A 57671-nucleotide genomic window follows, 5' to 3' on the forward strand; every position below is an offset into this window, starting at 1 on the left:
CAAGAGTAAAACTGGTTTCAAAGATACCATCGTTTGGAACAAATTGTATAAGTTCCAAAAAGATGGTGTCTTGGGCGCTATCGATAAGTTGGAAAAACACAACGGCTGCATTATTGCCGATAGTGTTGGTTTGGGTAAAACTTTTGAAGCTTTAGCCGTAATTAAATACTACGAGCTACGTAATGACCGTGTGTTAGTGCTTTGTCCCAAGAAATTAAGAGATAACTGGACTGTCTACACCATAAACGACAAGCGTAATCTGCTTGCCGCAGACCGTTTTAATTATGATGTACTCAATCATACAGATCTTAGTAGAGTTAAAGGTTTTTCCGGTGAGATAAATCTTGAAACGCTTAATTGGGGAAATTACGATCTTATTGTGATTGATGAATCACACAACTTTCGTAACAACCCTAATAAAGCCGATGGCAAAACCCGATACGAACGCCTGCTAGGCGATATCATCCGTTCGGGCGTTAAAACTAAAGTGCTCATGCTCTCTGCTACACCAGTAAATAATCGCATGAATGATCTCAAAAATCAGGTCGCATTTATTACTGAAGGCAAGGATGATGCCTTTATAGATGTCGGTATCAAGAGTATTGAAAGCACACTAAGGTTAGCCCAAAAACAATTTAACCAATGGACAAAAGAACCTGCTGAAACCCGCACCACAGCAACTTTGCTTGATAGTATGAGTTTTGACTATTTCAAACTATTGGATGTAGTCACTATTGCTCGCTCACGAAAGCATATAGAAAAATACTACGGTACAGCGGATATTGGTAAATTCCCCAAACGCTTACCGCCTAAAAACGTTTATGCCGATATCGACCTGTCCGATGAGTTTCCACCACTGAAAGAAGTCAATCTGACTATTAAACGTTTATCATTAGCTGGTTATTCACCCTTAAAGTTCGTGCGTAATGACCTCAAAGGTGATTATGCCCGGCGTTACGATAAAGCTGTAGGAGACGGTAAAGGTGTATTTAAGCAAGTAGATCGTGAAGAAAGTTTGATTCACCTGATGCGTATTAATTTGCTAAAACGAATGGAAAGCTCTATTCACTCTTTTACGCTAACAGCGACAAGACTGGCTAATCAGGTGGAAAACTTGCTAGCCAAGATTGATGCTCATGAGAGCGATGAATTGTTCGAACTGAATATCGAAGAGATTGAAGATGTAGAACTCGATGCTCCTGAGTTCGAACCATATATGCTGGGCAATAAAACCAAGGTACTAATTCAAGATATTGACTTAATTCGTTTCAGGCAAGAGCTTGAGGCAGACCGAGTGCTGTTGGAAAGCATTGTTGACGACGCAAAAAAAGTAACTGCCGTCAGAGATGCCAAGCTTGAAAAGGTCAAGCAACAAATTAAGGCAAAGGTTACAGTGCCATTAAACCCTGATAATAAAAAAGTGATCATCTTCACCGCATTTGCCGATACTGCTCAATACCTTTATGCTCATCTAGTTGAATGGGCGCAGAAAGAATTGGGAATCCATAGTGCGCTAATAACTGGTGGTGGTACAAATAAAACCACACTTTTAGGTGTCGGCTCAGACCTTAATGATTTACTTACTGCCTTTTCTCCTAAATCAAAAGAACGTAATAAAATCGCACCCGATTCAACATGCGAAATCGATTTACTTATCGCAACAGACTGTATCAGTGAAGGCCAAAACCTTCAGGATTGCGACACCCTCATTAACTACGATATTCACTGGAACCCTGTACGTATTATCCAGCGGTTTGGTCGTGTAGATCGTTTGGGTTCTAAAAACACTCAAATTCAGTTGATAAACTTCTGGCCGAATATGGAACTAGATGAATACATCAAACTAGAAGCCAGAGTATCAGGACGGATGGTTCTTCTCGATATCTCCGCCACAGGTGAAGAAAATCTGATCGTTGAAAACGCGACTGAGATGAATGATCTCGAATATCGCCGTAAACAATTGCAGCAACTCAAAGATACTGTGGTTGACCTAGAAGATATCGTGGGAGGTGTATCTATTACAGATCTCACCCTTAACGACTTTCGCATGGACTTATCCGGCTATATGAATAACGGTCGCAGCCCTGAGCGGGGAAAGAGTCAAAATATGAGTAAGTTGGAGCAGGCTCCACTTGGCCTATACTCGGTTGTTCCTCTTGATGAAGATTTGAAGAGCGACGGTATCAATGAAGGTGTGATATTTTGTTTGAAAAATATCCGAGAAGGCAAAGAAGCGGTACAGGTTGATGATAATTATCCGCTCTCACCTTACTTTCTTGTCTATGTCTCAGATGATGCAGCGGTAGATTTAAATTTCACACAAAGTAAAAAAGTGCTCGACCTCCTTAAGCGCCAAGCTTTTATCCATAGTAAGGTGGAAACAGACTGTGTTGAGATTATAAACGCCAGAACAAAAAAAGGTCAAAATCCGGATCACTTTCAGTATTTGTTGGCCGTCGCGGTTGATAGCATTGCGGGTAAGAGCGAAGAAAAAGGTGTTGAAAGTCTATTTACAAAAGGTGGAACTGTCCTTACTCCAACCAGTAGCCAAGGCATAGACGATTTTGCTGTGGTTTCTTACCTCATACTAGTGGATATGGCTGGTAATGATGAAGGGTTTAGTGCATGAGTATTGAATCTCAGCCCAACCCAATAAGTAGCTTTGAAGACTTTCTTGCGCGACTAGATGTGCCAAAAACTTGTGAGCTGAATAAGCCAATCTTCAAGAAAATGTTTCTCGATACCACCGATGGAAAGAAAGACATTCTGGATGCGACAGATAAGAAAGCTCTGAAAGAGGATGTTAAAAAAATACGTTGGCTGTACACCTTAAAGTCTAACACGATCAACATTGCGTCCTATACAGATAAAACAAGAGAATACCCTGAAGTTGCAATACTGCATATTGAACTTTCACGCCCTGACAGATTCAAGCGAACATCCCAGTTTATCAACCGAGCCATTCCATACCCTCTCGTACTTATATTTACTTGTGTTATTGAGAGGGAACAGAGGCTATGCCTTACTCTTGCAGATAAGCGCATCAATCAGGCAGATAAAGAAAAGTGGATAATTGAAGACTGTATTCACACAAAATGGATCAGTATGTCCTCAGTAAGCGCCGCAGAATTGAAATTTTTTGAAAGTCTCAAAGTAAGCAGTCTGCCGTTTACGAACTTCTTTGCTTTTTATCAGGCTTTAATTAAACGGGTTATTGCCATTAAATGTGCCGAACATAGTGGTGATTTTTCTATAGAGAGGGCTGGCAACCCAAGTGAAAAGATGTCAAACACTTTGCGTTTAGATAAGTTGCGCGAGCTGGAAAAGCTGGATTCTCAACGCTTGGAAATATCGAAAAAGCTTAAAAATATAAAGCAGATGGGTAAGAAGATAGAGCTAAACACTCAAATCAAAAAGATTAATGATAAGATTGCCAATATCAAGAGCAGTCTTTAGAAAGAAGATTAAAGATAACAATGGGAAATGAGATGAAAAACGTAGAATTTAAAGATGGACAAAGCCTCGATATTGTTAAGGAAAACATTGAAAAACTGAAAGAACTGTTTCCCGAGGCTTTTTCAGAGGCGGGCGTTAACTTTAATACTTTACGTCAGCTAATAGGCGATGTATCTATATTAGAAGAAGGCAATGAAAAGTATGGCTTTGAGCTGGCACGGAAAAAAGAAAGCGCGCCAGATCGCACTAACGCCTTCTACAGGTACATTGCTCCCATGCCCCGATGAAAGTGTTAATTGGGATACTACTCAGAACTTATTTATCAAGGGTGACAATCTTGAGGTTTTAAAGCTATTACAGAAGAGCTATGCCAATAAGGTAAAGATGATCTATATTGATCCACCATATAACACGGGAAAAGAGTTTATTTATCCCGACCGTTTTCAAGAAAATCTTAATACTTATCTTAAATATACAGGGCAAGTCGATGATGAAGGGATGAAGTTTTCGTCTAACACTGAAACCACAGGTAGGAAGCATACAAATTGGCTAAATATGATGTATCCAAGATTAAAATTAGCCAGGCAATTGTTGAGATCAGATGGAGTTATTTTTATATCTATAGACGACAACGAAGTTGCTAATCTGAGGGAGATTTGTAATGAGATATATGGGGAGGAAAATCTGTTAAGCAATCTTATTTGGCAGAAAAAATACTCGCCGCAAAATGATGCAAAATTTTTTTCAGATAGCCACGAACATATTCTTTGTTTTGCAAAAAACATATCAGAATTTGAAATTGGTATTTTGCCTCGAACAGATGACGCAAATGCAAGATATAAAAACCCAGACAATGATCCAAGAGGCCCCTGGAAGTCTAGTGATTTGACTAGACAAGAGTATAGGAAAAGAGATTATTATCCAATTGTCAATCCTGTAAACGGTAAAGAGTTTTACCCACCGTCTGGGAATAGCTGGGGAAGACCAAGCGATAAGGTTAAAGAACTGATTAATGATGGGCGAATTTCGTTTGGGTCTGAAGGAAACAGTATTCCTTCACTAAAAAGATTTCTATCCGAAGTTAAGCAGGGAATTACACCACAAACGATATGGGAAAGGAAAGATGTTGGCGACACTCAAGAGGGTAAGAAAATTGTAAAAAATCTATTTGGAAATGCTGGGATTTTCGAGACAGCTAAACCGCCTCGTCTAATTCAAAGAGCAATGCTTGTTGCTAACGTTTCTGATGGGGACATAGTTCTAGACTTCTTTGCTGGCTCATGCACAACATATCAGGCTGCTTTGCAGTTTGAAAAGCAGATAAGAACAATTTTGGTGCAACTTCCTGAAATTTGTGACGAAAAAACGGAAGCATATAAAGCTGGCTTCAAGACAGTTGCTGATATCGGTCGTGCACGAATGGTTAAGTATTTGGAGACGAATAGAGATAAATTATTAGGGAGGGATTGTGGTTTTAGAGTATTCGCTCTTAGTTATTCTAGCATCCAGCTCTGGAATCCAGATCGTACAAACCTTGAAGCGAGTCTTTTCTCACATGAAGAGCACTTGATCAAGGGTAGAACTGAACAAGATATTTAATATAGGCGCGGTTTTCTGGACACAAAAAAAGGTTTTTTAAGAGCTATTCTTCTTAATACAAAGAGGAGAATAAAATGTCTAAAAAGCGAGCTTATTATACGGCGGCCAAGAAGGCAAAAATAACGCTAGCTGCGATTGAGGGGAAACTCACACAAGCGCAAATTACCAGTGAATACGGTGTTCACGCAACGCAGGTAAAAACTTGGAAGCAATCGGCCATCAAAGCCATTAACGATTTATTCTCTGGGGCTAATGAAAAAGAAGCCAAGTCCCAAGAGCAGCTTGTTGAGGCATTATATCAAGAAATTGGTCGACTTCAAGCGCAGCTATCTTGGCTAAAAAAAAAGCATGAACTTTAGTCTGGATGAAAAGCGCGTCATGATTGATCCTCTTGCCGAGCTCACCATTCGTGAACAATGCTTGCTATTAGACTTGCCTGTTTCAAGTTATTATTATAGTGCCAAGCCCATTTCTGTCGAAGATGAAGCGCTTATGGCGCTACTTGATGAGCACTATCTGCAGTATCCATGTGAAGGTAAAATTAAGCGGGCAAGATGGCTGTCAAAAGAAGTAGGCTATCCTGTTGGTAAACGTCGAGTAAAAAAGTTGATGGAAATGATGGGGTTATCGACTGTTTACCCAAAGCCAAATACAAGCGTTCCCAATAAGGAGCATGAGGTGTTCCCTTATTTATTAAAAGAGGTGGATATCACCAAACCAAATCAGGTTTGGGCCGCAGATATCACCTACATCCGCATGAAAGGAAAGCATGTGTATTTAGTAGCTATTATGGACTGGTATAGTCGTTATGTGATTGGATGGGCTATTTCACCTACTATGGAGGCTGAATTTTGTATTGAGGCGCTTAGAAACGCTTTGCTGCATTCGCGTTGTGAGATCTTTAACACGGATCAGGGTTCTCAATTTACCTCAAAAGATTGGATAAATACGCTAAAATCTCACCACATTTCTATCAGCATGGATGGGCGAGGACGTTATTTAGATAATATATTTATCGAGCGATTGTGGCGTAGTGTTAAGCAAGAAAAAATCTACCGGTATGATTTTGATACAATTGAAGAGGTTGAGCTGGCCTTAACGGAGTATTTTGAGTATTATAATAACCGAAGGCTTCACCAGTCCTTTAATTATTTAACGCCCGCAGAGGTGTATTATGGCCGGAAAAGACCATAAACCCTAAATGAGAGCGTCATGACTTACCCACAAGGCCCACAGGCCTATACGAGAAAGTGAAGCTCTCCTGACCTGTGGACTTGTGGATAAGTCATTCTGATAGAGTTGTGGTAAAATGACCTAAGACAATTCGTAGTAGCAATCACTATTCATACGGTATTGAGTAGGTTTAAATAGGTTAATTTGAGTGAATTTTTAACTATAAATGATGGATGAATAGCTCTTATTTTTCCTTAATTTTGTTCCAGACATGCGGACCCATATCAATTCTCTACGAGCTTTTGATTAAGCGCGGTATTGACTTGGCCGTGCCCATTGAAATTCGAGAAGTGGCTGGGAAAAATATCTATAGCATTGGTTACGGTGTTTTATTTGCTTGCATTGACGAATCGATAACCAAAGATCAAGTTGAAGATATAGCTCAAGGTATTATTGCATGGTATGGCGAGCTTGCACCAAGTTCTGACACTCACGTCTTCTTTCGCGATAGCGCATTTCGTGATGATATTTCTAAAACTAACATGGCTGCTATTCTTGAACAAAACGGCATTACCCATGTTCGAAGCTTATAAGGATTAAGTTATGAAACTTCATTTTGAAGATGATCTGGATTATCAGAAGGCCGCCATTGAATCGGTAGTGAGCCTGTTTAAAGGGCAAGAAATATCCCGTTCTGAATTTACTGTTACGCATCGTCCAAAGTCTAGCCCACAGACCTCCTTTGATTTATTTGAAAATGAATTGGGTATTGGTAATAGATTGTTGCTTGTAGATGATGAAATTGAAGATAACCTCCGAAAAGCTCAACTAACGAATGGTTTACGTCCTTCTGAAAAGCTTACTAGTGGTGATTTCACCGTTGAAATGGAAACAGGTACGGGGAAAACATACGTCTATCTTCGCACCATATTTGAACTGAATAAAAACTATGGTTTTACCAAGTTTGTGATAGTTGTACCTTCTGTGGCGATTAAGGAAGGAACCTATAAGACTCTACAAATTACCCAAGAGCATTTTGAGGGTTTGTATCCCAAAGCCAAGGGTTATGAATACTTCCTCTACAGTTCATCTAAACCAGGTAAGGTGCGTAACTTTGCTACCAGTTCTAACATCCAGATTATGGTCACATCAGTTGGTGCAATTAACAAGAAGGATGTGAATAACCTATATAAAGAAAATGAAAATACAGGTGGAGAGAAACCCATTGATCTCGTTCGCGCAACAAACCCAATCATTATTGTTGACGAACCGCAAAGCGTTGATGGTGGCTTAACAGGTAAAGGTAAAGAAGCTCTCTCATCAATGAATCCGCTCTGCACTTTACGCTATTCGGCTACCCATGTTGATAAACACCACATGGTGTTTCGCCTTGATGCCGTAGATGCCCATGAGCGTGGGTTAGTAAAACAAATCGAAGTGGCCTCGTTACAGATCGATAGCGGTAATAACAAGCCCTATATTCGATTGGAATCGACAACCAACATAAAAGGCTCTATCACTGCCAAGGTCGAAATCGATGTGCAACGAGGCAAGAATATTAAGCGTGAATTCTTAACCATTGAAGATGGTGATGATTTAGAGCAGATAACAAATCGTTCAATCTACAAGAACATGCAAATCGGCACTATTACTTGTGGTAAGGGTAACGAAACTATTGAAGTGAAAGGCGATGGTTTTGATAAAACCCTCAAAGTGGGTGATGCCATTGGTGGCGTAGACCCCGATGAAATCAAGCGCCTTATGATCCGGAGAACAATAAAAGAGCATTTAGATAAAGAGCTGACCTTTGCTGCCAATAAGAACCCTATCAAAGTCTTGAGTCTATTTTTTATTGATAGCGTCGAGCACTACCGCCAATATGATGAGGATGGCAATATCGTTCTCGGTAAATATGCCAATATGTTTGAGGAAGAATATCGCAGGCTAGCGATGTCAGCGGACTACCAAAGCCTATTCAAAGAGATTGATTTGGATACGGATGCATCGGAAGTCCATAACGGTTATTTCTCAATAGACAATAAAGGTAAATCCGTCGAAACAGCGGAAAATAATCAAGCAGGTCGTGAAAACGCTGAGCGCGCCTACCACTTGATTATGAAAGAAAAAGAAAAGCTTTTAAGCTTTGATACCAAACTGAAGTTTATCTTTTCCCACTCTGCACTAAAGGAAGGCTGGGATAACCCTAATGTCTTTCAGATATGTGCCTTGAGAGACATGGGTAGCGAGCGCGAACGGCGTCAGACACTAGGGCGTGGTTTGCGTTTATGTGTAGATCAAAGCGGTATGCGCTTGCGAGGTAGCGAAATTAATACGCTTACAGTAATCGCAACAGAAAGCTATGAGAAATTTGCCGATAACCTGCAAAAAGAGATTGAGCAGGATACTGGTATTCGTTTTGGTATTGTTGAAGAACACCAGTTCGCAGATATAAAAGTAGTTTCAGAGGCTGGTGAATCACAGGCATTAGGCTTTGAACAATCTAAGAAAGTCTGGCAGTTCCTCAAAGATGAAAGCTACGTCGATGCTAATGGGAAGGTACAAGACACACTAAGAGCGGCGCTGAAAGACGGTACTTTTGAACTATCTGATGAAATCAAGCAAGAGCTAGTTGAAGAACTTGGTGAGGTTCAAGCTGGAATAGTCACATCCGACATTAAAGGCGTTTTACGCAAGCTTGCTGGCAAGCTGGATATCAAAAATGCAGATGACCGTAAAGTTATCCGCACTCGCGAAGCCGTGCTTGAATCGGATGAATTCAAGGCGCTGTGGAATCGTATTAAGTACAAAACTACTTATCGAGTAGAGTTTGATAATCTTAAACTTATCCATGATTGTGCAGAAGCGATTCAATCGTGTCCTCCAATCACAAAAACTCGTGCGCAATTCCGTAAAGCCGATATCGCAATCGGTAAAGGTGGTGTGACAGCGGATGAAACCTCTGCTTCAGGGTTCACCACAATCCACGAAAACGACATTGAGCTACCCGATATCATTACCGACTTACAGGATAAAACCCAACTAACACGCAAGAGTATCGTTCAAATCCTTCGTGATAGCCGAAGGCTACAAGACTTCACCCGTAACCCTCAACAATTCATGGACTATTGTGCAGAATCGATAAACCGAACCAAACGCTTGGCTTTAGTAGATGGCATTCGATACACCCAGATAGATAAAAAGCATTACTATGCTCAAGAACTGTTCCAGCAAGAAGAACTTAAAGGCTATCTGAAAAATACACTGGAAACTAAAAAGTCAGTTTACACTCACGTAGTTTATGACTCGGCGGGCATAGAAAAAACCTTTGCTGAAGACTTAGAAAAGAACGAAAAAGTTAAGGTTTACGCCAAGCTTCCAGCGTGGTTCAAAATACCCACACCATTAGGAGCCTACAACCCAGATTGGGCAGTAGTTGTTGAAGATGATGACGAGGAAAAACTTTACTTCGTCGTCGAAACGAAAGGCAGCACATGGTGGAACGATCTTCGCCATTTAGAAAGCGCAAAAATTAAGTGCGGTGAAAAGCATTTTGAAGAAATAGCAAAAGAAACTGAAAATCCAGCTCTATACATCAAGGCTACAGACGTGGTTGGGATGATGGGATATGTTGATTGATAATTTAACAGGAAACACTTATTTAATTTTCATCGACTTTATTATTTCATTGCTTAGTGGGCTGTTATAAATACTACTTGGAGGTTAGGGTTCTGTTCTATAAATGCAAATTTTTTTATACTGGTTGGTTTATTTCGAGATGATGAAAAACTTACAGTGTACAGTGGACCCCATTGTCAAGACAGCGATCCGTTTAATTTAAGATATAACTTTAATTCTACTTTCTTTCGTTGACGAGGGTGCGTAGCACACGAGTCAACCACAATAGCAGTTAATGAAACACCTGTTATTGAGCCTGTGGGTATGTGGGCGCGAAGCCATCGAGTGTGGTCAAGCGGTGGATAACGTCTTTTTGTTATCCATGGCTTGTCCACATGTCCCGAAGGGCGATGGCTGATCCGCAGGACGCGTCCACATATCCACAGGCATTCCATTACGCTGCAGCCTCATATAGGCCAGCATAAACCTCTGACGGCGTGTATATTCCAAATGATTGATGAGGTCTTTCGTCGTTATAAAACTTGAAATACACCCTTAAACCATTTCGTAGTGCTAAAACTGTTCCGTATTCTTTTATGTAAATATCTTCATATTTGACTGAACGCCATAGCCGTTCAATGAACACATTATCCATCCATCGACCTTTCCCGTCCATGCTAATTTTGATGTCATGGTCTTTTAAAACATCGGTAAACGCCTTACTGGTAAACTGGGAGCCTTGATCCGTATTAAAAATATCAGGCCTGCCGTGGAGCCTGATGGCGCTCTCCAACGCGCTTACACAAAAGTCATCATCCATGCTGTTTGATACCTTCCAAGAGAGCACCTTGCGGCTATACCAGTCCATTATTGCCACCAAATATACAAAGCCTCCTTGCATCCTAACGTAGGTAATATCGGTGCACCAAACCTGATTGGGTCGATCAATCACTAAACCACGTAGCAAGTAGGGATAAACCTTTTGTTCCTTGTTCTTTTTACTCGTATTCGGCTTTGGTGCCACTGAAACCAGACCCATGATCCGCATCAAACGCTGCACTCTCTTACGGTTAACGTCATGGCCAAGGCGACGTAAATAAGAACGCATCTTTCTGCTTCCATAGAAAGGATGGCGCATGTATTCCTCATCAATCAAGACCATCAAAGCCAGATTCTCTGGGCTCTCGGTACATATTCCTTCGCCAGCAGTGCGATAGTAGCTAGCGCGTGACAAATTAACCAATGCACATTGGCGTACGATGCTGAGTGTAGGGTGATTGACATCAATCATGGCTCGCTTCTCCCGCACGCTCAACTTAGATGACCGGTCTTTTTTTTAAGCCAGTCTAACTCAACCGCTAGCTGGCCTATTTGCGTGTATAATCGATCTCGTTCTTGTATGATGGAGTCCATGTCTTTGTCATGCTTGCCGCTAAACAATTGCTTGCTTCCATCCAGTAATTGTTTTTTCCACAGATTGATTTGTGTTGCATGCACCTCAAATTCAGATGCCAATTCATTGGTCGTCTTGTGACTTTTTAATGCCTCAATTGCTACCTTTGCTTTGAAGTCAGATGTAAATTTTTTTTTAGCCACTTGGTACCCCGTTTAACAATGGTTTCTATTTTACACCACTGTCTCATTTTTGGGGTCCACTATAGTGTTTACATGGTGATTATGAACTAAAATTAAAAAAAGTTTCAAATCAATATTTCAAGCCGCATTTTAGTGAACATCCAATGTATCATTACACATCACTTGGTAGTGCTTGGAAAATCTTAACAAATCGAAATTTCCATCTTACTAGCTATAAGGATATGAATGACTCAAATGAAATTACGTATGGGCTCGATAAGTTTTTAACTATCATTAAACAAAACATTAGAGGCTTAGAAAAAGAAATTCTAAGCAGACTAATAAAAAATATTAGAGATACCTACAATATCTATATAATATGCTTTTCTAATACTTCTCGCTCTTTACCAATGTGGCGGTTTTATGGTGATGCAGGCAATGGAATTGCTATAGGGGTTGATAGAGCGATATCAGCTGAACATGAAAAGCATAATAGGATTCATGAGGATTTTAAAATTTGTAGCGTATCTTATGAAGATGCTGCATTTCAAGAGGTTGAAGGTTTAGTTGAGTCGTTAAACCTAATAATGAGTCACCACTCTTTTAAAAAAAGGGCGAAGAGGAACAAAAACGTTTTTTATTAAGGCCAATAAGTGATCTAATCCGAATGATATTTAACTTATCTTTGTTGATAAAACATTGTGATTACCAAATAGAAGATGAAGTGAGGCTATTATTATTCGATAGGAATGATGGCGAGTATCAATTTCATAAAGAAAGATTAGGCTACCGAACAGGAAAAGATTCAAAATATTATATTGATCAAGACATTGAAATTAAGCGAGTTAAAACTGATAGAACAATGCAATATCTTGTGTCTGGGCAATTTCAGCATAATGATATAAAAGAAATATGGTTTGGGAATAAACTTGATGATACAACCATATCAAAATTTAAAGAACATTTAAGTAATCAGGGTTATGATATTAAAAAAATTAAATTTGAACAGTTTGTTTCAAGTTATCGATAAAATTGGAGCAAATCCAAAAAACAATATACCGATACTGTGACACAAACATGGAAGGCTTCTAACTAAGTTCTTATTAATTCCTTCAGTTAAAAATGGGGAGATTACCGATTTTTTTGGGTATTTACCGGCAATCAATGTGATATGGGTCCGCATGTCTGGAACAAAATTAAGGAAAAATAAGAGCTATTCATCCATCATTTATAGTTAAAAATTCACTCAAATTAACCTATTTAAACCTACTCAATACCGTATGAATAGTGATTGCTACTACGAATTGTCTTAGGTCATTTTACCACAACTCTATCAGAATGACTTATCCACAAGTCCACAGGTCAGGAGAGCTTCACTTTCTCGTATAGGCCTGTGGGCCTTGTGGGTAAGTCATGACGCTCTCATTTAGGGTTTATGGTCTTTTCCGGCCATAATACACCTCTGCGGGCGTTAAATAATTAAAGGACTGGTGAAGCCTTCGGTTATTATAATACTCAAAATACTCCGTTAAGGCCAGCTCAACCTCTTCAATTGTATCAAAATCATACCGGTAGATTTTTTCTTGCTTAACACTACGCCACAATCGCTCGATAAATATATTATCTAAATAACGTCCTCGCCCATCCATGCTGATAGAAATGTGGTGAGATTTTAGCGTATTTATCCAATCTTTTGAGGTAAATTGAGAACCCTGATCCGTGTTAAAGATCTCACAACGCGAATGCAGCAAAGCGTTTCTAAGCGCCTCAATACAAAATTCAGCCTCCATAGTAGGTGAAATAGCCCATCCAATCACATAACGACTATACCAGTCCATAATAGCTACTAAATACACATGCTTTCCTTTCATGCGGATGTAGGTGATATCTGCGGCCCAAACCTGATTTGGTTTGGTGATATCCACCTCTTTTAATAAATAAGGGAACACCTCATGCTCCTTATTGGGAACGCTTGTATTTGGCTTTGGGTAAACAGTCGATAACCCCATCATTTCCATCAACTTTTTTACTCGACGTTTACCAACAGGATAGCCTACTTCTTTTGACAGCCATCTTGCCCGCTTAATTTTACCTTCACATGGATACTGCAGATAGTGCTCATCAAGTAGCGCCATAAGCGCTTCATCTTCGACAGAAATGGGCTTGGCACTATAATAATAACTTGAAACAGGCAAGTCTAATAGCAAGCATTGTTCACGAATGGTGAGCTCGGCAAGAGGATCAATCATGACGCGCTTTTCATCCAGACTAAAGTTCATGCTTTTTTTTTAGCCAAGATAGCTGCGCTTGAAGTCGACCAATTTCTTGATATAATGCCTCAACAAGCTGCTCTTGGGACTTGGCTTCTTTTTCATTAGCCCCAGAGAATAAATCGTTAATGGCTTTGATGGCCGATTGCTTCCAAGTTTTTACCTGCGTTGCGTGAACACCGTATTCACTGGTAATTTGCGCTTGTGTGAGTTTCCCCTCAATCGCAGCTAGCGTTATTTTTGCCTTCTTGGCCGCCGTATAATAAGCTCGCTTTTTAGACATTTTATTCTCCTCTTTGTATTAAGAAGAATAGCTCTTAAAAAACCTTTTTTTGTGTCCAGAAAACCGCGCCTATATTAATGGCCACCAAAGACAATATGACGGGGTATCTGAAAACCAGCTAATTTGAAAGAAGAAATTAAGCTACTCCAGCAATTTATGCGGCCGAACAAGAAAACTCATCAAAAATAGTTATACAGCCTTGCATTAATTTCTTGAGCTCATCACTTCTCTCCAGCAACAAATACCTAGCCAGATCATGATCTCGACTTTCAGTAGCCAAAACAAAGATGTACCTTTTATCTTGATACTTTTGAATAATTGTGACTCCATTATGAAGCCCAAAAGCAGAGCGGCCGGACATGGTGCGTTTTTCGTTTTTGTTCATAACGCTGGCTTGATTCCACGGTAAAACTGAAATATGGGTATTTTCGGCGATCCTTTTTAGTGGATCATGATCAATGAATTGTTCTTCATAATAAAAATCCATCCAGTCCTCGTGGGTGCAGAAACGGTATGAGTCATTTTGAGGTTTGGAATCTGAAACCAGATGGTAAAAATAATCACAACCTAAAGCGTTTAGAGGTCGTAATTGTTTATTAAAAAGCAGTTCTTGTTTTTCATCAAAGCGGAGGAATATCCTTTTGTGCACATCCTTTATCATACTACAATCCTTAAAGCTACAACTAAAATCATTTCAATGCTAAAATAATGTACTTTATTATTGAGCAAATGTAAATGAAAAACCTGGCAAGGATATCCGTTTTTGTTAGTACTGCTATTGAAGTCTATGATCTTAGTATCTTTGCTTTTCTTATACCGGTTTTATCGACCATCTTTTTTCCCTCTCAGACAAAGACTGCAGCAGTTAGTTTCACCACTTTGGCTTTTGTCGTGAGTTATGCAGTAAAACCCCTTTCTGGTTTTTTCTTTGGTTATTTGTCTGATGCTTATGGCCGTAAACGGGTGTTATCCATCACCACTTTATTAATGATTGGCTCGACTTCCATCATTGGGCTTTTGCCAACTAATTTACCTGAGATTGACCTATGGATTTTATTGTTTGGCTGTCGGGTAATTCAAGGATTATCAATATCAGGTGAGTTTGCTAATGGTTTAATATTGGCCGTTGAACAAGGTAGAAATAGTCCTGCGCTTTCTGGCAGTATGGCTTTTATGGGTGGGGTATTGGGATTAATGTTTGCAAATTTAACCGTATTTGTATTACTCAACCAGCTACCCGATGAGGTAGTGATTAAATATGGCTGGCGTATCCCTTTTTTAATGAGTGCGGTGATCTGGTTGGTGTTATACCAGATACGGCGGTTTATTAATGAGCCCTTGGAGCGTCATGTGGGTGCTGATAATCGTTTTCTCGTCTTAATCAAGGCTCATAAAAGGGAACTGCTGATCTGTTTTGTTGCTGCGAGTTTATCTGCTTCTGCCTTTTATATGACCTTTGTCTTTATGCCCACACTGTTATCGTCAGTTGTTCAAAGTTATACCCATCAAAAGTCAGTAGGGGTAACCTTGTTGTCCTTGCTGGTGTATTTTGTAACCCTTCCTGTTTTTGGGGCCATGGCTGATAAGGTGGGAATCACTAGACAAATGAGTTTTGCAGCTCTGCTCTATTTGCTGTTTTCATATGTATGTTTTGATTGGATTAACCGCTTAAATATTGAGGTTATCTTTTGCAGTATCATATTTTTTTCTTTGATTCAGTCGTTGTTTAACTCAGCTTTACCTGCCTTCATGGTGTCCTTATTTCCTGCCATGCATCGGGGTAAGGCTTTGGCGTTGTCATATAACACCAGCCTGGCGTTGTTTGGTGGTTTGATGCCGTATGTTATATTGAGCCATGCCAATTATATTAACCCCGGAATCGTGATTAGCGTCTGTGCGCTTTTGACGTTGTTTGTTTTACAATTTGTGAGGAAGTAATAATGGTTATCTATGAGGTGAACCTTTCCATTGATCATGACATTTACCAGGATTATAAACATTGGTTAGATGAGCATACTCAAGAAATGCTGATATTCCCCGGCTTTTTAAATGCCACCGTGATGCATCAAACTATGGGGGGTGATGCTGATGGTCAAAAGCATGTAACGGTTCAATACCAGCTTGAAAGTTTAGATGATTTACAAAACTACTTTAGTGAACATGCGCCTAAGATGAGGGGGGATGGTGTGAAGCGGTTTGAGGGGCGATTTACTGCCACTCGACGCACCTTTGAAGTAGAGTCGGTAATCACTACAATAAATACGTGAATCGCGTATAAATTTATTGATAAATACTTTTTACTGGTATATATTGATGGTGTCTTATGATGTTGTATCAAAATATACGGAGGTATTTATTGTGGAAAAGAGAGTTTTTAAAGAAGTTGAGGCGGCGGGCTATATTTGCATGAGTCGCTCCTTTCTTTCTCAAGACAGGGTTAACGGTACTTTGTCTAGTAGAACACCCGGTCCGAGATATATTAAAATCGGGCGGGCTATTCGTTATTTGAAGGATGATCTAGATGTTTGGCTTGAGCAGCATCGTCGATAATTAGTTGTTTCATTTTTATTGGCGCAGTCATGTTCTTTGGTTGCGCTTTGTTCTTTCTCATCTGTTTTATTTTTCATACCGCACTTTTAATCTTTTCTTTCTGCTTAAAAATGATATTTTTCTATACGCTAGGGATGCTTCTCTTCGCTCCGTATTACGTGCATGTACATAAAAACACATTCAAGTTTCACTTACACTGCACTTACGGAGTCGTGTTTGATAAAAGTAATTTTACATAACTTATTGATTTAACTGGTGTCCCGGAGCGGATTCGAACCGCTGACCTGCCCCTTAGGAGGGGGCCGCGCTATCCAGCTGCGCCACCGGGACTTAGTCGCAAGTTTACCTTTATCATTGATAAATGACAACGAGATACACAGGAGAGTTGAATAAAAACTTATGATCCATTAAAAATAACATGTATTTTAACCCCGTTGTAAACAAAGATTGAGATCATTCCTCTGAGGACGACCTGAGTATTCTTGATCAAAATCAGCTCAATGAAATAACCGAACTGCAAAAATTAACAGCACCTGCGACTCAATTCATTGAAAAAAATCCATTTTTAATTACTTATCCTGATTTGGATTTACCTACGCTGGAAGTCTATCGGCAATGGTTAAGTGCTGAAATTAACAAAAAAGGACTTCGTTGCCAGATTTTGCTGGTTATCGATTCACTGGATAATCTTGAGAGCATCGAACAGCAAACACGTAAATACATTCATAATAACAACAGAGTAGTTGATACGGTAGATAATTTTCAACGTATTAAATTCTTTGAGTTGTATATCAACGGTTCTTAACAGCATCAGCAAGATAATTAATTTGGTACTCTGGTTAAAAATGGTGAAGAGGGGGATGTTCTGTGGGTACCTATTAAAAAATATAAGGCTGCAACAATAAATCCTTTGTTGGATAATCGTCGTGAACTAAAAAACAATAAAATACCTAAAAATGTGTTGATGATTGCCCTCATGGAGCTTCGTCAATTTGATGAAATGGGAGATGACTTTATTTCTCGCTTACCGATCATCTATTCGTGCAACGCCTCCCAACTATTCAATCCATCGTTGATGATCTTCCACCACCAGCTAGTCTTGAGGATCAGGACGCGATGGATATAGACGGTCAGCCCGTGCCAGCTGAGTTTATCTTTGGAGCCCCTTATTTTATGCTTGTGTGTAAAATGACTTAAATACTCACCAGATATGTATTATGCTAATAAGGATATAGCTCTCCATAAGGTATTCATGTGATTTTAAGTAACTCAATAGAAAATCTAACGTTCTTAGTCATTCTTATTCTTATTCTTATCTTATTTGGCAGTATTTTTGTAGCATTTAAATTCAACCCGGCTCAATACCATAAAACACGAATAAGTGTATTTTTATCGACTATTGCCAGCGTTGCAATGTTTCTTGTGGCAATTAATATTATTTTAACCTCATTATCTTTTGAACATAATACAGAGTACACACGTCTGGTACAAACTAAGGCTGCTATTGATAAACTATGGCTGTATCCAAACCAGGTTATAACGAGCAGCAAGAAAATACGCCCTCAGTTTCTTGCAGGATTTTATCCCGCTAATTTTAAACTCTATAAGCAGGCGGAGGCGGAGAGTACAAAATCCCAGCAGTCCATTGAGAGTATTGCAGAAGAACAATATATTTCAACTTTGCTAATCCAAACGTGGGAGGACTTCTTAAACCAAAGAAAATTTGGCTCGACAGAAACGAACACCTGGATTACTTCTTTTCTGCCTTGGGCACAAAATCCCTACTTCAGGGAGTATTTTGAAATTTTCAAATTTGAATATAACAAATCTACTATCGAATTGGCTAATCTATTATTTGAATATGCTGCGAGTATCCCTGTTCCAACAAGGGATACAACTATTTATCAAGAGACTGCAGATAAAATCCTGAAGGATCCAAGGTTCCATAGGATAGTAAATTTGTAATGGAACATTCTAATGCAACAGTACGCAATGATATTCTCTCTAAAACTCACTGCTATTTTTGTCATTCCGTACATACCTGTCTCTTAGCAAGGGGCGACTAATCAGATTTTTACAAATTCAGGGCGACAAATGTTGGTGGGATTGTGGCACATATCCTCATCCTGAAAGCACTGAGGGATCTTAATAATAAGGACATCAGAATTTCTCTCAGTACGACAGATCGTGTTGACAATTGCATCCCGCTGGCTATGTCCAGAACTGATTCTTTTAATCGTCACAATCCTGAATAATTAGGTCCTCCACCGCCTTCTGGTGCACACCAGACAATATTCTGGCGAGGATCTTTAATATCGCAGGTTTTACAATGGATGCAGTTCTGAGCATTAATTTGTAATCTCGGGCCTTTTTCTTCCTCCACAATTTCATAAACCGCAGCAGGGCAGTAACGGCTTTCTGGAGAGGCATAAGCAGTTAAATTAACATCTATGGCTAATTTAGGATTCTTTAGTTTTAGATGACAGGGTTGGTTTTCTTCATGATAGGTATTGGATAAAAAAACAGATGAAAGTTTATCGAAAGTGAGTACTCCATCAGGCTTGAGATATTTAATTTTTTTTGCTTTTTCAGCTGAAATAAGACTTGTATGATCCGCATGATTACTCAATGTCCAAGGCGAGTATCCACGGGTAATATAAGTTTCGAAAGCGGCATTAATTAAACCTGGAATTAGCCCGTATTTAAATCCCGGCCTGATGTTCCGTACTGAATGGAGCTCTTTAGCTAACCAGGATTGGTTTACTTTTTCCAGATAACTTTTTAACTCAAATTGAGTTTTATGCTCATGGCTCAATTGCTCAAAACAGGATTGTGCTGCGAGCATGCCTGATTGCATGGCTGTATGGATGCCTTTGATTTTGGGAACATTGAGAAAGCCCGCCGCATCACCGATTAATACTCCTCCGGGAAAGGAGAGTTTAGGTAGCGACTGCCACCCGCCTTCATTAAGAGCACGAGCTCCATAGCCTATTCGTTCTCCACCTGTTAAAACAGACTTGATTAAGGGATGGTTTTTAAAGCGCTGTAACTCTTCAAAGGGATTTAGCCAAGGGTTTTTGTAATCCAAACCGATAACAAAACCAACGGCCACACGTTGTTTGGAAAGGTGATAGATAAAAGAACCGCCATAGGTTGCCTGATCAAGAGGCCAACCAACTGTATGAATTACTGTTCCGGGTTGATGTTTTTTCTCATCTACTTGCCATAACTCTTTAATTCCTATGCCATAAGTTTGAGGTTGCACATTATCTCTTAGATGATAATGAGCCATAAGACTTTGACTTAACTGTCCACGGCAGCCTTCAGCAAATAATGTTTGTTTGGCTAATAAACGCATGCCCGGTTGATAATTATTGGTTTCTTTACCGTTTTTATCTATTCCCACACTACCTGTGGCAACCCCGATAACTTGATTTTGATCATTGTAAATAACTTCCGCACCGGCAAATCCTGGATACAGTTCACACCCTAAAGCCTCAGCCTGGTTCGCAAGAAACAGGCATAGCTCGCCAAGACTAATAATAAAGTTTCCCTGGTTGCGCATGGGTTTGGGGGTAGGCAATTTGAAAGATTTTGATTGGGTTAGAAAATAAAAGAGATCGTTATTAACTGGGGTATCCAAAGGAGCTTCTTGCCAGGTATGGGGTAATAATTCTTGCAAACTTTTTGGTTCAAGTACCGCTCCTGAAAGAATATGTGCTCCTATTTGTGCTCCTTTTTCCAAAATACAAATAGAAATTTCTTTTTTAGCTGCAAAGGCCAACTGCTTTAATTTAATCGCTGCAGCTAAACCTGACGGACCGGCTCCGACAATGATTACATCAAATTCCATGGTTTCTTGTTCCACACCTTCTCCTACTTACAAAAATTAAAATGATCGCTTTTATACAAGGTAATATCAAGATTAACTTTGATTATTGCTGTCAACTAAAGGTTACATGAGGATTAACAAAGCACTTTGATGAATCAAAATCCTATTTTATGTAATTCCTAACTGTCTGCTTACGGGGACCTGCCATATGCTTCGATACAAGCTGTGTAAGATACGATCTTTTTGGTATTACTGTATAAAAAAATCGCTCAGGAATTGTCTGCGTTTATGGACTCTACAAAGAACTTAACTATACTTCAATGAGATTATTTATTCTTTGCATATAAGGACTGATATTGTTGTTAAAACATAAGTTAAAATGGTTGATGTTGGTAGTCACTAATTATAGGTATTCCTAATGAACAATGAATATAAAAATTCACTTCAATTGCCTAAAACAATCGGTCGTTTTTTCTGGCACTTTATCAAAAAACAACGCGTGGCTTTTATTTTTTTCTATTGGCTCCCACTGTTATGGTGCTGGAAAATAATGTTATTCCTTATTCATTAAAAATGATTGTTGATGCTCTAGGAACTCATTCCAAAGGGGAGCCTGTTTTTTCTCTTCTTGCTCCAGCTTTATGGGTTGGTGGAGGAGCCTGGTTAGGAATGGTAGTTATTGTAAGACTTCAAAATTGGTGGCAGGGCTATGTTATACCCAGATTTCAGGCAGATGTACGTATGTCTGTTTTTGATTATCTGAACAAACAATCTTATCAATATTTTTCTAATGAAATGGCGGGCAGTCTGGCGAATAAAGTTAACGACTTGCCACGTGCTCTTGATTCCATTTTTATGATTATTACCTGGTATGGTGTGGCAGCCTTTTCATCGATTATTGTCGCTTTAATTTTAATGTGTACCATTAATGTTTGGTTTGCAATTGTTCTGGGCGCCTGGATTATAATTCAGCTCCTGATTAGTTATAAACTATCAAAAAAAGTCGATCAGTACTCCATTGACAATGCTGAAGATAAAAGTGAACTTAGTGGTAAAATTGTTGATAGTTTAAGCAATGCAAATGCGGTTAAGCTGTTTGCACGACGCACAGACGAATTAGCTTATGTTTCTGTAAGTCAAAATAAAGAAGAAAAAAGTAATAAAAAATTAACGATTTATATGAATATATTTCGTTTGTATTTAGATATCCCAGTCACAATAATGCTGGGTACTATGGTCTATTTACTGATCACATTCTGGCAACGGGGCATAATTACTACGGGTGATTTCGTTTTTATATTTAATGTCTCTTTTGTCATCATGTCGCAAATCTGGTATCTGTGCCATGCAATGGCAGAATTATTTCGTGAAATAGGTATTGCCAGACAAGCCTTGGCACTTCTTAGCGTGCCTATAGAAATTGAGGATATTCCTGGTGCCAAGGCTTTAGAAGTAACCGAAGGTAAGATAGAGTTTGTGAATGTAGCGTTCCATTACAATCGAGGAAAAAAAGTATTTGAAAATAAATCCGTCATCATTAAACCAAAACAACGTGTCGGATTGGTGGGATTTTCAGGAAGTGGAAAAACTTCTTTTATTCATCTAATTCTGCGTTTTTTTAATATTGAGTCGGGTCGAATACTTATTGATGGTCAGGATATCAGTCAAGTGTCCCAAGATTCTTTGCGTTCTGCTATTAGTATGATTCCGCAAGATACAAGCTTGTTTCATCGCTCTCTGATGGAAAATATTCGCTATGGTAATCTCAATGCAACGGATGAAGCAGTATATTTAGCTTCCAGACAAGCATGTTGTGATGAGTTTATTTCTTTATTGCCTGAAGGGTATGATACGTTGGTCGGAGAGAGAGGAATTAAATTATCGGGTGGCCAGAGACAGCGTATTGCTATTGCTCGTGCCATTTTAAAGAATGCCAAACTGGTGATATTGGATGAGGCCACCTCCCAACTTGATTCACTCACAGAAGAGAAAATACAAAATTCCCTATGGCGACTAATGGAAAACAAAACCACAATAGTTATCGCTCATCGGCTATCGACCTTATTACATATGGATAGAATATTAGTATTTGAACAAGGTAAAATTGTTGAAGATGGTACTCATGTCGAATTAATAGCTAAAAACGGTTTATATAAATCAATGTGGGATGCACAAGTAGGTGGATTCTTGCCTGAATCTGATAAAGAAGGGTGGGATGAGTGAACTGTTCAAATTGCAATTGAGGGATCTTATGTTAGTAAGAAAATGTCTCCAGGCTTTGTTTATTTCAATTAGTTTTTTATCCACAGCAAATGCCAAGCGTTGCGGAGAAAAACTGGTTTATGCAGGAGACAGCGAGTTTGATGTTTTTTCTAAATGTGGTGAGCCGCTGAATAAGCAAATATATGATCAACCAGTACCTCAATATAATACTTATGGCTACCAGATAGGAGTTATTAACAATTCCGTATCTAAATGGATTTATCAAAAATCACCGGCAGAATTTCAATATGAATTGATTTTTGATGCTGGCGTGTTAAAGGAAATTAATGCGAATCGAAATCCTTGATCTATAATTTAAACTAATTTTTAATTATTCAAATAAGGAATCTGATGAATATTTTATTGGGGTGTGTATTGATGAGCCTTTCAATTATAGTCAATGCCGGCGTTGGTGATGATGTAACATTAGATGTAGATGCTTCCCAGAGTAGTTTTGTAGTGCAATTAGCAGCAAATCCAACAACGGGTTTTCAATGGAAAGTAGTAAAATTTGATAAAAAATTATTCAGTTTACTTAGTAGTCATTATAAAAAACCTCAAACTAATCTAATTGGCGCAGGTGGAGAGATGTTCTTCACATTTACCTTGAATAAAGGCAAAAGTTATCCTGCGAAAACCAATATCGTATTCAAATACGCTCGCTCTTGGGAAGCTGATAACAGTACTGTAAAAAATGTTACTGTGAATTTCGTAAAGACTCCAAAGAGTTAGTAGATTTGATTTGTATTTTTTTTTCCCGTATTAGTCCTGCGATACGGGAAAAACCAAGACCTCTAGGGGGACACTTTTCTAAATGGCAAATATCTAGGTTCCCAAAACATATCTTCTACAATTTTTTTAATATCTTTATCCTGATTTTTTTGAGCATAACCTGAGTTAATCGCACATTGCGCTACAGCAATTGCTATTTTTTTAGCAACATTTTGCGCATCATCCAATGACGGTAATAATGGTAAGAAACTGTCTTTTTTACTCGGAGCAAATTGGCATAGGGTTGCTGAAGCAGCCAAAATCATTTCTTTAGTCAATCTTGAAGCACTAACAGCTAAAATACCTAAACCTATTCCAGGAAAAACGAGTGCATTATTGCATTGAGCCACCTCGAGCAGGCGATTCTGGTATTCAATAGGAGGAAAGGCTGTTCCTGTAGCAATAAGTGCTCTTCCTTGGCTCCAGATTAATATATCGGCAGGTTGTGCCTCACATTTTTCGTCAGGATTCGACAATGGGAAGATAATGGGGCGCTCGCAGGTTGAGGACATCATTTCAACAATATCTTGAGAGAAAGCACCGGTTTGTGCAGAGCAGCCAATGAGAATTGTAGGCTTTACATGTCTTACTGTATCGGTAAGAGAGGGATGTGTCTTGTCATTGATTTGCCATGATGCGATTTCTTCAGGTTTACGTCCATATGGTTTTTGTGCATCAGTAAGCTCCATATCGCTACTGAGCAGTAAACCTTGTCTGTCGATTAGCCAAAATCTTTGATAGGCCTCTTCAACACTTAATCCATCCCGAACCATTGCATCTATGATCTGATCGCTTATTCCTGTTCCTGCAGAACCCGCACCAAAAACAACGATTTTTTGATCGTGCAGTTTTACACCAGTTACATCACAGGCGGCCAGCAATGCGGCTAATGTAACTGCTCCTGTACCTTGTATGTCATCGTTAAAGGTACATAACTCATCCTGGAATTGATCAAGAATACGCCTAGCATTTCCTCGTCCGAAATCCTCCCAATGCAGAAAGGCATTGGGAAATTGTTTGTGAATTTCGTTTACAAAAGTCAAAATAAAATCATTGTAATCGGCGCTATTGATACGAGGATGGCGACAACCCAGATACATGGGATCGTTTAATAAGTCCTGATTATTAGTACCCACATCAAGAAAAACCGGAAGTGTTCGTGTTGGATCGATACCCCCACATAAACTATAAACCATCAGTTTTGCCACCGGGATATCCATGCCGCCTATGCCCTGATCACCAATACCAAGAACACCCTCACCATCAGTGACAACAATAAGGTCAATATCTGGATTAGAGCGATTACTTATTATCTCTTCAATTTGATTCTTATCAGAATGAGCAATGTATAAACCTCTGGGTTGTCTGTATTCGTGACTGAATCTTTTCACAGCAGTCCCAACAATAGGGGTGTATATAGTGGGTAGCATTTCACTTAAATGCCGGCTTAAAAGCTTATAAAAAAGAACCTGATTTTTATCATGCAGGTTATTCAAATAAATATTTTGTTTCAGTCGTGTAGTATAGACTGAATACTGAAGATAGGCCCGTTTTACTTGTTCATCCAAGGTTTCCACACGGTTAGGCAATTTGCCTAATAAGCCAAAGGCTTTCCTTTCTTCATGAGTGAAAGCTGTGCTTTTATTGAGTTGTGGTGTAGTAAGCAGGGGCTTTCCAGATAATGAAGTTTGTATGTACAGTTCCCCGGTTTGGGGGTCACGAATTAATTTAAAATCAAGCATGGGAGTTCTCATAAGATAGCGTTACTAGCTGACTGGTGATAATATCGGTTTTTTGTAGTTTACATCAAGAGGTTGTGTATGAATAAGTACTTGGTGGTGATTTTAATAGCTCTTGGATTAACTTCTTGTAACGTGAAAAATGAGCAATATTACCTATCTAACCCTAAAGAATTGCAAAAAGCGCTTAAAGCCTGCCCTAATCAAACCCCACAGGGATTGAGCTGTCAGCAACTTGAGCAAATTGGCGGTCGAATGAATCGATTAGCCTATCAATTGCAATCAAATCCTCAAGCGTTTGGAAATAAGATTTTGGTGCTGCAACAAGCGATTTCTAATCAGCAGTTGGCATTAAAAAAGAACAGCTCGAGTAAGGAATTACAAGCATCGCTGGCACTAAATCAGCGTAATTTAGTCGACTATATGGCAGTAGTAAAATGGCTGGAATCACCTGAGAGTTAATAATGAGAATATTAGTTAGTAACGATGACGGTGTTTTGGCACCGGGAATCAAAATATTAGCCAATCAGTTAGCTACTGTTGCAGAGGTTGAAGTTGTTGCTCCAGATAGAAATCGAAGTGGCGCCAGTAATTCCCTAACCTTGACGCGCCCGTTGAGGGTCAGACAATTAGAGAATGGTTATTATAGCGTTGAAGGTACGCCAACCGATTGCGTTCATTTGGGTTTAACCGGTTTTTTAGATCCTGTAGCTGATATGGTAGTTTCCGGTATTAATGAAGGTGGGAATTTAGGTGATGATGTTCTTTACTCAGGCACTGTTGCTGCAGCGATGGAAGGTCGATATCTGGGGTTTCCAGCCATAGCTGTTTCTATGGTGGGTGATACGATAAAACATTACGAAACTGCTGCGCTTATTGTCAGGCAACTGGTAACGCAATTAAGTATGAACCGACTGCCTTCGCAAACTATTTTAAATGTTAATGTACCTGACTTGCCCTTAGATCAAATTAAGGGTTTACAAGTAACTCGATTGGGTACCCGCCATAGTGCTGAGCCCATTGTTAAAGAATATGATCCCAGAGGCCGGCCTATTTTTTGGATTGGTCCACCCGGAATGGAAGCAGATGCTGGTGCTGGAACTGATTTTTACGCAATCAGTACAGGATATGTGTCGATTACACCACTTCACTTGGATATGACCCATTATAAGATGTTCGATCAACTGGCAAACTGGCTGGATGGGATTAATCTTTAAAAGAAGTACTGCTCAACGAACGATTGATTCCTAATTTGAATAAATGATGTATCTGAGACTATAAATAATGCTTATACGATGCAAAAATTTTTTTTGTCTGTTTCTCATAATAATTCTTGCCGGCTGTGGGGCAAGAAATGGGCTTGCCCCGGTATCGGAATTAAAATGGCAATCCTTTTCTAAATATCAAAAAAAACATACAGTTCGACGCGGTGAAACTCTATATGCCATAGCATTTCGCTATGATACTGATTTCAGGACACTGGCCCGCATCAATCGTGTAAGGCCACCTTATGCTTTAAGAGTGGGGCAGGTATTGAACCTACAAGGCATTCAACACAGAACCTCTCTAGCCAAACCAGCATATTCTCGAAGATACTTACGTCCAGTTACCCAAGCAAAGCAAAGAGTAATTTATTCGCCAACTCATAATGCTCGTTCTTCTTCCGGATGGATGTGGCCAGTAACTGGACGTGTCGTGACGACCTTTATACCAAATCAAGGCAAGAAAGGCATAAATATTGCTTGTAAAAAAGGTGAAAAAGTCCATGCCTCCTCTGGCGGAGTTGTGGCGTATGCTGGAAGTGGTTTGGCTGGATACGGAAACTTGATTATCATAAAACATAATAATGAATATTTAACAGCATATGGAAATAATGCAAAAAATTTGGTTTCAGAAGGTCAGAAAGTTAAAATGGGTCAGATTATTGCTGAAGCGGGAGTGATTGACCGAAAGTACTGGGGTGTTCATTTTGAAATCAGAAAAACAGGAATACCGGTCAATCCATTGAATTATCTACAAAAAGGTTGACATATAACTTGTAGTTATAGCAACAATAGACATGTTGAGAAGTATTATAGATTTCAAGACATGGCGAAACATTATAGGTGAAACAATGAACGAGGAAGAAGAACCAATTAAAGAGACGGACGTTAAAGATGAAGAATGGTCCGAGCCTGATGAGAATTCACTTTTGAACGAAGATGATGTTGAATTGACGATTAAAAAAGCTGAAGAAGAGGAAGAGGCGGCTGAAATCCCTGATTTCTCTGACGATGTTGCTTTTCCATCATTTCATAAAGGCAAAAATGTTGCCAAGGCTATGGATGCTACTCAGCTTTATTTAAGTGAGATTGGTTTTTCCCCTTTACTTAGTGCTGAAGAAGAAGTTCATTATGCCACTCTGGCATTGCAAGGTGATATCGCTGCACGAAAGAAAATGATCGAATCCAACTTGCGTTTAGTAGTTAAAATTTCACGTCGTTATCTTAATCGTGGTTTGCCTTTGCTTGATTTAATTGAAGAGGGCAATCTTGGTTTAATGAAATCAGTTGAAAAATTTGATCCTAACCGTGGATTCAGATTTTCAACTTATGCAACTTGGTGGATTAGGCAAACTATAGAGCGCGCCATAATGAATCAGACGCGAACTATTCGTTTACCAATTCACGTTGTAAAAGAGCTCAATGTGTACCTTCGAGCAGCAAGACAACTCACTCAAAAGTTGGATCATGAGCCTTCACCAGAAGAAATTGCAGATATGGTAGATAAACCTTTAGAGGATGTACAAAAATTACTGGGTTTAAACGATAAAGTGACCTCTGTTGATACTCCTATAGGTTATGATGAAACTAAATCGCTATTGGATACTATAGCTGATGAAAACAGCGTTAATCCTGCAGAATTACTGACTAACGAAAATCTGCGTTTACACATTGAATCTCTTTTAGATAAATTAACTGAAAATCAGCAGCAAGTGATTGCCAGAAGATTTGGTTTACGAGGTTTTGAAAAAGCAACCTTGGAAGATGTGGGGAAAGAAATTGATTTAACCCGTGAGCGAGTTCGTCAAATACAGGTTGAGGCTTTAAAAACGCTACGAACCTTATTAGAAAGGGTTGGATTGACTCAGGAAGATTTGTTTTAATTTGCAGTTAAATGTAGCCCCACTGCTATCTGCTATTAAGGTAAGGATTTTTCAAATTTACCTCGATCCGTTCGGGCTGAGGAGAGGCGGTAGCTTCGTCTCGAAGCCTTGGTGCAAGGCTTCGAGATGGCGTAAACGCCTCCTCAGCCCGAACGGATCGAGATAAAATTCTTACACCTGGCTCTCAAATTGAGCTTCAAATCCTTGCCAACAATTGATGTAATCAGCCTGCAGACTTGGATGGTGTTTCGCTTGGTCGGTAATTTGCCATACTTCTCTTGTTTCAAACATAAAGGCTAATGAATCACTGTATTCGGGCTTCAGATCCACAGAAGCCGCTTGCTCATAAGACAAGTAATCTGGGCCATGGGGTGTCATACGATTATGAATGCTAACCCCTCCCTTTATAAATCCTCCCTTTTTTGCATCGTACTCTCCCCGGATCAGTCCCATTAATTCACTCATATAATTTCGATGAAAATAGGGAGGTCTAAAGGTATGTTCAGCTACCATCCAACGTGGCGGGAATATAACAAAATCCAAATGAGCTACACCAGGTGTATCACTTTCCGAGGTTAAAACAGTAAATATAGAGGGATCAGGATGATCAAAGCTCACGGTGTTAATGGTATTAAATAAAGCAAGATCATAACTGTAGGGTGCATAATTACCATGCCAGGCGACCACGTTAAGGGGTGAGTGATTACCTGATGCAAACCATAATTTATTTTGATGTTTACAGATCAGGGTGGTATCCGCCTTATCTTGTTCAAATGCAGCGACTGGATAGTTGAAATGGCGCGGGTTAGCTAAACCATTGGCACCAATTGGCCCAAGTTGAGGTAAAGTGAGCGGACTACCACCATTTTCACAAAGATAACCTTTAGCTTCCTTACCAATAACTTCTACTTTAAATTTAATACCGCGTGGAATCACCGCAATCAAACCGGGACAAAGATTTAAGCAGCCAAACTCAGTATGTAAATTAATTTCACCCTCATAAGCTACAAACAACATCTCACCATCATTGTTGGCAAAATACTTATTATCCATGGATTGATTGCAGCAGTAGAGGAAGGCATTGATCAAATGACTTCCTGCAAGGTGAAAAAGTCCATCAATGAAATCACAGTTAATTTGGGCGCTTGAATAAAGAGGAGACCAACGTGAAGGATTAGGGGATTGTTCTTCAGCAAAAGGTTGAATCACCGTTTTTTCATAAGGATAATAAGTTCCTTGTGCGACTGTTGGAAGAATTCGATAGAGCCAGCTACGAAGATTATTATGTCGAGGACGAGTAAAGGCAGTACCGCTCAACTGCTCGGCGTATAGGCCCAAATTACACTGTTGTGGAGAGTTTTGCTGAGAAGGTAATGCACCTTCAATGGCTTGACTATGATGATAATTACCAAATCCTTGCAAGTACATTCGTGGGCTCCTTGAGAGTTTTTCACCGTTCTGGCTAGAATAGTCTAAAAAAGTTAAAATTGTCGATAGTGATTCATTGCTTAGACGTTCTTTTTAATGATAGAGCAATGTATAATCTTTATAATACAATTCGAATATTATTCTGAATTTTCTGTAAGGTCTTTTGTCGGGTCGAGAAATTAATAACCGTCAAGCTGAGAGATTTTTTGATCAGTAGCTGTTTTTTGATCAAAAACTTACGCAGATGCCGTTCGGGCTGAGGAGGCGTTTACGCTGTCTCGAAGCCTCTATACCAAGACCAGAAAGGCTTCGAGACAGCGCTAAAGCGCTTCCTCAGCCCGAACGGATCGAGGATAGACACGGCTAAACTCCTTAGCCTGACGGTTATGGGTCGATACCCAACAGGTAATTAAATCAGGTTAGAGGTGAAATGATGGCAGGTCATAGTAAGTGGGCAAATATTAAATTTCGCAAAGGAGTTCAAGATGCCAAACGCGGAAAAATATTTACTAAATTAATCCGGGAAATAACCGTTGCTGCTCGAATGGGTGGTGGGGATGAGTCCACTAATCCTCGGTTGAGAGACGCGGTTAAAAAAGCACTTAATGCGAATATGAAACGAGACACTATCGATAATGCCATCAAGCGTGGCGTTGGTGGGCTTGATGGTGATGCAATGGTGGCAATGCGTTATGAAGGATATGGTCCCGGTGGAATAGCTGTATTGGTTGACTGTTTGTCCGATAATAAAAATAGAACTGTTTCAGAAGTCCGTCATGCGTTCACTAAAAATGGTGGTAATTTGGGAACTGATGGCTCTGTGTCCTATCTTTTTGCTAATCAAGGTGAGGTTTTAATGGTTGCAGGTCAATCTGAAGATCGGGTCATGGAGATTGCCATAGACGCTGGAGCTTCTGATGTGACTGTAGATGAAGGTCAGATAGAAGTAATTACCCCGGTTGAGGCCTATCATAGCGTTCTAAATGCATTGCAGGCTTCTGGCTTGGAAATTGAACAATCTCATTTAACCATGCGCGCCCACACGTTGATACCCATTGAAGATGAAACTGCGGAGTCATTGATTAAGCTGATTGATATGCTAGAGGACCTGGATGATGTTCAGGAAGTCTATAGCAATGCGCAGTTTTCAGAGCAACTTTTAGAATCAATGAATTAATGACAATTATTTTAGGAATAGACCCGGGATCAAGGATTACAGGATATGGTTTAATTAAAGAAACCAACCGGAAAATTGAGTACGTTGATAGTGGTTGTATCCGTACATCAGCAGATGGAGAGTTAAGTCAAAAATTATTGCAAATTTATGACGGTATATGCCAGTTGATGGATCATTACTCTCCTGAAGAGGTAGCTATTGAACAGGTTTTTATGCATCAAAACCCAAACTCAGCCTTGAAATTAGGGCATGCACGCGGTGTTGCTATGGTTGCCGCGGCTTCTCATCGCGTTAGGGTTAGCGAATACTCAGCCAGGGCAATTAAACAAACTGTAGTGGGGTACGGAGCTGCAGACAAAGATCAGGTAGGTCATATGGTGGTTCACTTGCTCACCTTAAGCAGTTCACCTCAACAAGATGCTGCTGATGCCTTGGCTATTGCAATTTGTCACAGTCATATGCGTCATGGCATATCCGCAGGGATTGGAAAGCAGAGACTAACGCGAAGGAGAAGAGCACGATGATTGGTTGGTTGAATGGGCAAGTTGTAGATAAATATCATCCGGGAAAGTTAGTTTTGGATGTAAATGGTGTTGGCTATGATGTTGAAACCTCATTAAACACCTTTTTCCAAATTGAGGGACAGAATAAAGCAGTAGGTTTACATATTCATACTGTTGTTCGTGAAGATGCTTTATTGCTGTATGGATTTTTAGAGAAAGAGGAAAGAGCACTATTCAGAGCTTTAATTAAAGTGAATGGAGTTGGTCCAAAACTTGCAATGGCAATTCTTTCCAGTATATCCCCTGCTGAATTTATTCAGTGCATTCACCAGGAAAATTCGGGTTTATTAACCAAATTACCTGGTATAGGCAAGAAAACAGCGGAGCGGCTTGTGGTTGAGATGAGAGACAGCATCAAGCAGTTCGGGGCTGCTACTTCTGATACCTTGAATAAACCAGTTAATACGATGCGCAGTCAGGATGAAGCCACTAGTGCCCTGGAAGCTTTGGGATACAAACCCCAGGAAGCATTAAAGGTGGTTAGTAAAATTGACGATGGAATTAAAAGCTGTGAGCAATTAATTCGTGAGGCACTTCAAATTCTGGCTAAACGGTAACTCATTTATTCTTCTATGTTATTTTTAAATAACTGATAGATTCAATACGTCCATACAAAGTGGATTGAACTCTCAATCTTTTCTGCTTAATTATTGCTTAATAAAACTCCTCTATAATGAAATTGAACCATCTGAAATATTATTGGTCCAGAACGGTAGCTATATCAGATGACATCTCACGTTATTTTTCCTCGTAAATGGGGGAGTTGATATGAAAAAAAGTGAAATGAAAACGAAAGCTGAAAGAGTTCTTATAAAAATAACGCAGTTTGAGTTAGAGTACAAAAAATATAGGAAAATTAATGCCCTAGATGCAGAAACCATTAGCCGGATTAATATAGAAGAATTAACGATACTTAAAGACAGTTTAGGCAAATCTTTAAAGCTGATTGATGCACTTCCGACTGAAGATGCACCTCCTGTTATGGAATCTCCACCAACATACACTTACGATGATCCCAGCCTCTCTACTGAGCAAATAGCTGTACTTGATAAAAAAGTGAGTGAATGGCAAATAAACAATAACCAGCGTCGCCGATACACAACACTAATTCCAGCGGCGTTGAATTCTATTGAAAAACAATTAAATTTCATGATGAAACACTTAGATACATTTAAATCTTCAAATCCTGATATTTCGTTCCTAAACGATGCTGAAGTAGAATTAATAAATAAACAACAAGAATTCATCAGATCGCGCCTGGAACTGGAGCAAGAGGTTGATTCTGAACCATTCTCCATATCGCCTGTTTATGCAGGAGATGCTGAATTAAAGATAGCTTTAAGTCAATTCAAACAACAAAAATCAGGGTTGGCAAATCTAATTAAAATTATAAATGCTGATATAAATAATTTCAGCGGTAAAAATACTACGACAAAGCTAGCTTCTTATGAAAATGGAATATCGCTTTTAAAAACTTACTCTGATGGATACCAAAATTTTAGTAAACAAGTACAAAACAGACTAGATGTATTGGTATCTGCTGAGAGTGTCTATGAGGAAGCACGCCGCGCCAAGAATGATGCAATAGAATCGGCAAAAAGGTCAATGGCGAGTGCTCATGTATTGCTACGACATGATGATTTGGTACAAGCAAAGAAACTGATAGGTTCTTCTGATACCATAATCTCAGAACTAAGTACTGATGTTAAAAAAATTGCTGATAAAATTCGAGATATAGAGAAGAAAAATTATCTAACAAACGCGGGCTTGATGAAACCTACCCCTCCTATTCTTGATCAAATAAACAGTGCTAGTGCACAATGCTTGCAGGATAAGGGTGAATTAACCCAAATGGTCGCCGCCCTTAATAAAAAAATTGTTGCTGTTGAACACAAAGTTGACGAACTGGAACAACAAGTTAAAACAGATATCGAGCGGCAGAAGAAGGAATTTTCCGGAATTTCTGAGATAATTAAAAATAAATTAACTGCTGCAAAAGTTGACACATTTGCAATTATTAAACTGGAAAATCAATTTGCAAGAGAAGAGTCTCGAACAAACAGTAACAGCCAAAATTCAATTACTTTTGATCAAGATAAACTAACAAATCTAAAAAAAATTACCCAAGAGTTATTAAAACAGGTACCTTTAGAAGAAAACCGAATTCTTCAAGAGCTTAGCAAGAATATCAGTATTATAAAGAATGAAAGTTTAAGCAGACAACGTCAAATAGTAACTTCGGTAGAAAAGGGAGGCTTTCAGTTTAGTGATATAGAACTAGAATCTGTTAATGCTGTAAAAGGATATCAGTTCAGTGATATGGGTCCGCATGTCTGGAACAAAATTAAGGAAAAATAAGAGCTATTCATCCATCATTTATAGTTAAAAATTCACTCAAATTAACCTATTTAAACCTACTCAATACCGTATGAATAGTGATTGCTACTACGAATTGTCTTAGGTCATTTTACCACAACTCTATCAGAATGACTTATCCACAAGTCCACAGGTCAGGAGAGCTTCACTTTCTCGTATAGGCCTGTGGGCCTTGTGGGTAAGTCATGACGCTCTCATTTAGGGTTTATGGTCTTTTCCGGCCATAATACACCTCTGCGGGCGTTAAATAATTAAAGGACTGGTGAAGCCTTCGGTTATTATAATACTCAAAATACTCCGTTAAGGCCAGCTCAACCTCTTCAATTGTATCAAAATCATACCGGTAGATTTTTTCTTGCTTAACACTACGCCACAATCGCTCGATAAATATATTATCTAAATAACGTCCTCGCCCATCCATGCTGATAGAAATGTGGTGAGATTTTAGCGTATTTATCCAATCTTTTGAGGTAAATTGAGAACCCTGATCCGTGTTAAAGATCTCACAACGCGAATGCAGCAAAGCGTTTCTAAGCGCCTCAATACAAAATTCAGCCTCCATAGTAGGTGAAATAGCCCATCCAATCACATAACGACTATACCAGTCCATAATAGCTACTAAATACACATGCTTTCCTTTCATGCGGATGTAGGTGATATCTGCGGCCCAAACCTGATTTGGTTTGGTGATATCCACCTCTTTTAATAAATAAGGGAACACCTCATGCTCCTTATTGGGAACGCTTGTATTTGGCTTTGGGTAAACAGTCGATAACCCCATCATTTCCATCAACTTTTTTACTCGACGTTTACCAACAGGATAGCCTACTTCTTTTGACAGCCATCTTGCCCGCTTAATTTTACCTTCACATGGATACTGCAGATAGTGCTCATCAAGTAGCGCCATAAGCGCTTCATCTTCGACAGAAATGGGCTTGGCACTATAATAATAACTTGAAACAGGCAAGTCTAATAGCAAGCATTGTTCACGAATGGTGAGCTCGGCAAGAGGATCAATCATGACGCGCTTTTCATCCAGACTAAAGTTCATGCTTTTTTTTTAGCCAAGATAGCTGCGCTTGAAGTCGACCAATTTCTTGATATAATGCCTCAACAAGCTGCTCTTGGGACTTGGCTTCTTTTTCATTAGCCCCAGAGAATAAATCGTTAATGGCTTTGATGGCCGATTGCTTCCAAGTTTTTACCTGCGTTGCGTGAACACCGTATTCACTGGTAATTTGCGCTTGTGTGAGTTTCCCCTCAATCGCAGCTAGCGTTATTTTTGCCTTCTTGGCCGCCGTATAATAAGCTCGCTTTTTAGACATTTTATTCTCCTCTTTGTATTAAGAAGAATAGCTCTTAAAAAACCTTTTTTTGTGTCCAGAAAACCGCGCCTATATTACAGTTCTGCTCCGGATGATGAACAAAACCAAGATGCATTAAGCGATAGTTTAAAAAAAGCTTATGAGGAGAAATTAGAATTTGATACCCTTTATGGTGAGCTTGACGATATTGTGGTTGTCCATAAGGTCGCCAAATCAATTGCTGATAAAATAAGTAACAGTTCTCTTACCGACAAAGATTTAGCTCAAGAGGTTAATACCTCCCCAATCGGCCTTAAGCTATTGACTGCTCTTGGGCAATACCATCCTGGATTAAAAAATGCTCTTAATAATAATTTAGATCTTTTTGATGCAAAAGGGATAGTGGCTATAAAAGAGTTTGTTAAGTATAACGAGGCATCTTTAGACACTCCAATTCAAAAGGGTAAACCACTGTCAATTCAACAACGTTTGGCATTTATTACCATACTTTCAGAGGAAAAAGTTAATTATTTACCATATCTGAATCAGAACGATGATAAAAATAAAGACATAATAGCAGCTGTATTTTATTTAAAAAAACAGAAGCTTACTGAGTTGATAACAAAAGAAAATCTTAACAATAAACCATTTATTGATGCTTTATTGGTTTTAAAAGAACATGAAATAACCCTCTCATCTATAGAAGCAATAGCTTTAGCAAAAGATTCGAATAAATGTGCAATTATATCCCAACAAAACGAACTCTATAAAAAGTCACATGAATCTGTTACGGAGGATACATCTGAAACAGATAAGAAAATAATATCTAACAAAATAGAAAGTGGCACATTTAAAGCATTAATTGAGGACTTTTTAGGATGCGATCAAGATGTCATTGAGGCTGTAAATGTGGTGAGATTAAATGCACCACAATACTGTCAGCATGGGTTGCTAATGGCAGTTAAAGAATCTCAACCTTTAAGGGATATGCTTAATAATGAACAAAACTTAAAAAGTAATTTACCATTTCTTATGATTATATTAGAAAATTCCCTTAACAATAATATATTGTATTTAAAAGATTATTATTCTGGAAGTAACAGCTTGCGTGGTGTTGTTACAAGAAATATGTTGAATGCATTAAATACAAGTGAAATATTAACGCAACTCCAGACGGCGAATAGCAGTAAAGATCCGGTTTTTAATGTAAAAAAAATGGGTGTCATAATGGAGGAAATCAATAAATTTATCATGGACAATCGCAAGCCATCTTCTTCACAAGCAAACAGAGATCTTAATAATTCACTTTATAGTTTTCGTCGTGAAACAGTTCCTATATTACTGAGTTCGAAATTAAAACCGAAAGATAAAAAAGATAAGCTCGAAGAGCTTGCTGACAAACATTTTAAAAATACAGGAGTTATAGATAGACTACTTGAATGTATTTTTAACGCTTTTGAAAAGATTTTGCCAGCCAAGGTGGTTTCTGAATATAGGAGTAGTTTTTTCGTATCCTGTCAGAATCGCCGGGTAAGTGTCTGCCACTGAGCCCGGACTAATCCGAGCCGCGCGCGTCAGCAAGCGGAATTATCTCGAGATGCTTATGTGGTGCATGGAACCTGCCGCACTTTAAGTAAGATTAATTCAGCCAATGATGGCATTTCAAATTTTTTAGTCACCCTATCGTAAATATACTGATAAACGTTAACTTTCAGTTTTCTGGCCGTCTGTACAATCGTGGCAAACGTATCCTTTGATTTGGTGCCATTTTGGGAGACCGTTTGGAGATTGATGTCGCGTATCCTTGCTTGAAACCGTGTCCCTAATTCAGAGGCATTGTTGTGCAATGGCAGAAATGGATGGTCTAACACCAATAATAACGCTTGTTTTTTAGCACGTGTCTTTGCAATGCGTTGATCTAAAACATCATAGCCTGTCGTGGTTGCGAACAAAGTATCAAATTGCATTGATAGTTGTTGGGCCATTGATTGAGATGGAGCCGTCTTGTAAGTCAATAATGCATGGTAGAAATCCCATAATTGCTCAAGAAATACAGCCAATATATTCTGATTCATATCTGAGAATGGAGTGAGTTTTTTATAATGACGACCTTCATGGATCCAGCACAGCGCATGATGTAGGGCCAATTTATTAAACTGAGGCGCATCATCTGTCATTAAATAATGGATGAAGTATTTCGAGTGCTGATAATAGGCAAGAGCTGCTGACTCAAGAATTATGCGTCGATTCGTGCTGTGTTTTTTTGGATTTGGAAAAAGTGTTCCCATCAAACTATCGATTGATTCACGTGTGAGGGGTTGTGCATGCAGCATTGGTTTAATTTGATCCAACCATTTTTTTGCGAGACCAAACTCATCCATTAACTCATAAGCCTCCTGATTAAACATAAACTTTAATTGGTCTCGACACAGCAACTCCAATAAGGTCAAGCGATCTTTTTTACGACGAGTGAAGTATGCTGTAAAAAAGTCATTACATAAAACATGGGTGTAGTGATTTTTGCCGTTAACACGACTGCCTGTGTCATCCATCTGCTGGTACAAGCCTGCGTTGCTACCGGCATCGACAATATCTTCTTTTTCCTGATGAAAAATATCATTGCCTTCTGTCAGCATGGAAGCAATTTTACCATGTGATATTTGAATACCACATGTTTTTAAAAAGCGCTCAATGGCGCTCTCCGTCATCCCTGCATCACGGTATAATGTGATGACCAGCGCTTTAACCCCAGGACCAAATTCACTGCCCTTATATTCGCCAGGAATCGGCGCAATAAAGGTTTTTTTCAAAGATGGTGAGTAATACGTTTCCAGCTTGAATTCAACATTATCCGTGATGATTTTTAGATCCTGGATGATTCGAATCTCAAAACCCTTGAACTTGGCGTCATCTGGCAGCGTTGCTTTGTCCAGAGCAATCGTAACACGTCTATCAATACGTACGTTTTTTTTGTCTTTGCCTGTGTTTTTATTGTTCCCTTTACCACGTTTATTGCGATCTCCTTCAGATGAATGATTGGAATTGCCTGTATTATCGCCATTGCTACCTTTGGATTGACCGCGAATATTAGGTTTGCCCTGTTCACCCTTAAGGCGGTTTATCTCATCACGTAATACTTGGTTTTCCTCTCTGAGCAAAGCATTTTCTTCGGCAAGCATTTCGACCAAATTAACCAATACCTTAATGATAGTCACGGCCTTTTTGTCGGCAAGACTATCGATATCTTTTGTTAACTCATCTAAAACTTGTTTGATTTCTTGGCGTTTCATCATCTACCACTGCGTTACTAATGCTGATACGGCAATCATAACATGACTTTTTTTGAACGCATTTTTCGAGTTTTAACGCCACTAAGGGCTAAGAAAAAATCTGACCTCAGGAGGGAGATGTTTTATTAGTGAAAGGGGCTACATTGTGATCTTGGGGATCTTAGGGCATGCATATTGCATGACTTACGTTTGATATGGAAAAACATCAGTTTTACAGAAAAACCGTGTCAATAGGTATTTTGAATATTTTTAAAGAATTCCGCTTGCTGACGCGCGCGGCTCGGATTAATCCGGACTCAGTGGCAGACACTTACCCGGCGATTCTGACAGGATACGTTTTTTCTCTGCTGATAAAGTTGAAGCACTTAAATATATTGAACAGGGATTGAAATCCTCCACAACTGACGACACTAATAAAGTCGAAGGTGAGGACGAAGGAAAGCAAATTCCTACTGGACCTAATTAAAAGTGTTTTGTAAGAAGACAGGACGCATTGCGGGTCAATTTTGTAAATAAATTATGGATGACTGTTCAATAGTTAACAGTCAAGTCTGGATGTTAATTGCTGTTTTTATGCGGTCGCCAGGAATTGGGCGACCATAACAGATAATATCTTTTACCGTCTAAGTGTTTTGATTGATTAGCTTGGCTAATGATTAAAACAATCAAATGACGTTAATAGTAGTCACAATCTAACCAAAATGAGGTATGCAAATGAAGCAATTTTTTGATCAATCCGTCATGCAACACAATTCAACAATTGCAGCAATTAATCCTACATCAAATGAAATGTATGTTCTTGATACTGATTTGAGTGGTGGGGATAAGTTTACTTATTCTTTGTGGATGGATCTTGCAACTCGTAATCCAGGGTTAATGATGAAATCATTACCAGTTGAAAAGACAAAAGGTCAATTTCAATTAACTGTTACAGATAAAGAAAATATCAATAGTGTCCTAGAGTTAATGCTAGCATCTAAAAATTCAAAACATGTATTATTCGCTCAGGAAATTGAGGAGCGATATTCCTTCTATTTCGATGAAAATCAAAAATATATGAATGTAAATCCATAGAGGATGGAACTAAGTATTGTTTAACAACAGGCACTAATTTGTTGGTTGTTAAACAATTGCAAAATAAATAGGTCACCCCTAAGCCACGTTCTTTTTTAACTGCCCTATGGAGCTGCGGCCTAAAATCGACCCAAGAACCCGTTTGTTGTCTCCAATTATTTTTGTGGCAGAACAATTCCAATTGTCAGGCCCTTGGCATTGAATGCTATCTTTTTAATTTCTTTTCACGGGAAGAAAAACTCGAACGATAAGCCCTGTAGTGAGTTTGGGTGTGTCCAGAACTACTCGGCCACCATGTAATTCACATATTTGCTGCACTATGGCAAGACCAAGTCCACTTCCAGGACTTTTATTGCCTAATACTCTAAAAAATCGCTCAAACACTCTGGCTTGCAATTCAGGAGGAATTCCAGGACCATTATCACTCACTTCCAGCATGATTTCTTGATTCTGTCTGTTCAGACGCACGATAACCCGCCCATGTTCGGTGCAATAACGAATTGCATTGTCCACCAGATTACGAATTAATATCCCTAACGCAGTAGGATTGCCTTTGATTTTAGGGGTATTTTCATCATTTTCAAACTCAAGTTCAATCTGCTTTTCCACTGCTGATGGAGCAAGCATGGCGAGTATTTCACGGGTTAATTTGCTTAGGTTTACTTCATCCCCTTCACTTAAACTGGTGGCTTCAGGGACCAATCGGCTCATAGTTAATAGTTGTTGTACTATATGGGTACTTCGATTCACGCTGGCAATTAATTTTTGCAGGGCTTGATTCTTTTCTTCTATATCATTTGAGTAAAGGGCGACTTGAGCTTGAGTTTTAAGGGCAGCAAGAGGAGTCCGAAGCTCATGTGCTGCATCGGCAGCAAACCGTTTTTCTCGTTCAAAACCTTCCTTTAGTCTGAAAAATAGTTTATTCAGCTCATCGATAACCGGTTTAATCTCTTCAGGCACTTCTTGCAAGTCTACTGGCTCAAGGTGGCTGGGAGCTCGGTTTGCTACCTCTTGGGCTACTTTATCCAGACTGTCCAAACCTCGACCAATAATGATCCAGATTAACAATCCAGACAATGGGAACGTGAGCAGCATAATATAAAGATCATCTTGGGCAATCCGGTGCCCCAGCTCGTTACGTGTATCATACCGTTCGGCCAGGACGGTACGAATACCTGCTTTGTCATTATAGGTGGTAAAAACGCGCCAATTTTGATCCGATATTTTTTTATCACTAAACCCATCTACTTCCGCTGTTAATGGTATTTTAGGGGCTGTAGAGGAGTGTAATAATAATTTTCCTCCATTCGTCCACACTTGAAAATTAAATTTATCCAAATAATTTTCTGGAGGCTCATCATTTAAAAACTTTTTTTGGTAGTAGGCATCAATTTTTTGCGGGATGGTTTCCAAAGCATCCTGAATTTTAGTAAGAGGGCGTTGATGTAAATCATCCCCCAATAGGGCTTGATATGATAAAGCAGAAATTTCCATTAGGGTATCTAAATGATCCTGAATATCTTTTTGATCCAGATAATAGTTGCCTATGGCGGTCAATGTAGTGGTGATGGTGATGGCTAGTAACAGGTTTATTAAGAGAAATTTTCTTATAGAAGACTTCACGATACAGTTACACCATCATTTTTCTCTGCCATATATCCAACCCCTCTGATAGTACGGATAAAATTAGCATTAAGTTTTTTGCGTAAATTATGGATATGTACTTCCAAGGCATTACTATCGACATCTTCTTCCCAGCCATAAATGCTTTGCATCAACTGTTCTCTTGATAGAACTTGCCCGCTATTTTCCAGCAGTTTTTGCAACAGGGCGAACTCTCGGCGCGGAACATTTATCAGGATATCATCAACCATAACCGAGTGAGCAGCAGGATCCAGAGTGATATTTCTGTATTGCAGTACCGAATCAGCTCGTCCCTGTGAACGTCTTACCAGAGCTCTGATTCGTGCACTTAGTTCATTTAAATCAAAAGGTTTTACAAGGTAATCATCGGCACCACTGTCCAGACCCTTAACGCGATCTTCTACCGACTCACGTGCGGTTAGAATAATAACTGGCGTTGCGTTTCCTTCTTGTCTAATGTGTTGAAGCAAAACCATTCCAGAAAGTTTTGGTAACCCCAAATCAAGAATAATTAATTCAAAAGACTCTGACTTTAAAGCAGCACGTGCTGCATCTCCGTCTCTGAGCCAATCTACGATATAGCCGAATTGGGTTAACCCTGTTTTTACAGCATCACCAAGTAGTTCATCATCCTCAACAAGTAATAATCTCATCGCTGCTCCTACTTATTGATCATCTTTATAGATGATACTGTTATTGTTGTTTTTCTAACTCTTTTTCATCCATATGTTTTGTTAGATAAAAAGCCTGTATTAAAACAAAAAGTAAAGTAAAACCAACCCCACCAAATAACTTAAAATTAACCCATGCATCTGTATCGTAATGATAGGCAACATAGAGGTTTAAAGCACCCATTAAGATAAAAAATACAGCCCAGGCCGCATTAAGCCGGTGCCAGATTTTTGAAGTTAGATTAACATTTCCTTCCATCATTTTTTGAATTAAAGGTTTGCTGCCTATGAAACTGGAACTAAGAAATATAATAGCGGAGAGCCAATAGATGCCAGTTGGTTTCCATTTTATAAACCAGGGGTTATGAAAAAAAAGCGTTGCACTGCCCAGTACCATGATTATTGCCAAACTAATAACATGCATTTTCTCATAGCGTTGAAACTTTAATCGATAGAATATTACTTGGCTTAATGAGGCGATCATAGCAACTGCCGTGGCAGTATAAATGCCATAGATTTTAAATATTATAAAGAATAAGAGGATAGGGAAAAAATCAAACAGTAATTTCATATTATTTAATTTATTAATAAGTTATTTAGAGTATAACACAATTTTTAGCGCACTCCTTCACGCTTTGTGCCTTAAAGTGAAAATAAATAATCCAAAATAAATAATCCAAACAACAAGAGCCAGGTTTATCCAACCAGTATTTTTTGTCCCAAACGAAGGGGGGTACTTTTATCAAGATCGCGATTCAGGTCAAGAATTGAATTAACGCTAGTCTGATGCTGCTTGGCTATAGTGCTGAGACTGTCTCCTCGCTTGATTATGTATGAAACTGGTTGTTTTACTATCCTCCAGATAATCAGTTGCTGACCTACTCGTAATGACTTGAAGTTGGACAATTTATTCCAGCTTTGAATGGCTCTGGCAGAAACCCCATATTTTTCCTGGATTTTTTCAACGGTATCATTGTGTTGTACAATATGAATAATGCGACGGTTGCCTGGTGTTGTAAATGGGTGTGTTGAAGAGGATGAAGTTGTGTTTTCTTTTCTGGCGACAACAGCCGTGTTTTTGCTGCTGGGTATTAATATGGATTGATTCGGTTTAATTCTATTGGTAGTTAATTGGTTTAATTGTTTAATTAAATTGACAGTGGTGTGATATCTCGTAGCTATGTTATTCAAACTATCACCTGGCTTTACCTGATGCTTTGTCCAGCTCACTCGTTTTTCTTCAGGAAAGTTAGCCAGGTTGAGGTTAAATCGTTCTACTTTTTCAGCAGGAATAAGCAGTCTAAAAGGTTTGTAGGGAGCAGTGGTCCAGCGATTATAGCCCGGATTGAGTTTAATTAATTCTTTATAACTGATGCCAGCAAGCTTTGCTGCATGACTCAGGTCAATTTGGCTGCCAATGTTTACTTCTTCAAAATAGGGGAGATAGGGAATGCCTGGAAGCGATGCTTTATAACGACCGGGGTTTTTTATAATTTCTGCCAATGCAAATAAACGTGGTATATAAATTTTAGTCTCTCTGGGAATAGAAAGATTCCAGAAATAAACGGGCTTACCAGGACGGCTAACTGCCTTAATAGCACGAGCTATCGTCCCTTCTCCTGAATCATAGGCTGCTATCGCCAATATCCAGCTTCCGTTAAAAAACTTATTAAGATAGACCAAATAGTTGAGTGCAGCATCGGTTGAGGGGCCTATGCTGCGTCTTCCATCAAACCACCAGTCTTGCTTTAACCCTAACCCGCTTCCTGTTCGTGGCATGAGCTGCCACAGACCAGCAGCTCCTGCTCCTGAGTATGCGAATGGGTCGTAAGCACTCTCTATCATGGGTAGAAGAGCTAATTCACCGGGCAATTTACGTTTTTTTATTTCAGCAACAATGTGATAGATATAGGGTTCAGATTGACGACTTACTTTATGGAGATAACTTGGGTGTGCCACCAGCCATCTGATTTGTTCTTGAACTTCTGGTCGTGCAACTTCATGACTCAGAGTAAACTCACTACGTAAAACATCCCAAACATCTGGCGCATTATGTGCCATTGCAATATTAGAAATGCCAAAAAAAATAAAGATGAAAAATAAAAAGCTTTTTATTATGAATAGCTTAAATTTCAATGATACTACCTTTGAAGATAATTGGTCGGTCAGTCTACTAAAGTTTATTAAACTAATAAACCCTTTTTGATTTCGATCCATTCAGACAGAGTTAAATTAATACCTTTTGGTCGATTATTTGGATTAGGTAAATGAGTTCTTCTGGTTTCTCAGGATTTTGAATACCTCCAATGAGTTAGAAGATAAGGCGCCATGCTGAAAAGCGTACTGTATTACATCTTTATTTTCAGTGCGTAAAAAAGGATTAATCGACAGTTCCATATTCAGAGTTGACGGCAAGGAACAGGGTGTAGGCTGTTGCTTCAGGTGTTGTATATGAGCTTTTATAGCTGGATTTTCAGGTTCTACAGTCTGAGCGAATCTCAGGTTTTGTTGCGTGTATTCATGGGCACAAAAAATTTGGGTAGCAGGTGGTAATTTTTTGAATAGCAGTATTGATTGATGCAGTTCTTCCATTGTTCCATCAAATACTCTGCCACAACCTGCTGAAAACAGAGTATCACCACAAAATAACCAACCTTGCCGGGATTCATAATAGCTAATATGGGTGGAAGTGTGTCCAGGATTAAATAAAATATGAAACGAGTAGTTGCCAACCTGAATGGCTTGATTTATCTGTACTTGATTTGTTATGTAAGGGATTCGGTCATCGTGAGGGCCGTAAACAACACAAGCAGGATATTCCTTGATTAACTGACCAACACCACCGATATGATCATTATGGTGATGGGTCAATAGGATAGTACGCAGTTTTAGCTTCTGAGTCTTTGCAAAAGCAACCACAGGCTCGGCCTCTCCGGGATCAATGCAGTCGAATACATCTTTTTTTTTATCAATTATTGCCCAAATATAATTATCTAAAAAAGCTGGAATAGGGTAAACAGTCATTGTTTCTTTCTCATGCTCCTGAATATGTTTCTACTATATATGAAGAAACACCTGGATTAAAGTAGGTTCTTAAGGTATCAAGAACTGATTTAATTTCATCAGCAAAGGTAAATGGTGGGTTTATAATCCACAATCCACAGCCGGACATTCCCTCCCTTGGTGCAAGGGTTAAATTGAATTCAATTCTCAATGCATTTTTAGCACCAACTTCTTTCATCCCGCGAATCAGTTGTTCTGTTAGTTTTCTATTAACTACAGGATACCAAATGCAATAAATCCCGGTAGAAAAACGTTTAAAGGCACGTTTTATAGCAGGTGGGATTTGTTTGTATTCATCTTTTACTTCGAAGGAAGGATCAATAAAAATTAACCCTCGTTTTTCTGGAGGGGGCAGAAGTGCATTCAACGCTAAAATACCATCTGTATTACTGAGATGAACTTTTTTATTCAAATGAGGCATTTGATCCAGGGCTTCATATTCTGCTGGATGGAGTTCACAAAAATATGCTCTATCCTGCATCCGGAGCGCATTAATTGCTAAATATGGAGAGCCGGGGTAAAGCCGAAGACCATCGGAACCATTTAATTTACTGATTGCCTGTATATAGTCTTTAAAAACGGGTGCCAGAGTTTTTCTATCATCCCAGATTAGCTTGATTCCTTGTTTGTATTCACCTGTTTTTTCAGCTTGTTTGTTTTTTAAATCATATTGTCCTTTTCCTGAATGAGTCTCAAGATAGAACAAAGGTTTATCCTTAAGCAGGAGATAGTTTAATAGACGGGTTAAAGAGATATGTTTAATAACATCAGCAAAATTGCCGGCATGATAACCGTGTTGGTAACTGAGCATAAAAGGACTTATAAAAAAGAATTTTGCTGATTATATCAGAATCAGGGAGCTCTTCCTTATAGTTTTCATTCAGGAAATCTTTTCATCACTAGAGGCATGTAGCGATATTTTTTAAATGGATAAAAAATAATATTCTCTATCCTGTTTTATCAATGCGAATATTAATAAATTGCCAAGGGTCACTTTGATCGGTGAATTTAGTATTTAAATTGTTTTTGTCCTGTAACGGAGTCCAATCTGTATAGTAACCACCAACTTTACCCAAGTAAGGTAAGGCTAGATTCAAAATATATTCATGATCCATATCTTCAGGTTCTATAATCCCACGCTCTGGATTATTAATAGCCCAAATCATACCCGATAACACTCCGGCTGCAACTTGTAAGCTTGTGGCATTGTTATAATTTGCCAGCTTTTTTGCTTCTTGGATGGAAAGATGTGAGCCATACCAATAAGCTCCTTTTTTATTTCCCATTAATAACACTCCGAGCTCATCAGTTCCATCAACAACATCTTTTAAAATGATTCTTTTTTCTTTTTGGACGGCGTACTTATTTTGTACAAGCTCTTCTAAAGATAAAATAGCATCAGGACAGGGATGATAAGCATAATGAACTGTTGGTCTGTAATATACTTCACCATTTTTTTTTAAAGTTAAATACTCTGCAATAGATAGAGACTCAGCGTGAGTAATCAAAAAACCATTAATAGGGCCAGATGCAGGTGTCCATGTACGTACTTGGGTTTCTGCTCCTGGTTGATTAAGATATATTCCACAATTTGATCCAAAGCTGTGATGATTAGCATCATGAGGCCAATGACGCTCATGGCTTCCCCAGCCTAGTTCAGCAGGTCGAAGTGCTTCAGAAATTAAAGCATCTACTGACCATGTATTTATGAACTCGTTCGTTTTTTTTATTTGAGATGAAACTTGAGTATCATGTTCAGAAACATGTATTGTTTTAATATCGAGATCATGGGCCAATTGAGCCCATTCTACTGCTTTTTGTGGAGGTTTGCCCTGCCAATTAGTATCTTTTGCCATATTCCATAATGCTTGTTTAAGAAAATGAGATACTAAACCGGGGTTGGCTCCATGTGTTAAAACTGCGGTAGGCCCCTGTTTTTTATGTTTTAAGGTAGCATCACGTAAAGCATAATTAGAAAGAAGTTTACTATTATCGTTATTCCTTTTTTCCCAGGATTCAGCGGCTGCATCCAAATATAATATATTGTTTAAATGGCAATATTTTATCAAATCGATACTGGATACACCCACGGATAAATTTAACAAAAAATCACCTGGTTTTAGAATTGAAGACAAAAGTTCCTGGTAATTATTTTCTGTAACGCCAGTTTCTTTGAATGGGACATTAAAATGTTTGGCAACATCAGAACCAAAACTATGTTTTGACAGGATGTAAATTTGAGAGGGATCTAATTTAAAATATTGGAATAAAAGAGGTAATATTGCTTGGCCAATACTGCCGAATCCAAGAATTAGAATTTTATTCTTATAAGTTTTTTGCTTCGCAGATTTGTCCATAATACCTCATCAAATAGAAGCATCTATTAGTTAGTTTAGTTAGTTACTAAGAGAATATTTATAGTTGTCGTCAGTATCAGTTTATCTACCTCAATCTAGTTATAAGTATAGCTCATAAAAAAAATCTGATTTTAAATTTTTACTTGATACAATCCTTGTATGAAAATACTCAAGTGTTTTATTTATAAAAAATAACCAGCGAATTTACAGTTTTTGATAACTACACTATATTTGAATAAAGTCCAAACTATAAAGTGTGAATTGGATTATCCGAGTTTAGGGACTTGGCGTTTATGCTCGCTCGGATTGACTTCGTTTGTAGACTGTAAACTATTTTGCGACATTAGAACCCACTCAAGTGGCAAATCAATTTACTGGACTCAATAAAAGGCGTTCAAATGAAAAGTGAAATGTATATTGATGGGAAATTTACGCTAGCTAAAAGTGGAGCCACTCGTGATATTATCGATCCCGGTAATGGCTCATTGATTGCAAAAGTTCCGGAATGCGCCAGAGAAGATGTTGTGCTCGCGATCAAAGCAGCACGAAAGGCTTTTGATGAAGGTGATTGGAAACAAACGTATGCGCTTGATCGTGGTAAGTTGTTATTCAAGATTGCTGAGCTAATTCGTGCAAATGCAAAAAGGTTAGCTGAGCTGGAAACACGAAATTGTGGCAAACCTTTGGCAGAAGCAGAGTATGATGTGATCGATGCAGCAAACTGTTTTGAGTTTTACGCAGGTCTTACCACTAAAATTCATGGCGAAACGATGTCGGTACCGGCGAATTCCTTTAGTTATGTTGTACGAGAACCTATCGGAGTGTGTGGCCAAATCATTCCATGGAATTTCCCACTGCTTATGGCTGCCTGGAAGCTTGCACCAGCACTTGCAGCAGGGAATACTGTAATTCTAAAGCCTTCTGAACTGACACCGATGACCGCTCTTGAATTGTTCAAACTTATTGATCAATGCGGGTTTCCCGCAGGCGTTGTGAATCTCATCACGGGTCCAGGGGTGGGTGCAGGTGAAGAATTGGCAAGTAATTCGATGGTGAATAAAGTTGCCTTCACCGGCGGAACAAGTACCGGGAAAAAAATAATGCAGGCAGCTACAGGTAATTTGAAGCGAATATCATTAGAGCTTGGTGGAAAAAATCCAAATATTGTCTTTGCAGACTGTGATCTTGTGATGGCGGTTGATGGTGCTCTTTTTGGTGCTTTTGCCAATCAGGGCGAAGTGTGTTCCTCTGGTTCTCGTTTGATAGTGGAGCGTTCTATTCATAAACAAATAGTGGAAAGAATGTTGAAAAAAATTCCAAATATCAAACTGGGGCATGGTTTGGACAAAGGAGTAAAAATGGGCCCTTTGGTTTCAAACGCACACCGAGAAAAAGTAGAAAATTACATTAAAATAGGTATCGCTGAAGGTGCGAAATTGGTTTGTGGCGGGAAACGCCCTACAGGAGCAGCCTTTGAAAAAGGGAATTTTGTTGAGCCCACTATTTTTGATGAGGTGAAGCCAACAATGCGTATCGCTCGAGAAGAAATTTTTGGTCCGGTACTCGTAGTCATTCCTTTTGATACTGAAGAAGAAGCGATTCAAATTGCAAACGATACTGACTATGGTTTAGCTGCAGCTGTGTGGACTAAGGACCTTACTCGTGCTCATCGCGTGACTTCTCAAATTCATGCCGGAATTCTTTGGGTAAATCATTACCATCCTACTTTTAATGAAATGCCGTGGGGTGGATACAAACAAAGTGGATCAGGTCGTGAGTTAGGTTTGTATGGAATTGAAAGCTATCTTGAAATCAAACAAGTAAATATTAACCTCGATGAAACACCAATTGGGTGGTATTAATGAATCAAATTAATATTAAGACAAAACTACCAGGACCGAAATCAAAACTATTGATGGAGCAACGCGTTAAACATGTTGCAAGAGGACCCTTTCACCTTACTCCCATTTTTGTGGAGCGAGCAAAAGGTTCCTTTGTAGAAGATGTAGATGGAAATGTATTTCTGGATTTTTCATCTGGATTTGGTGTGGTGAATACAGGACACTGTTCCGATGCGGTAGTCAATGCAATCAAGGCTCAAGCTGAAAAATATATTCACACAAGTTTTAATATTCTTCCATATGAGGGCTACATCAAAGTATGTGAACGACTAAATTATCACACCCCTGGCAGTTTTGAAAAAAAATCAATCCTGTTGAACTCGGGAGCGGAAGCTGTAGAAAATGCCATTAAAATTGCTCGTGCTTATACCGGAAAGCAAGCGGTGATTTGTTTTGATCATGCTTATCATGGGCGCACTTACATGGCTATGACCCTTACAGCAAAAAACAAACCCTACAAGCATGGATTTGGTCCATTTCTTTCGGAAGTCCATCGTGCTCCCTTTCCGTATGAGTATCGTTGGAAAGGAAAAAATTGTGTAGAAGAATGTTTCAATGATTTTTCTGATCTCGTTAATTTTCGTGTGGGTATTGAAAATATCGCAGCAGTTATTTTGGAGCCAGTGTTAGGTGAGGGGGGATTTATCCAGTTTCCAGCATCCTTTTTGCAAAAAATTCGGGAGTTTTGTACGGTAAATAAAATTGTTTTCATTGCAGATGAAATTCAATCGGGTTTTGGTCGTACTGGGAGCCTGTTCGCGATGAAAACAATGGGAGTGGATCCTGACGTTACCTTATCAGCAAAGGGCCTTGGCAGTGGAACAGTGATCGCTGCGGTAACCGGTAAAGCTGAAATCATGGATGCTGCAATGATCGGTGGACTAGGAGGAACTTTTGGAGGAAATCCTCTAAGTTGTGCAGCAGCGCTTGAAGTATTTAAAATCTTTGAAGAGGGGGGGCTTTTGGAGCATGTCGCACATCTTTCAAAGGTACTAAATTCCAGACTTTCTAAATTTAAAGAAAAGTACAAGATAGTAGGTGATGTTCGTGGTTTGGGCGTTATGCAGGCCATCGAACTGGTGAAAGATAAAAACACGAAAGAACCGAATAAAGTAGCTGTGGACAAACTAACTAAATTTTGTCTAGAGCAGGGACTGGTAATTCTTGGTTGCGGAACATACGGGAATGTAATTCGTCTCCTTATGCCGCTTTCTACTGATGTAAAAGATTTGGAAATTGGACTTTCTATCATCGAGGAAGGGCTCAAGACATTATGTCAATAATAACAAGCGTAGCCGTTATCAGGGAAGCCTAATACGTGGTTTGGCTGTATCTTTATCCTTATTTCTTTTTTTAAAATTGGGGTGAAACTATCAATCGGAAGAGGTCACGTTTTTTTAAAAAGTGCACTATACTTTTCTTGAGTGATACCATAAAAGGGGAAAGGAAAATGAGTTTACACGAAGAATACGATCATCACTCTCTTTCTGATTATGGCTTCGATGAAGAGGTTGAGGACTTGCCTAAAAAAAAGAGAATTAAGCGCATGCTTGAAGACCGACTGGAGCGTAAACGTTTGAAAGATGAGTTTAAAGATGATTTTGATGAATTAAGTGGTGAGTTTGATTGGGATGAGCTGGATAAGTAGTATCATCCCTTTAATTTTGCCATCATCGTATTTTCGAGTAGGGAAACAATGGTCATGGGACCAACACCGCCAGGAACAGGGGTTATCCATGCCACTTTTTTTATCGCTTCCTTAAAATCAATGTCCCCACGGAGGCTACCATCTTCTTGCCGATGCATTCCCACGTCAATAAGTATCTGTTTTTCATTGAGCCAATCTGGACTAATTAAATCCTTTACTCCCGTGGCTATGATGATTAAGTCAGCAATCTCTACATACTTTTGCAGTTGTTGGGTGAATTTATGACAAACAGTGACTGTTGCTCCAGCGAGTAATAATTCCAAACTCATAGGGCGACCGACTATATTTGATGCGCCAATGACCACTGCATGTTTTCGTTTCACATCCAGTTTATAATGATGCAAAAGATTCATGATCCCAAGGGGGGTACATGGGCGTAACAGAGGATTTCTTTGAGCAAGCCTGCCTAAATTATACGGATGAAAACCGTCAACGTCTTTTTCTGGTTTAATATGTTCAATAACCAATGTCTCATTAATGTGTTTGGGCAAAGGTAATTGAATGAGAATACCATCGATTTTCTCAGAGTCGTTTAATTCACTAATAAGTTGAAGCAAATCATCCTGGCTTGTTTCAGCAGACAAATCATAAGAATGAGAGGTGATGCCTACTTCTTCGCAGGCTTTACGTTTATTACTGACATAAATTGAAGAAGCGGGGTCATTACCAATAAGAATGACAGCCAGTCCAGGGGCTCTGTTACCTTGGTGGACATGCTCCTGCAGCCGTTTTTTTAATTCGTCTCGACGAAGAGAGGCTAAAAATCTTCCATCCAGTAATGATGCTGACATATTTGTCCTATAAAATCGAGGGAACTATTATGACAGGACTTACAAAAAAACGCCAAGGTTGAGATAAATTTTTTAGATTGATAGGTTGGAAAGCACTTTACTGATGATAGACAGTGCAAATTTTAGTTGGCATCAACTGATTCCATTCCTGGTAGTTTACCACTGTACCGTTGACGTGAAACAATAACAGTATCCTTAATTCAAGGGATCAAAAGACCATGATTAACAGTCCCTGGTGAGGCTAAACTGACTAAACAAATAAAAGTATTTTGCATTAATTATTCAAATGAAGTTATTATGTTGTGAGGACGATATAAAAATTAAAAAGGAGCTTATTAATGTATCATTTAGGATTAAAAATCATACTGTTCATTTGCAGTATGACTGGTTTTTTTTGTGGACTTGCCCATGCGGAGCCTGTTGAACCAAAACCTCTCGGTAAAACAGTAACGCAGGCAAAGCAACAAGAAATGAGCCCAAAACAGGCATTGCAACGCTTGAAGGACGGAAATCAACGTTTTCTGACGCACAAACAAATTTCCCGGGATTATTTACAACAAGCTTATTCATCAGCGTACGGACAATTTCCTTTTGCAGTAGTACTCAACTGTATGGATTCACGTAGTGTCCCCGAATTGTTTTTTGATCAGGGCTTAGCTGACTTGTTTACCTTACGGGTTGCAGGGAATGTTCTAAATGACGATATTCTGGGCAGTATGGAGTTTGCGGTGAAAGCTGCAGGATCGAGATTAATTGTGGTGTTAGCTCACACCTCTTGTGGTGCAGTTGCTGGTGCATGTGATGGGGTCAAATTTGGGCATTTGACTGATGTGTTGGACAAAATTCAGCCGGCAGTACAATCCACTATGAAGGATGAGGATTCAAAAAATTGCACTGATCCAAAACTGGTCAATGCAATAGCGAAAGCCAATGCCTTAAATATGGCTAGAGAGATCCAGGCAAAAAGTCCAATACTAAAAGAGTTTCTCCAGAGCAAGCAGGTGGGTATTATCGCCGGACTACATGATATAAAAACAGGTCAGGTAACATTTTTTGAAGATGAGCGCTCCGTCCCAGAGTAAAAGTCTGATCCCGGAATTATCAATAATGGTGTTGTTGCTATTTTCTGAACAACATCATCATCTAATAGCACAGAAAAAATGTGACTATTGACGGTGAATGAGAGCATCAGGTTATTAATTTGATCGAAGTGATCTTTTATTGAGCCAGTTTTTGCATAAGTCAATGATTGTTTTAGAATAATCTTCAGACTTCTTGAATAGACTACCTGTTAGTGTTAATTTTTATGGATATATTAATTAACCACTATGCATACCCAACCAGCATGGAGCTCTGATTGAAAAAAACTGTTTTACACTCGGCTTTATTAGCATGGATAATTCCAATGTCGCTCAATGCAATTGGCTTAGGGGAAATGACAGTTAAGTCGTCTCTTGATCAACCTTTTTTAGCCGAAATAGAATTAATAGACGTAGGAAATGCTCCTTTGATGGGAATTAAAGTGGGCGTGGCTGATCCTGAAAGTTTTCATCAAATAGGCCTTGAACGGATTGCTGTACTTTCTTTATTAAATTTTAAAATCGAACAAAATGCCAAAGGTAAACTCGTTATAAAAATTCAATCTGTAGATCGAATTTCTGATCCCTATATGGAGTTAGTAGTAGATTTAACCTGGCCAAATGGTCAGTTATATAAAGCGTATACCGTATTAGTGGATCCTCCAGGATATCAATTAGTGTCTACTCTTGCACAGAATAGCCCTGCCTATTACAAAAAAATGACAGGTCATAAAAAAGTTGCAGGGCATAGAGCTCAGTCGGGTGTGATCAACAAAAAAGTAATCACCGAAGTGCAGCATAATCCGGTTGCTCTGAAAGATAATAAGAAAAAAACGACGTACGGACCAACAATAACCAATGAAAACGTGTGGCAAATTGCTCAAAGATATAAAACGTCCGAAGTGATTTTACCTCAAGTGGTTCTTGCTGTTGTTGGTGAAAACCCTGATGCGTTTAAGGAAGGAAATTTAAATGGGTTAAAAATCGGCATCCGTCTGGTGATTCCGTCTACACGCGAAATCATGGAGGTTCCCGCCGAACTGGCGACCGAAGAAGTGATGGCTCATGATAAAGCATGGGATGAAAGATCATCCATAAATCATGTACTTTCCCCACCCTATATTAATGGTCAAACAATTAATACCGTTCCCCGGATTGCTACCAATTACCCAATAAAAAAATCGGAAGTTCCGGCTATACCCAGATTTACCACCATGCAGGCAATAACACCGCCCCCTGCAATACTACCCCAATTTTTAATTCCCAACTCTGCTGTTTCTGTAATGAACTCCAATCAACAACCAGCTCCGGATAAGACGGCCCAAAATCCAGAACGCGTATCAAATATTAAAGCAGAGATTTCAATTACAACAGCTGCAGTCGAGTCTGTACGAGAATCTAATGCCATATTAATGGAGCAGCTCCATCTGCTCCAGGAACAAAATAAGAAATTACAATTGCAATTGGACAAACGCGATAAAGAAATAGAATCAATCCAAGCGCAAATGCAACTAATGGTGAAGCAACGTTTGGCAGTGGCTTCTCAAGCGAATGCCTCTTTTGCAAACAACCAATCTTCAAGCTTATGGCCACTATGGATTTTATTGGTTTTGGCAGTGGGAGGGGGAAGTTTCGCTTATTGGTATTTTATCTATCGCGAAAAAGACATTCATGATGAGCCTTATCTGGTAAGAACTCCCATGGAGCCCCCATCACTCAAACCTGAAGCTCAACAAAAACTAAAAAAAGCAGATGAAACTACTGAACTTTCTGCAGCTGGGGAAGATGTGGGTGTGGTTGAACAAAATGAAACGGCATCGAAATCTTCGAAAGTTGAAGAGATTAAACCAAAGGTCATTGCCGAGTCCTCCAAAAAAATTATAAATGATAATGATTTGTCTGACAAAAAAATGATAAATAAATCAGAGAGCGTTGAGACTGCTGATAAGCCTGTTAAAAAACAGGGAGCAAAGAAAAAGAAAAATGCTGTCCCAAAAAAAGCGCCCATTGAAGCCGCTGATTTGCCAATTGGAAAACAAGAAGCCTTTAATGAACGTGCCGTGCTTATACCTGGAAATAAAGAAACAACAGGCAAGGATAAAAAACAAAAAGATAAAATAGCTCGAGATATAAAAGAGGATCAGGAGGCTGCAAAAGAAAAATCAGTTATGGAATTTGAATCTCAAAAAAATCATTTACCTGTTAATGATGAAGTGCAAAATCTGCCGCCTTCAGATCAAAACCCTTTATTATCAGGTAGTGAATCAATATCAGAACAGAGTGAAAACAAAGCCAAAGAAGAATCATCAAATCATGATGTATTAGAGTTTGAAACGGATTTACATCAATTAATTCCAGAAAAATCAGAAAAAAAAACTAAACCAAAATCAGAGCAGGAGGATGGTAGTGACCAAAGTATAGATTTTGTCTCAACCTCATCTAACCCCTTAAAAAGTAAAACAGCATTAAATACTTTATTAGCTCTGGCTAAGACGTATATAGGCATGGATGATATCGAATCTGCCAGAACCTCACTGGAAGAAGTGCTGGAATATGGTAATGAGATACAAAAAACAGAAGCTCAACGTTTGCTTGATGAAATAAAAGATAAGTAATCCCTAATTTCATCTTAACCTGAGTATTTCTCACGTTATACCAGGACAGGCGAGAGTATTCACTCTAGTACCATCCTCTGGAATGATTGGCTGCCACTTTCTATTTTTCCATTTCGGGTTTGGCAGACCTCCAAGAGTTATTTCCTTTATTTACTTTTTTCGTGACTGGAATAGCCAGATTCCTCGCTAAGCTCATGCTGGCATGAGAACACCATCCCTTTGTTGAAGCTCTTTAGCTGAAATCTTTGCTAATCAATCATCATAAGGTATAGACAAAATAAATAGGGTATTATAAATTGACCCTTTTTATCAGGAATATTGAATGCGTATTGCCTTAGTGGTTGAATACGATGGAAGCCGATATCATGGCTGGCAGGCACAAACAGGCTTACATACGGTTCAACAAGCAGTTGAACAAGCATTGTCAAAAGTTGCCGATAGTACTATTTCAGTAGTATGTGCTGGCAGAACAGATACAGGCGTCCATGCTACGAACCAAGTGATCCACTTTGATTGCGATAAAGAGCGGACGATTCGCTCCTGGATACATGGGGCCAACTCTTGCTTGCCTAAAGATATCTGTATGAAATGGGGTAAGGAGATCCCTGATGATTTTCATGCCCGCTATTCTGCACTGAGCAGAAGATATCGTTATGTCATTTACAATGGAGCGATTAGACCGGCTTTACTTCGTAGCAATGTTACCTGGCAATACAGGCAACTGGATCATCGATTAATGCATCAAGGCGCACAAAGCTTATTAGGAGAGAATGATTTTACATCTTTTCGCTCTGTTGAATGTCAATCAAAAACACCCATGCGCAACATTCATCAAGTCCAGGTTTCACGCTCTGGTGAAATGGTAATTATCGATATCACTGCGAATGCTTTCTTGCACCATATGGTTAGAAATATAGCCGGTGTACTCATTGCTGTTGGCTCTGGTAAACACTCAGTATCATGGGTAAATGAGGTTTTGCAAGCTAAAGATAGAAAGCTGGGCGCAGAAACAGCACCTTCATATGGTTTATATTTAGTACAAGTCAACTTTCCTCAGAAGTTTGCTATTTTACAAAATAATCCGGGTCCTTTATTTCTATGGGAGAAATAATTGAATCCATCTCGTACACGAGTCAAAATGTGCGGCATGACGCGTGCTGAAGATGTGGCCCATGCCATAAACCTGGGTGTTGATGCCATTGGTTTGATTTTTTATCCTAAAAGCCCTCGCTTTATCACTATAGAAAAAGCCATGGTTCTATTAAAAAATCTTCCTCCATTTGTGGATGCAGTCGCCGTTTTAGTTAATCCGGATGAGGCTTTTGTACAACAAATAATAAAAGAGCTACCTATTAAATTATTGCAATTTCATGGTGATGAATCACCAGAATTTTGCAAGCAGTTTAATAAACCTTTTATTAAGGCCTCACAACCTAAAACCAGTGGGCAAATTGAGCATCTAATACAAGAGTACTTTAAAGCCAGTGCTATACTTCTTGATACACCCTCAGAAATAAGCAGAGGCGGGACGGGGGTTCCTTTTGATTGGCAGATTATTCCTCAGCATTTATCCAAGCCGATTATCCTGGCTGGTGGTTTAAATGAATTTAATATTCTAGATGCAATTAAGGCATCCAAACCCTATGCAGTAGATGTATGTAGTGGAATTGAGGCTATGCCTGGTGTAAAAGATCATGTAAAAATGAGTCAATTTATTAAGGTATTATGGGGTATATAATGAGTAAAAAAGAACTTCCTGATGCACATGGTCATTTTGGTCCATATGGTGGTGTATTTGTAGCAGATACCTTAATTAATGCTTTAAAACAGTTAGAACAAGGTTATGCTAAATATCGTAATGATCCGGAATTTTTAGCTGAATTACGTACTGAATTAAAAGATTATGTAGGCAGACCTAATCCTTTGTATCATGCTGAACGGCTTAGCAAGCATGTAGGTGGTGCTCAAATATATCTTAAACGAGAAGATTTAAATCATACTGGTGCGCATAAGATTAATAATACCGTAGGACAAGCGTTATTAGCCAAACGACTTGGAAAAACCCGAATTATCGCTGAAACTGGTGCGGGTCAGCATGGAGTTGCATCGGCAACGGTAGCTGCAAAATTTGGCTTTGAGTGCGTCGTTTATATGGGATCAGAAGATATTAAACGTCAGTCAAGTAATGTTTATCGCATGAAATTATTAGGAGCAGAAGTTGTTCCTGTAACTTCGGGCTCTAAAACACTCAAAGATGCTTTAAATGAAGCGATGCGTGATTGGGTTAGTCATGTGGATGATACTTTTTATATCATCGGTACTGTTGCAGGACCTCATCCTTATCCTCAAATGGTCAGAGA

The 57671-nt window shown here is 39.0% G+C and carries 51 protein-coding genes, 1 tRNA gene and 2 pseudogenes (2 of these 54 cut by a window edge); 35 read left to right on the plus strand and 19 right to left on the minus strand.

Translation table 11 applies throughout. The features are described 5' to 3' along the window. The 8 genes from HRS36_RS07840 to HRS36_RS07875 form a co-directional block, all read left to right on the plus strand. Positions 1-2629 carry the 3' portion of a helicase-related protein gene (locus HRS36_RS07840; protein ID WP_173236862.1) on the plus strand. 641 nt of this gene lie to the left of the window's left edge, so 2629 of the gene's 3270 nt are visible here — the last part of the coding sequence; its start codon lies beyond the left edge, outside the window; its stop codon occupies positions 2627-2629. Next, positions 2626-3456: a DUF4391 domain-containing protein gene (locus HRS36_RS07845; protein WP_173236863.1), complete on the plus strand. Its 831-nt coding sequence runs from the start codon at positions 2626-2628 to the stop codon at positions 3454-3456. The genes HRS36_RS07840 and HRS36_RS07845 overlap by 4 nt, the downstream gene beginning before the upstream one ends. A 32-nt stretch (positions 3457-3488) precedes the next feature. Then, positions 3489-3743, plus strand: a complete 255-nt coding sequence (locus HRS36_RS07850; protein WP_173236864.1) for a hypothetical protein — start codon at positions 3489-3491, stop codon at positions 3741-3743. Next, the gene (locus HRS36_RS07855; protein ID WP_173236865.1) at positions 3649-5055 is read left to right on the plus strand and encodes a site-specific DNA-methyltransferase; all 1407 of its coding nucleotides are present in this window, start codon (positions 3649-3651) and stop codon (positions 5053-5055) included. Before HRS36_RS07850 ends, HRS36_RS07855 begins: the two co-directional genes overlap by 95 nt. Positions 5056-5129: 74 nt before the next feature. Beyond that, positions 5130-5414: a transposase gene (locus HRS36_RS07860; protein WP_173235475.1), complete on the plus strand. Its 285-nt coding sequence runs from the start codon at positions 5130-5132 to the stop codon at positions 5412-5414. Further along, positions 5404-6249 carry an IS3 family transposase gene (locus HRS36_RS07865; protein ID WP_173235473.1) on the plus strand — a complete coding sequence of 282 codons (846 nt, stop codon included), beginning with the start codon at positions 5404-5406 and terminating at the stop codon, positions 6247-6249. Before HRS36_RS07860 ends, HRS36_RS07865 begins: the two co-directional genes overlap by 11 nt. A gap of 212 nt (positions 6250-6461) precedes the next feature. Further along, positions 6462-6821 carry a hypothetical protein gene (locus tag HRS36_RS07870; protein ID WP_197933218.1) on the plus strand — a complete coding sequence of 120 codons (360 nt, stop codon included), beginning with the start codon at positions 6462-6464 and terminating at the stop codon, positions 6819-6821. Between the two features lie 10 nt (positions 6822-6831). Then, positions 6832-9864: a type III restriction-modification system endonuclease gene (locus tag HRS36_RS07875; protein ID WP_173236866.1), complete on the plus strand. Its 3033-nt coding sequence runs from the start codon at positions 6832-6834 to the stop codon at positions 9862-9864. A gap of 433 nt (positions 9865-10297) precedes the next feature. Here HRS36_RS07875 and HRS36_RS07880 read toward each other — a convergent pair. Beyond that, positions 10298-11439: pseudogene (locus HRS36_RS07880) on the minus strand (IS3 family transposase). Between the two features lie 143 nt (positions 11440-11582). Between HRS36_RS07880 and HRS36_RS07885 the strand changes: the two are divergent. Further along, complete coding sequence (locus HRS36_RS07885; RefSeq protein WP_173236867.1) at positions 11583-12062, plus strand: DUF2971 domain-containing protein; 480 nt, start codon at positions 11583-11585, stop codon at positions 12060-12062. 23 nt (positions 12063-12085) lie between these two features. After that, the gene (locus tag HRS36_RS07890) at positions 12086-12448 is read left to right on the plus strand and encodes a hypothetical protein (protein WP_173236868.1); all 363 of its coding nucleotides are present in this window, start codon (positions 12086-12088) and stop codon (positions 12446-12448) included. A gap of 403 nt (positions 12449-12851) precedes the next feature. Here the strand turns inward: HRS36_RS07890 and HRS36_RS07895 are convergent, their stop codons facing one another. From HRS36_RS07895 to HRS36_RS07905, 3 genes are all read right to left on the minus strand, one after another. Further along, positions 12852-13697: an IS3 family transposase gene (locus tag HRS36_RS07895; RefSeq protein ID WP_173235473.1), complete on the minus strand. Its 846-nt coding sequence runs from the start codon at positions 13695-13697 to the stop codon at positions 12852-12854. Next, positions 13687-13971: a transposase gene (locus HRS36_RS07900; RefSeq protein ID WP_173235475.1), complete on the minus strand. Its 285-nt coding sequence runs from the start codon at positions 13969-13971 to the stop codon at positions 13687-13689. The genes HRS36_RS07895 and HRS36_RS07900 overlap by 11 nt, the downstream gene beginning before the upstream one ends. A gap of 154 nt (positions 13972-14125) precedes the next feature. After that, complete coding sequence (locus HRS36_RS07905; protein ID WP_173236869.1) at positions 14126-14632, minus strand: autoinducer binding domain-containing protein; 507 nt, start codon at positions 14630-14632, stop codon at positions 14126-14128. Positions 14633-14706: 74 nt separating this feature from the next. On the opposite strand from HRS36_RS07905, the gene HRS36_RS07910 reads away from it, so the two are divergent. The 3 genes from HRS36_RS07910 (at position 14707) to HRS36_RS07920 (ending at position 16521) form a co-directional block, all read left to right on the plus strand. Continuing rightward, positions 14707-15909 carry an MFS transporter gene (locus HRS36_RS07910; protein ID WP_173236870.1) on the plus strand — a complete coding sequence of 401 codons (1203 nt, stop codon included), beginning with the start codon at positions 14707-14709 and terminating at the stop codon, positions 15907-15909. A 2-nt stretch (positions 15910-15911) separates the two neighbouring features. Next, positions 15912-16238, plus strand: coding sequence for a DUF4286 family protein (locus tag HRS36_RS07915; RefSeq protein ID WP_173236871.1), 327 nt, complete (start codon positions 15912-15914; stop codon positions 16236-16238). 91 nt (positions 16239-16329) lie between these two features. After that, complete coding sequence (locus HRS36_RS07920) at positions 16330-16521, plus strand: DNA-binding protein (RefSeq protein WP_173236872.1); 192 nt, start codon at positions 16330-16332, stop codon at positions 16519-16521. Positions 16522-16774: 253 nt separating this feature from the next. On the opposite strand, the gene HRS36_RS07925 is transcribed toward HRS36_RS07920, so the two are convergent. Next, a tRNA-Arg gene (locus tag HRS36_RS07925) sits at positions 16775-16851 on the minus strand. 924 nt (positions 16852-17775) lie between these two features. Between HRS36_RS07925 and HRS36_RS07930 the strand changes: the two genes are divergently transcribed. Continuing rightward, on the plus strand, positions 17776-18486 hold the full coding sequence (locus HRS36_RS07930; RefSeq protein WP_173236873.1) for an alkaline phosphatase family protein: 711 nt from the start codon (positions 17776-17778) through the stop codon (positions 18484-18486). Positions 18487-18760: 274 nt separating this feature from the next. Here the strand turns inward: HRS36_RS07930 and HRS36_RS07935 are convergent, their stop codons facing one another. Beyond that, positions 18761-20389, minus strand: coding sequence for an electron transfer flavoprotein-ubiquinone oxidoreductase (locus tag HRS36_RS07935; protein WP_173236874.1), 1629 nt, complete (start codon positions 20387-20389; stop codon positions 18761-18763). Positions 20390-20771: 382 nt separating this feature from the next. Between HRS36_RS07935 and HRS36_RS07940 the strand changes: the two are divergent. The 3 genes and pseudogenes from HRS36_RS07940 to HRS36_RS07950 all read left to right on the plus strand — a co-directional run bounded on the left by HRS36_RS07940 (position 20772) and on the right by HRS36_RS07950 (position 23347). Next, positions 20772-22576: pseudogene (locus HRS36_RS07940) on the plus strand (ABC transporter ATP-binding protein). Next, on the plus strand, positions 22569-22922 hold the full coding sequence (locus HRS36_RS07945) for a DUF2845 domain-containing protein (protein ID WP_226905607.1): 354 nt from the start codon (positions 22569-22571) through the stop codon (positions 22920-22922). Before HRS36_RS07940 ends, HRS36_RS07945 begins: the two are co-directional and overlap by 8 nt. Before the next feature lie 44 nt (positions 22923-22966). Then, positions 22967-23347 (plus strand): protease inhibitor I42 family protein, encoded by a 381-nt coding sequence (locus tag HRS36_RS07950; protein ID WP_173236875.1) that lies wholly within the window; start codon positions 22967-22969, stop codon positions 23345-23347. A gap of 62 nt (positions 23348-23409) precedes the next feature. Here HRS36_RS07950 and HRS36_RS07955 read toward each other — a convergent pair whose 3' ends face one another. Further along, a complete protein-coding gene (locus HRS36_RS07955) occupies positions 23410-25128 on the minus strand; it encodes an NAD-dependent malic enzyme (protein ID WP_173236876.1) in 1719 nt (572 codons plus the stop codon). A gap of 78 nt (positions 25129-25206) precedes the next feature. Here HRS36_RS07955 and HRS36_RS07960 point away from each other — a divergent pair, with 78 nt between their 5' ends. The 4 genes from HRS36_RS07960 to rpoS all read left to right on the plus strand — a co-directional run bounded on the left by HRS36_RS07960 (position 25207) and on the right by rpoS (position 28270). Continuing rightward, the gene (locus tag HRS36_RS07960; protein ID WP_173236877.1) at positions 25207-25587 is read left to right on the plus strand and encodes a lipoprotein; all 381 of its coding nucleotides are present in this window, start codon (positions 25207-25209) and stop codon (positions 25585-25587) included. Positions 25588-25589: 2 nt separating this feature from the next. Then, a complete protein-coding gene (gene surE / locus HRS36_RS07965) occupies positions 25590-26342 on the plus strand; it encodes a 5'/3'-nucleotidase SurE (protein ID WP_173236878.1) in 753 nt (250 codons plus the stop codon). Positions 26343-26409: 67 nt separating this feature from the next. Further along, entirely contained in the window at positions 26410-27153 is a 744-nt protein-coding gene (locus tag HRS36_RS07970; RefSeq protein WP_173236879.1) for a peptidoglycan DD-metalloendopeptidase family protein, read from the plus strand. Positions 27154-27238: 85 nt separating this feature from the next. Continuing rightward, entirely contained in the window at positions 27239-28270 is a 1032-nt protein-coding gene (gene rpoS / locus HRS36_RS07975; protein WP_173236880.1) for an RNA polymerase sigma factor RpoS, read from the plus strand. A 171-nt stretch (positions 28271-28441) separates the two neighbouring features. Here the strand turns inward: rpoS and hmgA are convergent, their stop codons facing one another. Then, complete coding sequence (gene hmgA, locus HRS36_RS07980) at positions 28442-29698, minus strand: homogentisate 1,2-dioxygenase (RefSeq protein ID WP_173236881.1); 1257 nt, start codon at positions 29696-29698, stop codon at positions 28442-28444. 433 nt (positions 29699-30131) lie between these two features. Here hmgA and HRS36_RS07985 point away from each other — a divergent pair, with 433 nt between their 5' ends. From HRS36_RS07985 to HRS36_RS08000, 4 genes are all read left to right on the plus strand, one after another. Next, positions 30132-30875 (plus strand): YebC/PmpR family DNA-binding transcriptional regulator, encoded by a 744-nt coding sequence (locus tag HRS36_RS07985; protein WP_173238492.1) that lies wholly within the window; start codon positions 30132-30134, stop codon positions 30873-30875. Next, the gene (gene ruvC / locus HRS36_RS07990) at positions 30875-31399 is read left to right on the plus strand and encodes a crossover junction endodeoxyribonuclease RuvC (protein WP_173236882.1); all 525 of its coding nucleotides are present in this window, start codon (positions 30875-30877) and stop codon (positions 31397-31399) included. Before HRS36_RS07985 ends, ruvC begins: the two co-directional genes overlap by 1 nt. Beyond that, a complete protein-coding gene (gene ruvA / locus HRS36_RS07995; protein ID WP_173236883.1) occupies positions 31396-31995 on the plus strand; it encodes a Holliday junction branch migration protein RuvA in 600 nt (199 codons plus the stop codon). Before ruvC ends, ruvA begins: the two co-directional genes overlap by 4 nt. A 211-nt stretch (positions 31996-32206) precedes the next feature. Further along, positions 32207-33796 (plus strand): hypothetical protein, encoded by a 1590-nt coding sequence (locus HRS36_RS08000; RefSeq protein WP_173236884.1) that lies wholly within the window; start codon positions 32207-32209, stop codon positions 33794-33796. A 223-nt stretch (positions 33797-34019) separates the two neighbouring features. Here HRS36_RS08000 and HRS36_RS08005 read toward each other — a convergent pair whose 3' ends face one another. Next, complete coding sequence (locus HRS36_RS08005; protein WP_173235473.1) at positions 34020-34865, minus strand: IS3 family transposase; 846 nt, start codon at positions 34863-34865, stop codon at positions 34020-34022. Further along, a complete protein-coding gene (locus tag HRS36_RS08010) occupies positions 34855-35139 on the minus strand; it encodes a transposase (RefSeq protein WP_173235475.1) in 285 nt (94 codons plus the stop codon). Before HRS36_RS08010 ends, HRS36_RS08005 begins: the two co-directional genes overlap by 11 nt. A gap of 51 nt (positions 35140-35190) precedes the next feature. Here HRS36_RS08010 and HRS36_RS08015 point away from each other — a divergent pair, with 51 nt between their 5' ends. Continuing rightward, on the plus strand, positions 35191-36666 hold the full coding sequence (locus tag HRS36_RS08015) for a hypothetical protein (protein WP_173236885.1): 1476 nt from the start codon (positions 35191-35193) through the stop codon (positions 36664-36666). 53 nt (positions 36667-36719) lie between these two features. Here the strand turns inward: HRS36_RS08015 and HRS36_RS08020 are convergent, their stop codons facing one another. Continuing rightward, positions 36720-38411, minus strand: coding sequence for an IS66 family transposase (locus tag HRS36_RS08020; protein WP_173235423.1), 1692 nt, complete (start codon positions 38409-38411; stop codon positions 36720-36722). Between the two features lie 711 nt (positions 38412-39122). Here HRS36_RS08020 and HRS36_RS08025 point away from each other — a divergent pair. Beyond that, positions 39123-39482, plus strand: a complete 360-nt coding sequence (locus HRS36_RS08025; RefSeq protein ID WP_173236886.1) for a hypothetical protein — start codon at positions 39123-39125, stop codon at positions 39480-39482. A 213-nt stretch (positions 39483-39695) separates the two neighbouring features. Here the strand turns inward: HRS36_RS08025 and HRS36_RS08030 are convergent, their stop codons facing one another. The 7 genes from HRS36_RS08030 to HRS36_RS08060 all read right to left on the minus strand — a co-directional run bounded on the left by HRS36_RS08030 (position 39696) and on the right by HRS36_RS08060 (position 47217). Next, a complete protein-coding gene (locus HRS36_RS08030; RefSeq protein WP_173236887.1) occupies positions 39696-41105 on the minus strand; it encodes an ATP-binding protein in 1410 nt (469 codons plus the stop codon). Beyond that, positions 41102-41779 carry a response regulator gene (locus tag HRS36_RS08035; RefSeq protein ID WP_173236888.1) on the minus strand — a complete coding sequence of 226 codons (678 nt, stop codon included), beginning with the start codon at positions 41777-41779 and terminating at the stop codon, positions 41102-41104. Before HRS36_RS08035 ends, HRS36_RS08030 begins: the two co-directional genes overlap by 4 nt. Before the next feature lie 40 nt (positions 41780-41819). Further along, positions 41820-42368 carry a septation protein A gene (locus HRS36_RS08040; RefSeq protein WP_173236889.1) on the minus strand — a complete coding sequence of 183 codons (549 nt, stop codon included), beginning with the start codon at positions 42366-42368 and terminating at the stop codon, positions 41820-41822. 125 nt (positions 42369-42493) lie between these two features. Continuing rightward, positions 42494-43933, minus strand: a complete 1440-nt coding sequence (locus tag HRS36_RS08045) for a lytic transglycosylase (protein ID WP_173236890.1) — start codon at positions 43931-43933, stop codon at positions 42494-42496. A 123-nt stretch (positions 43934-44056) separates the two neighbouring features. Continuing rightward, on the minus strand, positions 44057-44821 hold the full coding sequence (gene gloB, locus HRS36_RS08050; protein ID WP_173236891.1) for a hydroxyacylglutathione hydrolase: 765 nt from the start codon (positions 44819-44821) through the stop codon (positions 44057-44059). A gap of 10 nt (positions 44822-44831) precedes the next feature. After that, positions 44832-45671 (minus strand): 23S rRNA (adenine(2030)-N(6))-methyltransferase RlmJ, encoded by an 840-nt coding sequence (locus tag HRS36_RS08055; protein WP_173236892.1) that lies wholly within the window; start codon positions 45669-45671, stop codon positions 44832-44834. 136 nt (positions 45672-45807) lie between these two features. Further along, positions 45808-47217, minus strand: coding sequence for a saccharopine dehydrogenase C-terminal domain-containing protein (locus HRS36_RS08060; protein WP_173236893.1), 1410 nt, complete (start codon positions 47215-47217; stop codon positions 45808-45810). Positions 47218-47615: 398 nt separating this feature from the next. Here HRS36_RS08060 and HRS36_RS08065 point away from each other — a divergent pair, with 398 nt between their 5' ends. The 3 genes from HRS36_RS08065 to HRS36_RS08075 all read left to right on the plus strand — a co-directional run bounded on the left by HRS36_RS08065 (position 47616) and on the right by HRS36_RS08075 (position 50766). Continuing rightward, on the plus strand, positions 47616-49079 hold the full coding sequence (locus tag HRS36_RS08065; RefSeq protein WP_173236894.1) for an aldehyde dehydrogenase family protein: 1464 nt from the start codon (positions 47616-47618) through the stop codon (positions 49077-49079). Next, the gene (gene gabT, locus HRS36_RS08070; RefSeq protein ID WP_173236895.1) at positions 49079-50401 is read left to right on the plus strand and encodes a 4-aminobutyrate--2-oxoglutarate transaminase; all 1323 of its coding nucleotides are present in this window, start codon (positions 49079-49081) and stop codon (positions 50399-50401) included. Before HRS36_RS08065 ends, gabT begins: the two co-directional genes overlap by 1 nt. Positions 50402-50568: 167 nt before the next feature. After that, on the plus strand, positions 50569-50766 hold the full coding sequence (locus HRS36_RS08075) for a hypothetical protein (protein WP_173236896.1): 198 nt from the start codon (positions 50569-50571) through the stop codon (positions 50764-50766). A 2-nt stretch (positions 50767-50768) separates the two neighbouring features. Here the strand turns inward: HRS36_RS08075 and folD are convergent, their stop codons facing one another. Beyond that, positions 50769-51617, minus strand: coding sequence for a bifunctional methylenetetrahydrofolate dehydrogenase/methenyltetrahydrofolate cyclohydrolase FolD (gene folD / locus HRS36_RS08080; RefSeq protein ID WP_173236897.1), 849 nt, complete (start codon positions 51615-51617; stop codon positions 50769-50771). A 338-nt stretch (positions 51618-51955) separates the two neighbouring features. On the opposite strand from folD, the gene HRS36_RS08085 reads away from it, so the two are divergent. The 5 genes from HRS36_RS08085 to trpB all read left to right on the plus strand — a co-directional run. Beyond that, complete coding sequence (locus HRS36_RS08085; protein ID WP_173236898.1) at positions 51956-52699, plus strand: carbonic anhydrase family protein; 744 nt, start codon at positions 51956-51958, stop codon at positions 52697-52699. 275 nt (positions 52700-52974) lie between these two features. Continuing rightward, complete coding sequence (locus tag HRS36_RS08090; protein WP_173236899.1) at positions 52975-55311, plus strand: FimV/HubP family polar landmark protein; 2337 nt, start codon at positions 52975-52977, stop codon at positions 55309-55311. 322 nt (positions 55312-55633) lie between these two features. After that, positions 55634-56422, plus strand: coding sequence for a tRNA pseudouridine(38-40) synthase TruA (truA, locus tag HRS36_RS08095; protein WP_173236900.1), 789 nt, complete (start codon positions 55634-55636; stop codon positions 56420-56422). After that, positions 56423-57049, plus strand: a complete 627-nt coding sequence (locus tag HRS36_RS08100; protein WP_173236901.1) for a phosphoribosylanthranilate isomerase — start codon at positions 56423-56425, stop codon at positions 57047-57049. Next, on the plus strand, positions 57049-57671 hold the 5' portion of the coding sequence (trpB, locus tag HRS36_RS08105) for a tryptophan synthase subunit beta (protein ID WP_173236902.1). The gene runs 577 nt beyond the window's last position; the window shows 623 of its 1200 coding nt (coding positions 1-623); it begins with the start codon at positions 57049-57051; its stop codon lies off the right edge, out of view. Before HRS36_RS08100 ends, trpB begins: the two co-directional genes overlap by 1 nt.

Source organism: Legionella antarctica (genome assembly GCF_011764505.1).
GTDB lineage: Bacteria > Pseudomonadota > Gammaproteobacteria > Legionellales > Legionellaceae > Legionella > Legionella antarctica.

Coding starts and splice junctions, on each gene's coding strand:
- HRS36_RS08055 (WP_173236892.1), bottom strand. CDS start 45,671: ATGCTCAGTTACCAACACGGTTATCATGCCGGCAATTTTGCTGATGTT.
- HRS36_RS07895 (WP_173235473.1), bottom strand. CDS start 13,697: ATGAACTTTAGTCTGGATGAAAAGCGCGTCATGATTGATCCTCTTGCC.
- HRS36_RS08060 (WP_173236893.1), bottom strand. CDS start 47,217: ATGGACAAATCTGCGAAGCAAAAAACTTATAAGAATAAAATTCTAATT.
- HRS36_RS07970 (WP_173236879.1), top strand. CDS start 26,410: ATGCTTATACGATGCAAAAATTTTTTTTGTCTGTTTCTCATAATAATT.
- HRS36_RS08020 (WP_173235423.1), bottom strand. CDS start 38,411: ATGATGAAACGCCAAGAAATCAAACAAGTTTTAGATGAGTTAACAAAA.
- ruvC (WP_173236882.1), top strand. CDS start 30,875: ATGACAATTATTTTAGGAATAGACCCGGGATCAAGGATTACAGGATAT.
- HRS36_RS07890 (WP_173236868.1), top strand. CDS start 12,086: ATGATATTTAACTTATCTTTGTTGATAAAACATTGTGATTACCAAATA.
- HRS36_RS07855 (WP_173236865.1), top strand. CDS start 3,649: ATGAAAAGTATGGCTTTGAGCTGGCACGGAAAAAAGAAAGCGCGCCAG.
- HRS36_RS08085 (WP_173236898.1), top strand. CDS start 51,956: ATGTATCATTTAGGATTAAAAATCATACTGTTCATTTGCAGTATGACT.
- HRS36_RS08075 (WP_173236896.1), top strand. CDS start 50,569: ATGAGTTTACACGAAGAATACGATCATCACTCTCTTTCTGATTATGGC.
- HRS36_RS07910 (WP_173236870.1), top strand. CDS start 14,707: ATGAAAAACCTGGCAAGGATATCCGTTTTTGTTAGTACTGCTATTGAA.
- HRS36_RS07885 (WP_173236867.1), top strand. CDS start 11,583: ATGTATCATTACACATCACTTGGTAGTGCTTGGAAAATCTTAACAAAT.
- rpoS (WP_173236880.1), top strand. CDS start 27,239: ATGAACGAGGAAGAAGAACCAATTAAAGAGACGGACGTTAAAGATGAA.
- HRS36_RS07860 (WP_173235475.1), top strand. CDS start 5,130: ATGTCTAAAAAGCGAGCTTATTATACGGCGGCCAAGAAGGCAAAAATA.
- HRS36_RS07955 (WP_173236876.1), bottom strand. CDS start 25,128: ATGCTTGATTTTAAATTAATTCGTGACCCCCAAACCGGGGAACTGTAC.
- HRS36_RS07900 (WP_173235475.1), bottom strand. CDS start 13,971: ATGTCTAAAAAGCGAGCTTATTATACGGCGGCCAAGAAGGCAAAAATA.
- gloB (WP_173236891.1), bottom strand. CDS start 44,821: ATGACTGTTTACCCTATTCCAGCTTTTTTAGATAATTATATTTGGGCA.
- HRS36_RS07945 (WP_226905607.1), top strand. CDS start 22,569: ATGAGTGAACTGTTCAAATTGCAATTGAGGGATCTTATGTTAGTAAGA.
- hmgA (WP_173236881.1), bottom strand. CDS start 29,698: ATGTACTTGCAAGGATTTGGTAATTATCATCATAGTCAAGCCATTGAA.
- folD (WP_173236897.1), bottom strand. CDS start 51,617: ATGTCAGCATCATTACTGGATGGAAGATTTTTAGCCTCTCTTCGTCGA.
- truA (WP_173236900.1), top strand. CDS start 55,634: ATGCGTATTGCCTTAGTGGTTGAATACGATGGAAGCCGATATCATGGC.
- HRS36_RS07960 (WP_173236877.1), top strand. CDS start 25,207: ATGAATAAGTACTTGGTGGTGATTTTAATAGCTCTTGGATTAACTTCT.
- HRS36_RS08010 (WP_173235475.1), bottom strand. CDS start 35,139: ATGTCTAAAAAGCGAGCTTATTATACGGCGGCCAAGAAGGCAAAAATA.
- HRS36_RS07850 (WP_173236864.1), top strand. CDS start 3,489: ATGAAAAACGTAGAATTTAAAGATGGACAAAGCCTCGATATTGTTAAG.
- HRS36_RS07915 (WP_173236871.1), top strand. CDS start 15,912: ATGGTTATCTATGAGGTGAACCTTTCCATTGATCATGACATTTACCAG.
- HRS36_RS07950 (WP_173236875.1), top strand. CDS start 22,967: ATGAATATTTTATTGGGGTGTGTATTGATGAGCCTTTCAATTATAGTC.
- HRS36_RS07870 (WP_197933218.1), top strand. CDS start 6,462: ATGAATAGCTCTTATTTTTCCTTAATTTTGTTCCAGACATGCGGACCC.
- HRS36_RS08035 (WP_173236888.1), bottom strand. CDS start 41,779: ATGAGATTATTACTTGTTGAGGATGATGAACTACTTGGTGATGCTGTA.
- surE (WP_173236878.1), top strand. CDS start 25,590: ATGAGAATATTAGTTAGTAACGATGACGGTGTTTTGGCACCGGGAATC.
- HRS36_RS08065 (WP_173236894.1), top strand. CDS start 47,616: ATGAAAAGTGAAATGTATATTGATGGGAAATTTACGCTAGCTAAAAGT.
- HRS36_RS08025 (WP_173236886.1), top strand. CDS start 39,123: ATGAAGCAATTTTTTGATCAATCCGTCATGCAACACAATTCAACAATT.
- HRS36_RS08040 (WP_173236889.1), bottom strand. CDS start 42,368: ATGAAATTACTGTTTGATTTTTTCCCTATCCTCTTATTCTTTATAATA.
- HRS36_RS08000 (WP_173236884.1), top strand. CDS start 32,207: ATGAAAAAAAGTGAAATGAAAACGAAAGCTGAAAGAGTTCTTATAAAA.
- gabT (WP_173236895.1), top strand. CDS start 49,079: ATGAATCAAATTAATATTAAGACAAAACTACCAGGACCGAAATCAAAA.
- HRS36_RS07865 (WP_173235473.1), top strand. CDS start 5,404: ATGAACTTTAGTCTGGATGAAAAGCGCGTCATGATTGATCCTCTTGCC.
- HRS36_RS07905 (WP_173236869.1), bottom strand. CDS start 14,632: ATGATAAAGGATGTGCACAAAAGGATATTCCTCCGCTTTGATGAAAAA.
- HRS36_RS07845 (WP_173236863.1), top strand. CDS start 2,626: ATGAGTATTGAATCTCAGCCCAACCCAATAAGTAGCTTTGAAGACTTT.
- HRS36_RS07875 (WP_173236866.1), top strand. CDS start 6,832: ATGAAACTTCATTTTGAAGATGATCTGGATTATCAGAAGGCCGCCATT.
- ruvA (WP_173236883.1), top strand. CDS start 31,396: ATGATTGGTTGGTTGAATGGGCAAGTTGTAGATAAATATCATCCGGGA.
- HRS36_RS08005 (WP_173235473.1), bottom strand. CDS start 34,865: ATGAACTTTAGTCTGGATGAAAAGCGCGTCATGATTGATCCTCTTGCC.
- HRS36_RS07985 (WP_173238492.1), top strand. CDS start 30,132: ATGGCAGGTCATAGTAAGTGGGCAAATATTAAATTTCGCAAAGGAGTT.